The sequence below is a fragment of the Algoriphagus aurantiacus genome (genome assembly GCF_035156405.1).
GTDB lineage: Bacteria > Bacteroidota > Bacteroidia > Cytophagales > Cyclobacteriaceae > Algoriphagus > Algoriphagus aurantiacus.
Window position 1 is genome coordinate 173,015 of sequence record NZ_JAXRUT010000003.1, and the last position, 57,307, is coordinate 230,321.

At 37.7% G+C, this 57,307-nt stretch carries 59 protein-coding genes, 1 tRNA gene and 1 pseudogene (1 of these 61 only partly in view); 37 read left to right on the forward strand and 24 right to left on the reverse strand.

All coding sequences use genetic code 11. The annotated features are described in order from the left end of the window. Positions 1-92: 92 nt before the first annotated feature. From SYJ56_RS04345 to SYJ56_RS04355, 3 genes are all read left to right on the forward strand, one after another. Positions 93-839 carry a hypothetical protein gene (locus tag SYJ56_RS04345; protein WP_323832412.1) on the forward strand — a complete coding sequence of 249 codons (747 nt, stop codon included), beginning with the start codon at positions 93-95 and terminating at the stop codon, positions 837-839. A 73-nt stretch (positions 840-912) separates the two neighbouring features. Beyond that, positions 913-1,629, forward strand: a complete 717-nt coding sequence (locus tag SYJ56_RS04350) for an EcsC family protein (protein ID WP_323832413.1) — start codon at positions 913-915, stop codon at positions 1,627-1,629. Positions 1,630-1,683: 54 nt separating this feature from the next. After that, on the forward strand, positions 1,684-2,835 hold the full coding sequence (locus SYJ56_RS04355) for an aminotransferase class V-fold PLP-dependent enzyme (RefSeq protein WP_323832414.1): 1,152 nt from the start codon (positions 1,684-1,686) through the stop codon (positions 2,833-2,835). Positions 2,836-2,895: 60 nt separating this feature from the next. Here the strand turns inward: SYJ56_RS04355 and SYJ56_RS04360 are convergent. Next, a tRNA-Gln gene (locus SYJ56_RS04360) sits at positions 2,896-2,968 on the reverse strand. 315 nt (positions 2,969-3,283) lie between these two features. Between SYJ56_RS04360 and SYJ56_RS04365 the strand changes: the two genes are divergently transcribed. Further along, the gene (locus SYJ56_RS04365) at positions 3,284-3,529 is read left to right on the forward strand and encodes a hypothetical protein (protein ID WP_323832415.1); all 246 of its coding nucleotides are present in this window, start codon (positions 3,284-3,286) and stop codon (positions 3,527-3,529) included. A 56-nt stretch (positions 3,530-3,585) separates the two neighbouring features. Here the strand turns inward: SYJ56_RS04365 and rplI are convergent, their stop codons facing one another. From rplI to SYJ56_RS04385, 4 genes are all read right to left on the reverse strand, one after another. After that, the gene (rplI, locus tag SYJ56_RS04370) at positions 3,586-4,029 is read right to left on the reverse strand and encodes a 50S ribosomal protein L9 (RefSeq protein ID WP_091695020.1); all 444 of its coding nucleotides are present in this window, start codon (positions 4,027-4,029) and stop codon (positions 3,586-3,588) included. A gap of 39 nt (positions 4,030-4,068) precedes the next feature. Beyond that, positions 4,069-4,320 carry a 30S ribosomal protein S18 gene (rpsR, locus tag SYJ56_RS04375; RefSeq protein WP_057937597.1) on the reverse strand — a complete coding sequence of 84 codons (252 nt, stop codon included), beginning with the start codon at positions 4,318-4,320 and terminating at the stop codon, positions 4,069-4,071. Beyond that, the gene (gene rpsF, locus SYJ56_RS04380; RefSeq protein ID WP_091695017.1) at positions 4,317-4,688 is read right to left on the reverse strand and encodes a 30S ribosomal protein S6; all 372 of its coding nucleotides are present in this window, start codon (positions 4,686-4,688) and stop codon (positions 4,317-4,319) included. The genes rpsR and rpsF overlap by 4 nt, the downstream gene beginning before the upstream one ends. Positions 4,689-4,816: 128 nt before the next feature. Next, positions 4,817-5,746, reverse strand: coding sequence for a hypothetical protein (locus tag SYJ56_RS04385; RefSeq protein ID WP_323832416.1), 930 nt, complete (start codon positions 5,744-5,746; stop codon positions 4,817-4,819). Positions 5,747-5,763: 17 nt separating this feature from the next. Between SYJ56_RS04385 and SYJ56_RS04390 the strand changes: the two genes are divergently transcribed. Then, positions 5,764-6,354: a methyltransferase domain-containing protein gene (locus SYJ56_RS04390; protein WP_323832417.1), complete on the forward strand. Its 591-nt coding sequence runs from the start codon at positions 5,764-5,766 to the stop codon at positions 6,352-6,354. Here the strand turns inward: SYJ56_RS04390 and SYJ56_RS04395 are convergent. Both SYJ56_RS04395 and apaG read right to left on the reverse strand, forming a co-directional pair. Then, complete coding sequence (locus SYJ56_RS04395; protein WP_323832418.1) at positions 6,343-7,089, reverse strand: O-methyltransferase; 747 nt, start codon at positions 7,087-7,089, stop codon at positions 6,343-6,345. The two genes, SYJ56_RS04390 and SYJ56_RS04395, sit on opposite strands and share 12 nt — an antisense overlap. Positions 7,090-7,123: 34 nt before the next feature. Continuing rightward, positions 7,124-7,510 carry a Co2+/Mg2+ efflux protein ApaG gene (gene apaG, locus SYJ56_RS04400; RefSeq protein ID WP_323832419.1) on the reverse strand — a complete coding sequence of 129 codons (387 nt, stop codon included), beginning with the start codon at positions 7,508-7,510 and terminating at the stop codon, positions 7,124-7,126. Positions 7,511-7,573: 63 nt separating this feature from the next. Between apaG and ung the strand changes: the two genes are divergently transcribed. Next, positions 7,574-8,236 (forward strand): uracil-DNA glycosylase, encoded by a 663-nt coding sequence (gene ung, locus SYJ56_RS04405; RefSeq protein WP_323832420.1) that lies wholly within the window; start codon positions 7,574-7,576, stop codon positions 8,234-8,236. Positions 8,237-8,385: 149 nt separating this feature from the next. On the opposite strand, the gene lepB is transcribed toward ung, so the two are convergent. From lepB to SYJ56_RS04440, 7 genes are all read right to left on the reverse strand, one after another. Then, complete coding sequence (gene lepB / locus SYJ56_RS04410) at positions 8,386-9,459, reverse strand: signal peptidase I (RefSeq protein WP_323832421.1); 1,074 nt, start codon at positions 9,457-9,459, stop codon at positions 8,386-8,388. A gap of 15 nt (positions 9,460-9,474) precedes the next feature. Next, complete coding sequence (dapB, locus tag SYJ56_RS04415) at positions 9,475-10,197, reverse strand: 4-hydroxy-tetrahydrodipicolinate reductase (protein WP_323832422.1); 723 nt, start codon at positions 10,195-10,197, stop codon at positions 9,475-9,477. A gap of 2 nt (positions 10,198-10,199) precedes the next feature. After that, positions 10,200-10,793 carry a DUF5683 domain-containing protein gene (locus SYJ56_RS04420; protein WP_323832423.1) on the reverse strand — a complete coding sequence of 198 codons (594 nt, stop codon included), beginning with the start codon at positions 10,791-10,793 and terminating at the stop codon, positions 10,200-10,202. Between the two features lie 2 nt (positions 10,794-10,795). Next, positions 10,796-11,707, reverse strand: coding sequence for a ParB/RepB/Spo0J family partition protein (locus SYJ56_RS04425; protein ID WP_323832424.1), 912 nt, complete (start codon positions 11,705-11,707; stop codon positions 10,796-10,798). 2 nt (positions 11,708-11,709) lie between these two features. Next, positions 11,710-12,492 (reverse strand): ParA family protein, encoded by a 783-nt coding sequence (locus SYJ56_RS04430; RefSeq protein WP_323832425.1) that lies wholly within the window; start codon positions 12,490-12,492, stop codon positions 11,710-11,712. A 330-nt stretch (positions 12,493-12,822) separates the two neighbouring features. Further along, positions 12,823-13,509, reverse strand: a complete 687-nt coding sequence (locus SYJ56_RS04435) for a DUF2490 domain-containing protein (RefSeq protein ID WP_323832426.1) — start codon at positions 13,507-13,509, stop codon at positions 12,823-12,825. A gap of 1 nt (position 13,510) precedes the next feature. Further along, on the reverse strand, positions 13,511-14,104 hold the full coding sequence (locus SYJ56_RS04440) for a hypothetical protein (protein WP_323832427.1): 594 nt from the start codon (positions 14,102-14,104) through the stop codon (positions 13,511-13,513). Between the two features lie 704 nt (positions 14,105-14,808). Here SYJ56_RS04440 and SYJ56_RS04445 point away from each other — a divergent pair. Further along, the gene (locus SYJ56_RS04445) at positions 14,809-18,432 is read left to right on the forward strand and encodes an Ig-like domain-containing protein (RefSeq protein ID WP_323832428.1); all 3,624 of its coding nucleotides are present in this window, start codon (positions 14,809-14,811) and stop codon (positions 18,430-18,432) included. Positions 18,433-18,530: 98 nt separating this feature from the next. Further along, positions 18,531-20,558 (forward strand): OmpA family protein, encoded by a 2,028-nt coding sequence (locus SYJ56_RS04450; protein WP_323832429.1) that lies wholly within the window; start codon positions 18,531-18,533, stop codon positions 20,556-20,558. A gap of 258 nt (positions 20,559-20,816) precedes the next feature. Here the strand turns inward: SYJ56_RS04450 and SYJ56_RS04455 are convergent, their stop codons facing one another. Then, positions 20,817-21,314, reverse strand: a complete 498-nt coding sequence (locus tag SYJ56_RS04455) for a helix-turn-helix domain-containing protein (RefSeq protein WP_323832430.1) — start codon at positions 21,312-21,314, stop codon at positions 20,817-20,819. Positions 21,315-22,310: 996 nt separating this feature from the next. Next, positions 22,311-22,568 (reverse strand): annotated as a pseudogene (locus SYJ56_RS04460) (type IX secretion system membrane protein PorP/SprF); the annotation flags it as partial. Between the two features lie 404 nt (positions 22,569-22,972). On the opposite strand from SYJ56_RS04460, the gene SYJ56_RS04465 reads away from it, so the two are divergent. Next, positions 22,973-24,286 carry a site-specific integrase gene (locus SYJ56_RS04465; protein ID WP_323832432.1) on the forward strand — a complete coding sequence of 438 codons (1,314 nt, stop codon included), beginning with the start codon at positions 22,973-22,975 and terminating at the stop codon, positions 24,284-24,286. Positions 24,287-24,436: 150 nt separating this feature from the next. Here SYJ56_RS04465 and SYJ56_RS04470 read toward each other — a convergent pair whose 3' ends face one another. From SYJ56_RS04470 to SYJ56_RS04480, 3 genes are all read right to left on the reverse strand, one after another. Continuing rightward, on the reverse strand, positions 24,437-26,971 hold the full coding sequence (locus SYJ56_RS04470; RefSeq protein ID WP_416377780.1) for a TonB-dependent receptor: 2,535 nt from the start codon (positions 26,969-26,971) through the stop codon (positions 24,437-24,439). Between the two features lie 121 nt (positions 26,972-27,092). Next, positions 27,093-27,920: a GLPGLI family protein gene (locus tag SYJ56_RS04475; RefSeq protein ID WP_323832434.1), complete on the reverse strand. Its 828-nt coding sequence runs from the start codon at positions 27,918-27,920 to the stop codon at positions 27,093-27,095. A gap of 48 nt (positions 27,921-27,968) precedes the next feature. Continuing rightward, positions 27,969-28,199, reverse strand: a complete 231-nt coding sequence (locus tag SYJ56_RS04480) for a hypothetical protein (protein ID WP_323832435.1) — start codon at positions 28,197-28,199, stop codon at positions 27,969-27,971. Between the two features lie 267 nt (positions 28,200-28,466). Between SYJ56_RS04480 and SYJ56_RS04485 the strand changes: the two genes are divergently transcribed. The 8 genes from SYJ56_RS04485 to SYJ56_RS04520 all read left to right on the forward strand — a co-directional run bounded on the left by SYJ56_RS04485 (position 28,467) and on the right by SYJ56_RS04520 (position 37,887). Continuing rightward, positions 28,467-28,991, forward strand: coding sequence for a site-specific integrase (locus tag SYJ56_RS04485; protein ID WP_416377781.1), 525 nt, complete (start codon positions 28,467-28,469; stop codon positions 28,989-28,991). Positions 28,992-29,004: 13 nt separating this feature from the next. Then, complete coding sequence (locus SYJ56_RS04490) at positions 29,005-29,841, forward strand: hypothetical protein (protein WP_323832436.1); 837 nt, start codon at positions 29,005-29,007, stop codon at positions 29,839-29,841. Between the two features lie 87 nt (positions 29,842-29,928). Further along, positions 29,929-30,210, forward strand: coding sequence for a helix-turn-helix transcriptional regulator (locus SYJ56_RS04495; RefSeq protein ID WP_323832437.1), 282 nt, complete (start codon positions 29,929-29,931; stop codon positions 30,208-30,210). A 107-nt stretch (positions 30,211-30,317) separates the two neighbouring features. Beyond that, positions 30,318-31,340, forward strand: a complete 1,023-nt coding sequence (locus tag SYJ56_RS04500) for an AAA family ATPase (RefSeq protein ID WP_323832438.1) — start codon at positions 30,318-30,320, stop codon at positions 31,338-31,340. 191 nt (positions 31,341-31,531) lie between these two features. Then, the gene (locus tag SYJ56_RS04505) at positions 31,532-32,578 is read left to right on the forward strand and encodes a toprim domain-containing protein (RefSeq protein WP_323832439.1); all 1,047 of its coding nucleotides are present in this window, start codon (positions 31,532-31,534) and stop codon (positions 32,576-32,578) included. 392 nt (positions 32,579-32,970) lie between these two features. After that, entirely contained in the window at positions 32,971-33,720 is a 750-nt protein-coding gene (locus tag SYJ56_RS04510; protein ID WP_323832440.1) for a hypothetical protein, read from the forward strand. A gap of 739 nt (positions 33,721-34,459) precedes the next feature. Then, a complete protein-coding gene (locus tag SYJ56_RS04515; protein WP_323832441.1) occupies positions 34,460-36,310 on the forward strand; it encodes an ATP-dependent nuclease in 1,851 nt (616 codons plus the stop codon). After that, positions 36,307-37,887 (forward strand): UvrD-helicase domain-containing protein, encoded by a 1,581-nt coding sequence (locus SYJ56_RS04520; RefSeq protein ID WP_323832442.1) that lies wholly within the window; start codon positions 36,307-36,309, stop codon positions 37,885-37,887. Before SYJ56_RS04515 ends, SYJ56_RS04520 begins: the two co-directional genes overlap by 4 nt. Positions 37,888-38,227: 340 nt before the next feature. Here SYJ56_RS04520 and SYJ56_RS04525 read toward each other — a convergent pair whose 3' ends face one another. Then, positions 38,228-38,389 (reverse strand): hypothetical protein, encoded by a 162-nt coding sequence (locus SYJ56_RS04525; RefSeq protein WP_323832443.1) that lies wholly within the window; start codon positions 38,387-38,389, stop codon positions 38,228-38,230. Positions 38,390-38,688: 299 nt separating this feature from the next. On the opposite strand from SYJ56_RS04525, the gene SYJ56_RS04530 reads away from it, so the two are divergent. The 4 genes from SYJ56_RS04530 (at position 38,689) to SYJ56_RS04545 (ending at position 42,696) form a co-directional block, all read left to right on the forward strand. After that, the gene (locus tag SYJ56_RS04530) at positions 38,689-39,546 is read left to right on the forward strand and encodes a hypothetical protein (protein ID WP_323832444.1); all 858 of its coding nucleotides are present in this window, start codon (positions 38,689-38,691) and stop codon (positions 39,544-39,546) included. Between the two features lie 209 nt (positions 39,547-39,755). Next, the gene (locus tag SYJ56_RS04535; protein WP_323832445.1) at positions 39,756-40,520 is read left to right on the forward strand and encodes a hypothetical protein; all 765 of its coding nucleotides are present in this window, start codon (positions 39,756-39,758) and stop codon (positions 40,518-40,520) included. 2 nt (positions 40,521-40,522) lie between these two features. Further along, a complete protein-coding gene (locus tag SYJ56_RS04540) occupies positions 40,523-41,809 on the forward strand; it encodes a hypothetical protein (protein ID WP_323832446.1) in 1,287 nt (428 codons plus the stop codon). A 539-nt stretch (positions 41,810-42,348) separates the two neighbouring features. Continuing rightward, positions 42,349-42,696: a hypothetical protein gene (locus SYJ56_RS04545; RefSeq protein WP_323832447.1), complete on the forward strand. Its 348-nt coding sequence runs from the start codon at positions 42,349-42,351 to the stop codon at positions 42,694-42,696. A gap of 154 nt (positions 42,697-42,850) precedes the next feature. Here the strand turns inward: SYJ56_RS04545 and SYJ56_RS04550 are convergent, their stop codons facing one another. Continuing rightward, positions 42,851-43,048: a hypothetical protein gene (locus SYJ56_RS04550; RefSeq protein WP_323832448.1), complete on the reverse strand. Its 198-nt coding sequence runs from the start codon at positions 43,046-43,048 to the stop codon at positions 42,851-42,853. Between the two features lie 329 nt (positions 43,049-43,377). Here SYJ56_RS04550 and SYJ56_RS04555 point away from each other — a divergent pair, with 329 nt between their 5' ends. Both SYJ56_RS04555 and SYJ56_RS04560 read left to right on the forward strand, forming a co-directional pair. Then, positions 43,378-44,010 (forward strand): hypothetical protein, encoded by a 633-nt coding sequence (locus SYJ56_RS04555; protein ID WP_323832449.1) that lies wholly within the window; start codon positions 43,378-43,380, stop codon positions 44,008-44,010. Next, positions 44,007-44,513, forward strand: a complete 507-nt coding sequence (locus tag SYJ56_RS04560) for a CpXC domain-containing protein (RefSeq protein ID WP_323832450.1) — start codon at positions 44,007-44,009, stop codon at positions 44,511-44,513. Before SYJ56_RS04555 ends, SYJ56_RS04560 begins: the two co-directional genes overlap by 4 nt. Before the next feature lie 87 nt (positions 44,514-44,600). Here the strand turns inward: SYJ56_RS04560 and SYJ56_RS04565 are convergent, their stop codons facing one another. The 3 genes from SYJ56_RS04565 to SYJ56_RS04575 all read right to left on the reverse strand — a co-directional run bounded on the left by SYJ56_RS04565 (position 44,601) and on the right by SYJ56_RS04575 (position 46,060). Beyond that, a complete protein-coding gene (locus SYJ56_RS04565; RefSeq protein ID WP_323832451.1) occupies positions 44,601-44,870 on the reverse strand; it encodes a hypothetical protein in 270 nt (89 codons plus the stop codon). Between the two features lie 7 nt (positions 44,871-44,877). Beyond that, positions 44,878-45,624, reverse strand: coding sequence for a ParA family protein (locus SYJ56_RS04570; protein WP_323832452.1), 747 nt, complete (start codon positions 45,622-45,624; stop codon positions 44,878-44,880). Between the two features lie 67 nt (positions 45,625-45,691). After that, complete coding sequence (locus SYJ56_RS04575; RefSeq protein ID WP_323832453.1) at positions 45,692-46,060, reverse strand: helix-turn-helix domain-containing protein; 369 nt, start codon at positions 46,058-46,060, stop codon at positions 45,692-45,694. A gap of 662 nt (positions 46,061-46,722) precedes the next feature. On the opposite strand from SYJ56_RS04575, the gene SYJ56_RS04580 reads away from it, so the two are divergent. From SYJ56_RS04580 to SYJ56_RS04645, 14 genes are all read left to right on the forward strand, one after another. Then, positions 46,723-47,292 carry a GNAT family N-acetyltransferase gene (locus tag SYJ56_RS04580; RefSeq protein WP_323832454.1) on the forward strand — a complete coding sequence of 190 codons (570 nt, stop codon included), beginning with the start codon at positions 46,723-46,725 and terminating at the stop codon, positions 47,290-47,292. After that, on the forward strand, positions 47,289-48,209 hold the full coding sequence (locus SYJ56_RS04585; protein ID WP_323832455.1) for a helix-turn-helix domain-containing protein: 921 nt from the start codon (positions 47,289-47,291) through the stop codon (positions 48,207-48,209). Before SYJ56_RS04580 ends, SYJ56_RS04585 begins: the two co-directional genes overlap by 4 nt. A gap of 152 nt (positions 48,210-48,361) precedes the next feature. Continuing rightward, positions 48,362-48,727, forward strand: a complete 366-nt coding sequence (locus tag SYJ56_RS04590) for a plasmid mobilization protein (protein ID WP_323832456.1) — start codon at positions 48,362-48,364, stop codon at positions 48,725-48,727. Next, positions 48,724-50,052, forward strand: a complete 1,329-nt coding sequence (locus tag SYJ56_RS04595) for a relaxase/mobilization nuclease domain-containing protein (RefSeq protein WP_323832457.1) — start codon at positions 48,724-48,726, stop codon at positions 50,050-50,052. Before SYJ56_RS04590 ends, SYJ56_RS04595 begins: the two co-directional genes overlap by 4 nt. 9 nt (positions 50,053-50,061) lie before the next feature. Next, positions 50,062-50,709 carry a ParA family protein gene (locus SYJ56_RS04600; protein WP_323832458.1) on the forward strand — a complete coding sequence of 216 codons (648 nt, stop codon included), beginning with the start codon at positions 50,062-50,064 and terminating at the stop codon, positions 50,707-50,709. Further along, positions 50,688-51,032 (forward strand): hypothetical protein, encoded by a 345-nt coding sequence (locus tag SYJ56_RS04605; protein ID WP_323832459.1) that lies wholly within the window; start codon positions 50,688-50,690, stop codon positions 51,030-51,032. Before SYJ56_RS04600 ends, SYJ56_RS04605 begins: the two co-directional genes overlap by 22 nt. A 2-nt stretch (positions 51,033-51,034) precedes the next feature. Continuing rightward, positions 51,035-51,427, forward strand: coding sequence for a hypothetical protein (locus SYJ56_RS04610; protein ID WP_323832460.1), 393 nt, complete (start codon positions 51,035-51,037; stop codon positions 51,425-51,427). Continuing rightward, on the forward strand, positions 51,424-51,747 hold the full coding sequence (locus SYJ56_RS04615; protein ID WP_323832461.1) for a DUF4134 family protein: 324 nt from the start codon (positions 51,424-51,426) through the stop codon (positions 51,745-51,747). Before SYJ56_RS04610 ends, SYJ56_RS04615 begins: the two co-directional genes overlap by 4 nt. A 60-nt stretch (positions 51,748-51,807) precedes the next feature. Further along, positions 51,808-52,113, forward strand: coding sequence for a DUF4134 domain-containing protein (locus SYJ56_RS04620; RefSeq protein ID WP_323832462.1), 306 nt, complete (start codon positions 51,808-51,810; stop codon positions 52,111-52,113). A gap of 283 nt (positions 52,114-52,396) precedes the next feature. Then, complete coding sequence (locus SYJ56_RS04625; protein ID WP_323832463.1) at positions 52,397-54,904, forward strand: TraG family conjugative transposon ATPase; 2,508 nt, start codon at positions 52,397-52,399, stop codon at positions 54,902-54,904. Further along, positions 54,901-55,563 carry a hypothetical protein gene (locus SYJ56_RS04630; RefSeq protein WP_323832464.1) on the forward strand — a complete coding sequence of 221 codons (663 nt, stop codon included), beginning with the start codon at positions 54,901-54,903 and terminating at the stop codon, positions 55,561-55,563. The genes SYJ56_RS04625 and SYJ56_RS04630 overlap by 4 nt, the downstream gene beginning before the upstream one ends. Continuing rightward, entirely contained in the window at positions 55,560-56,213 is a 654-nt protein-coding gene (locus tag SYJ56_RS04635; RefSeq protein WP_323832465.1) for a hypothetical protein, read from the forward strand. Before SYJ56_RS04630 ends, SYJ56_RS04635 begins: the two co-directional genes overlap by 4 nt. Then, positions 56,210-56,872 carry a hypothetical protein gene (locus SYJ56_RS04640; RefSeq protein WP_323832466.1) on the forward strand — a complete coding sequence of 221 codons (663 nt, stop codon included), beginning with the start codon at positions 56,210-56,212 and terminating at the stop codon, positions 56,870-56,872. Before SYJ56_RS04635 ends, SYJ56_RS04640 begins: the two co-directional genes overlap by 4 nt. Then, positions 56,869-57,307, forward strand: the 5' portion of a protein-coding gene (locus tag SYJ56_RS04645) for a hypothetical protein (protein WP_323832467.1). 344 nt of this gene lie beyond the right edge of the window; only the first 439 of its 783 coding nucleotides appear in the window; it begins with the start codon at positions 56,869-56,871; the stop codon falls past the right edge of the window. The genes SYJ56_RS04640 and SYJ56_RS04645 overlap by 4 nt, the downstream gene beginning before the upstream one ends.

Genomic DNA, 57,307 nt, shown 5'->3' on the forward strand with positions numbered 1-57,307 from the left:
ACTTGGTTTGTTTCCTGGTTTCGGGGGAATAAATCAGGAAACTTTTTTATCTTAAACGTATGCATTTTTCGAATCTTTTCATTTAATAAATCATGGAAAACATTAACTCAACTTTTATCTCAGGAATATATAATTGGTGCGATCGATGGTGTGAGCGCTGTGCTTTTACTGCGAGATGTAGAGTTTTTGAGAGGGAGAAAGAAAGAGATTTGAAAGAACCGGAAGACTTTTGGAATGCATTATCTGAGAATTTCAAGGAGACGTTGGATATGCTTCATTTGATTGCTGAGGAGCATGGTATTGACTTGGCACAAATCGCAAAGGATAGTGAGGCTGATACTTCGTTAGAAGAAAAGGATAAAAGGCTGGATGAGCATCCCTTGAGTATAATTACTAGTCAGTATTTGTTTGAGGGAAAAGATTGGATTGAGTCGTCCAAATTAAAAGAATATTGTGAAGAATTAACCCAGCAAGTAGATTTGGGAATGAGGCAAGTATCTGAGGTGAATAATCAAGTTGCTAAAATTGAAGAGGCTCTTGAAGTGATTCAATGGTATTTGTTTTTCATCCATGTGAAATCAAAAAGAGTGCTTAACGACCTTTCAGATGACTTTTGGGAAGAGTATCCTGAAGAGGAGAAAAGTTATAACGGGTCTGCGAAGATCGCGATGATATCAATTGAACGAAGTATGCAGGCTTGGAAAATACTGCTTGACGCAATGGGAGCCGAGCAGGATTCGATTTTGAATTTATTGGTTCTTTTGGATAAATCCAGAAAACTCCTGGCTGCTTTGGTTCCAAACTATGCTCAATTTATTCGACCAGGATTTGATGAATGATTCAGCAAATAAGTTGAGCTTCGTAACCATTGATCAGAAATCCGTTTGATAGTATCGTAAACTAAACTGATTTATGGAAGCCTATTTACATTATGCCCATGCTGAGCTTGCACTTTGGCAGTATAAAATGAAAAAAAAGCCCAGTCTTGGAGGACGGCTTACCCACGGTGTTCAGAATAAAATCAATAGCTGGATTCCAGATAAGGTTCATAAGGCGATCACCATGGCAATAGAAAACATGGTCAAAGCAGTTATCACTGGTTCGAGCTGGATTGTTCCAAAGCCGCATGAAAGTTTATCATTTAAGCAACGGGAGTTCAAAGTAAGAAGTAGGATTAATTGGTATCGTAATACAGCTTCTGTCGAAGGGGCAATAACTGGGGCTGGAGGTATTCTTATGGGATTTGCGGATTTCCCTGCTTTTCTGACGATCAAGATGAAAATGCTTTTTGATATCGCAGCGCTCTATGGTTTTGATACCAAGAATTTTCATGAGCGACTGTTTCTCTTGTATGTTTTTCAACTTAGTTTTTCCAGTCAGCAAAGAAGGAATGAATTGATTGGGCTTGTGGAAAACTGGGAGCAGCATAGGGAGACCTTACCTAATGATCTTAAGGAATTTGATTGGAAGACTTTTCAGCTCGATTATAGAGATTATATAGATCTTGCGAAACTTGCTCAGCTTATCCCAATTGTAGGTGCCGGTGTGGGGGCGATTGCAAATTATCGTCTTACAGAGCATCTAGGGAAATATGCAATGAACGCTTATAGATTACGTGTGTTAGTATGAAGTGATGTTCAATCAATAGTGGAGTACTTCATACATTGAACTAAACCATAGTCTATGGATTCTCAAAAACACCTATTTAGTCTTGACTCGGCTGTTCATTACCTCAATTGCGGCTCGAAATCCCCGCTGTTAAAGTCTGCGGAAGAAGCAGCCCTAGCAGCGCTCGTACGAGCGAGAAATCCTTTTCATATAGGACAGGAAGATTTTTTTTCATTACCCAAAGAAGTTAAAGCACGATTTGCTGAGTTGGTAAATTGTGATCCGCTGCAAGTAGCATTGATACCGTCAACGTCTTATGGCTTTGCTACTGCTTTAGGTAATATTTCATGTGATCCTGGACAGCATGCGATCGTGTTGGAAGATGAGTTTCCAAGTGGGTATTTTTCACTAAAATCTTGGTGTGATAAGAATCACGCCTTACTTAAAGTGATAGGATCGGATAAAGGCGCGCCAACACCCGGAGAAAGCTGGAATAATAACTTATTAGATAGTATTACTTCAGAAACTGCGGTGGTGCTGATGTCTTCCATACACTGGATGAATGGATTGAAATTCGACCTGGAGAGTATAGGGCAGAAATGTAAAACCGTGGGAGCGCTTTTTATTGTGGATGGGACTCAATCCACAGGTGCTGCTGAGATGGATGTAAAGCGATATAAAATTGATGCCTTGATCTGTGCAAGTTACAAATGTCTTTTTGGTCCATACGGAATGGGAATTTCCTATTTCGGTCATGCTTTTGACGGCGGGAAGCCATTGGAGGAATCTTGGATGAACCGTACCAATTCGCAGGATTTTGGAAATTTGACCAAATACGACCATGAGTACACAGAGGATTCCGGACGCTACAATGTAGGGGAGATGAGTAATTTTATTCTTTTGCCTATGCTGAATGAAGCGCTGAAACAGATTAATGAATGGACTGTTTTGGAAATAGCCAGCTATTGCGAAAAACTAACCATACCACTATATGAGTATTTAAAAAGTCGTGACGTAGTGATTGAAGAGGAGCAGTATACTTCACCTCATCTTTTTACGCTAAAACTTCCAGAGGATATTGATGATGAACTTTTGATGAACAATCTTCAGGCAAACAAGATTTTTGTTTCCACCCGTGGAGGGAATTTGCGGGTGTCAGTGAACGTGTTTAATACAGCCGAGGATATTGAGAAGCTGATTCAGGTATTAGAGGCAAGCAGGTCTTAAGAAGAAGTAAAATATGGTCATAAAAAAAACCGCTGATGTCAGCGGTTTTTTAATTTTCAGTTGGCTTACCAGGGCTCGAACCTGGACTCTTCTGAACCAAAATCAGACGTGTTGCCAGTTACACCATAAGCCAGTTTTACTTAAGATCCCCGTGGGTATCTCTTAAAGTGTCACAAATGTAGAGTCTTGCTTCTTTTTTTCCAAACTAGCTCTTAAACATTTTTGAGTTTTTCAGCTAATTGCCTTTGAATCAGCTGAAAATAATGCTTCTTTAAGTTGAGGATTCATGCTGCTATGTTAATTCAGAATCATTTTTCTATTTCAAGAAACGAAAGTATCACCCCTGTATATTGTGATATTGTTAACAGTGAGGCGTTTATATTGCTTAATTGGAAATGTTTATTCATTTTTGTCAAAATATTGAAAAACTTTTAAAACATTATTTACCATGCAAGTTGAGAAATTAGAGAAGATAGTTCCTGAAGTAATAGAGAAATTGGGAAAATTGAAATCAGCAGACACGCTATCTGCGGAGCTTTCTTGGTGTTGGGTGAGCTACCAAAATGATCAAAATCCTGAAGGTGTGATCGAAAAAAGTAAGGAGGCACTAGCCGTGTTCAAAGAGGCTAGAGAGAAAAATAGTAAGGCGGTTTCTAAGAAACTGGTAGAAAGCCTTGAAAAAGCATTGAGTTAAGCATAAAAAAACCCCGAAATGATCGGGGTTTTTTGATTTTTATCAGTGTGGAAGGATTATTCTCCTGACACGTTGAATTTTACGTTGGTTTTCACTTCTCTGTGAAGATCGACTTCAGCAGCAAATTCTCCAGCGCCATCTACTGGCGTATTGATAGAGATTTTCTTTCTGTCGATGTCGATACCTTGAGCTGCTAATGCGTCAGCAATCTGAAGAGTAGTTACTTTACCGAAGATTTTACCTGATTCACCGATTTTCGCTTTGATCTCCAAAGTAAGAGCTTCAAGTTTTTCAGCGATATTCTGAGCTTCAGTTTTAATCTTTTCTGCTTTGTGAGCAGCTTGCTTGATATTCTCAGCAAGAATTTTCTTGTTAGAGCCTGTAGCAAGTACAGCGAAACCCTGAGGGATCAGGTAGTTTCTTCCGTACCCTGGCTTTACAGCTACCAAGTCATTCTTATAGCCAAGACCTTTGATGTCTGTTTTTAGTATGATTTCCATTTGTAATGATCTTTTGTGATTGGACGATACAAGACCGAATTATTTCAACCCATCGGTTACGAATGGCAACAACGCCAAATGTCTTGCTTTTTTGATGGCCTGGGCCACTTTTCTCTGAAATTTCGCAGAGTTACCGGTAAGTCTTCTAGGAAGAATTTTACCTTGCTCATTGACAAACTTCAACAAGAAATTAGGATCCTTGTAGTCAATGTACTTGATGCCATGCTTCTTGAATCGGCAATACTTTTTTCTGATTTCGCCTCTATTGATTGGCTCGTTTACTAGTGTCATTTTGTGGCTTCCTCCTTAGCTTCAACTTTTTTGTTAAATTCTCCTTTTCTTCTTCTTTCGGCATAAACAATTGAATGCTTATCCAAAACAGTAGTCAAGAATCTCATCACTTTCTCATCTCTTCTAAATTCTACTTCGAATTTGCGGATGAGCGTAGGATCGGCCTTGAATTCAACCATAACGTAGAATCCTGTAGTCTTTTTCTCAATGGTATAAGCCATTTTCTTAAGACCCCAATTTTCCACATTAATAACGTCTGCCCCCAGTTCTTTTAACAAGTTCACAAACTTGTCGACAGTATCCTTCATCTGAACATCAGATAAAACGGGAGTTAAAATGAATACCGTCTCGTAATTTCTTTGGAACATTTTTTTAATGTGTTTAAGGAATTTAATAAACAGGATGCAAAAGTAGGGGAAATCTTGCTGTATTCCAAATGGATAGCAAAGTCGAAGTAGGAGAAATACCAAAAAAAACCTCCCGAAGGAGGCCTTGATTATTTTACTGTGAAAGTCTTCGAGCCGACTTCATAATTGTCTACGTAGATCTTGACTTGATGTATGCCTGAAGCGTAATCTGAGCCCTTCTCATAGAAGAAGGTTAACTCCTGCTCTGTGTTGTCAAAAATAACGTCTTGTTTTACTGTATAGAATTTCTCAGCTCCATTCATCATAAAGGTGCCAGATCCCTTTGCCACATCAAAGATCGGCTGTTCATTTGGTGCCAAAACCTGGACATAAATATTTCTTGGGCCTTTTTCGGCCACTTTGTTATCCGCTAGATTGAAGCTTACTTTGATTCGTTCGATCTGTCGGTTTTTAAAGTCTTTAGTGGTTTCCACACGTTCCTTACCTTTAGAATTGACCGCAGCTATTTCAATATTTTCAGCTTTCAGCATAGAAGCTACATTCACTTTGGCCTGAAGGTCTTCCTTTTGAATATTCAGCTGTGCAACTTCTTCCTCTATTTCAGCTTGTGTGGTTTTTAGATCTTGATTTTCCGTAAAAAGCTGTTGGTTCAAAGCCCGTAGTTCCAGAATCTCTTGATCTTTCTCTACAATCATCGAATTGTAGCTTTTAATTTTCTCATTCAGCGCCACTATTTCTGAAGTACTTCTTTGTCTTGAGGTATTTCTCTCCACTATCAACTGATCACGTACTTCTTCGAGTGCCTTCACATCTCCTCCAAGTTTTTCGATTTCTTGAATCCTCAGATCTAGCTGGTAGGTGACAGAATCTAGACGTTTGTTCAAATCGTTGTTCTCAGTAGAGAGCAATAGAATCTCCTCTGACTTTTTAGTTCGATCTACATAATCCGTGTAAAGTTTGATTCCACTTATTATTACTAAGAGTACCAAGACAATTATGATAATGTTTTTACCTTGATCTTTCTTTTCGGGCGAGTTTTTTTCAAATTCAGTGTTCATAAGAATATGGCGTTATAATGGCTTTTTTAGATGAAAATTATTGGACTGAAAAGTATTCTTTAGGTAAAACTGGTTGGGATATAGGTTATGCTTCTCCCCCTCTTATGCAATATTTGGACCAAATTGAAAATAAGCAGATACAACTCCTGATTCCAGGCGCTGGCTCAGGGTATGAAGCTGTATATGCTTGGCAATCGGGCTTTTATGGTGTCCATTTTCTAGATTTTTCCAAAGAACCATTGGAACGGTTTCACTCCTTGAATATGGACTTTCCCATTGAGCATATTCATCATCAGAATTTCTTTGAACATGAAGGTTCCTATGATTTGATTTTGGAACAAACGTTCTTTTGTGCCCTTGACCCGAAGCTCAGAGAGGATTATGCGAGGAAAATGAAAAGTCTGATAAAGCCGGGAGGTAAATTGGCTGGAGTTTGGTTTGACAGGGAATTCGACTTTGATGGACCTCCGTTTGGGGGAAAGGCGCAAGTGTATAGAATACTCTTTGAAAAATATTTTGAGATAAAAACGCTAGCTCCATGTTACAATTCAATTCCTGAGCGATTTGGGTCGGAGGTGTTTATGATCCTAAAGAATTCAAAAATCTAAGATATAGTCCGCCTTGTCTCCTGGATAAGTGAAAAATACGATTCCGCATTCGTAAAAATCTAAGCTAAGCCTGACTTCGGACTTGCTTTTTATTTTCTGCCAAGCCATTTCCATTTCTTGTGACCAATGAATGTCTCCTATTGCAATTATGGACCTGGAATGGGTTTTTGATACGATTTGCTCAAAATACCGCAAAGTACCTTCATAGGTATGAGTAGCATCTATCAAAGCAAAATCCACCTTTTCTAGCGTAGCGAGAATAATTGGGAGGGTTTCACTCAGCTCTCCAACTATACTGGTTAGATTATCAAAACCTTGACTAGGCTGAGCAACTCTTGCTATTTCTTTGGAGCCTTCAAAGGTGTAAAATTTTCCTTGGGTGACTTTAGATAGATATCTGCTGCTTATCCCCATACACGTGCCCAATTCAATAACTGTTTCTGCTGGAGTGAGAGTGGTGAAAAACTGATAGAGTTGGGCGAATTTCCGATTACTGGTGCTGAATTTGGTGATGTCAGATACTCTTCTTTTAGCGCTGTTTACGCTTTTTGATCCTGCCCCAAAATCTTCCACTTCAATTACTTGATCAGAAGAAAGAAGGTTTTTTCTATAGCTTTCAATTTCCAAATCTGCATCTTTTCTGGTTTTAATAAAGCTGAGAAGATTTTGATAGGTGTTGAATAGTAATGGAGACTGTAGCGAGTATTTGTCTTCTTTTTTTAGCCAGTAAGACAAGTAGGATAAAATTGGGTGAATTTTATTCAGCAAATTAGTTATGGAGGTAACTAGCGATCATATTAAATTCTGGAATAACCACTTCAAAATTACTTCCATCAAAAAGTTTTTCCATGAAGTAAACACCAGTCATCTTACCGAGGCCGGATTTTAAATTGCATCCAGAAACGTAGCTATGAGAATCTCCAGGTTCCAAAATTGGTTGTTGTCCAACGACACCATCCCCTTCAACTATTTTTTTGACTTCTGCAGCATCAGATATTTCCCATCTTCTGCGCAAAAGCTGCACAGTTTGGTTGCTTTTGTTTTCAATAGTTACCTTGTACGTAAATACGAAATGGTGCTGATGAGGACTTGAAAATTCGGATTGATAGGTGACTTCAACACTTACCTGAATCCCAGATGTAACTGCATTTACCATGTATAAAACGATTTAAAAACTCCGTAAAGGTACAATTTATAGTTTTAATATCAATAAACACTGATGGAAGTCAAAATAGAACCAAGCTGGAGAAATACGCTAAAGCAATTGTTCGACCAAAAGTTTTTTAGAGACCTAGTTGCATTTGTGAGAGACGAGTATGCTTCAGTAAAGGTTTTCCCTCCAGGCAAAGAAATTTTCAATGCGTTCAATCATTGTCCTATAGATTCTGTAAAAGTGGTCATACTTGGTCAGGATCCTTATCATGGACCAGGTCAAGCTCATGGTTTGGCATTTTCCGTGAAGCCAGAAGTGCCTTTTCCTCCAAGCCTTATTAATATTTTTAAAGAAATAGAATCTGACTTAGGTAAGCCTCTGCCACCTAATGGTGACCTTACCCGCTTGGCAGATCAAGGTGTATTTCTTCTGAATGCCACCCTAACTGTAAGAGCTCATCAAGCTGGTTCTCATCAAAAAAAAGGATGGGAAGAATTTACCGATGGTGTGATCCGGACGATCAGTGATCAGCGTGAAAATGTGGTTTTTTTGCTTTGGGGAGCTTATGCGCAAAAGAAATCAATTCTGATTGATACTACTAAACACTTGATTTTGAAAGCCCCTCATCCAAGTCCACTTTCTTCTTATCGTGGGTTTTTTGGATGCAAACACTTTTCAAAAGCTAATGAATACTTAGTCAACAACGGCATTAAGCCTATTGACTGGTAAAAGTAACATTCAGGATTTGGTGGAGTGAAAATAAAGAGCTGGGTAGAAAATTTGAGGTGGAAAGTATGCAGTTATCCATCTCTATGGATAGTTGCAGAGAATGCTAAATAAGGGTAAAAAAAAGCCCTGAAATTTCCAGGGCTTAAGGCTTAATTTATTCCTCTAAATATTCTGCTCCAGCGGATCTTGCTGAACATAGATTCATGCTTGTCCAGTGAAAGCCATAGGAACCAAGCTTTGCCTACGATATGATCTTCTGGTACAAAACCCCAGTATCGGGAATCCAGTGAATCGTGACGATTATCACCCATCATGAAGTAATAATTCTGTTTGAAAGTATAACTGTCTACCTTTTCACCATCGATGAAGAGTTGCCCTTCTTTTACTTCTACATTTTCAAGGCCTTCATATTTTTCAATGGTGAAACTGTATTTCATGACATTTTCATTTGTCATTTCGATCGTCCACCCTTCCGCAGGGATTTTAAGTGGACCGTAGTTGTCACGGTTCCAGCCCAAGGTCATTCCATCAGGAAAAACACCTGACTCTCCACCGCTTTTCTGGATACGCTTAGTCACAGAAGTTACCACAGGGGATGATTCTAATCTATTGATCACTTCTTCAGTAGCGAAAACTAAGTAGCCTGAGCCATCACTAAATGTCAAATGACTGTCCCGATTAATCTCATATTGATTGAAGAAATCCTCTGTAAGTGGTCGATTAGTAATCACATCATATGAATACTGCATCTCTTCAGGTTTTGGAGCGAGTTCGTTATTCACATAAACATCTCCATTCCTTACTTCTATTACATCTCCCGAAATTCCAATTGCGCGCTTGATATAATTGGTTTTTAGATCAGTTGGGTATTGGAATTCAACTGGGTAGTTGAATACGACAACGTCATTTCTCTCTACGTTTGAGAAACCAGGAAGTCTGTAATAAGGGATTTGAATGGCGTCTGAATAGGAGGGGATTTCTGTGCCCCATACTTTCTGATGAGTAAGGGGTACTTGCAATGGTGTCATTGGAAATCTGGTTCCGTAATGCATCTTGCTCACGAAAAGAAAATCGCCTACCAAAAGTGACTTTTCCATTGACGCTGTGGGGATTGTGAAAGGCTCCAATAGTAACCATCGGATTAAACTGGCTGCTACTACTGCAAAAATCAAGGCATCACCCCATTCTCTGGCGGCAGATTTTTTTTTAGTTGACTTACTCATGATTGGTTTTTAAGTTCAGAAAGATAGAAAATCATCCATGGAAAGCACACCTTTCTTTCCTTGAATCCACTCGGCCACCAAAATTGCACCAAGAGCAAACCCTTGCCTGCTATGGGCTGTGTGAGTGATTTCAATATCGTCGATTTCAGACGAGTAGCGAATAATATGCGTGCCTGGAGCTGGATCTATTCGCTTGGAAGTGATTGGGAGAGAATGTTCATTTTCGCTCGCACCTTCGGACAGGTTCCAGTTATTCAGTTCATTTATATTTTTGATAATACCTTCGGCCAATGTGATGGCTGTTCCTGATGGTGCGTCTTTTTTAGCGGTATGGTGAATCTCTTTCACGGAGCTTTTATAGCCAGTAGTTTCATTCATAAGCTTAGCTAAGAACTCATTGACTTTAAAAAAGATGTTGACACCAATACTGTAATTCGAAGCATAGAAAAATGCCCCATTTTTAGTAAGGGTCAGTTGTTCTATTTCTGGCTTTTGAGCCAACCATCCTGTGGTGCCAGAGACAATAGGAATGCCTCTCTCAATCGCCCATTTTATATTATCAACAGCTGCTTCAGGTTGACTGAATTCTATCGCCACATCAATAGTAGTGGAGTCTAGTGAATATAATTCATCAAGGTTGTCTATGTTGATTTTTGCTGCAATGCTATGACCTTGGGATTCTGCTAACTGACCGATCAGCTGGCCCATTTTTCCGTAGCCTAGAAGTAAAATATTCATGTTTAAAAGTTGAGTTTTATAGAAAGCCCCATAGAAGTATTGTTGGAAGAAAATCTTTCGTAGTGAGGTTCAAGTTTCAATGCGATTTCATCGGATACATCAAAGCCCGAAAGATGTGCGTCCACATTCGCATCTATTAAATTCAGTGCATAAATCCCTAATAGGACTAGGTAGCAAAGATCACGGTTTTTTCTCCAATAGTTCACATTTCGCACTAAGCCATCACGATTTAAGCTGGGGAAATCATTTGGCAATTCGTCATCAAAATCAGCAAGTGCTTGTTTGAATACTTGATAGCGGCGATTGTTAAAATCAATGAAATAAATATCCGTAATAAGTCCTCCATAAATTAGAGGGACTTTCCACGATTTACCATTATATACTTGGCCTGCGCCGGGCAAAATAGCAGAAAGTATGGTGGCTTTTTTGGGGTTTTTGGGAAGTAATGAATAATCAGGCTCCGATTGTGAAGTCTCCGGTTCTTCTGCTTCCTGAGCAAATAATGTGTTGCTCAGACTAAAACAGAAAAGCAAAAGACCCACTAGTATAAGTGGGGCCTTGTTAAGTAATATGTTATGAGAAACTAAGAGCTTCAAGGTTAGATGATTTCCAGAATTTCTAGAATCCGATTCAAATCAGATGCAGAGTTGAAAGGTATTTTAATTTCACCTTTATTTTTCGGATTTGACTTCAATGCCACTTTAGTTCCAAAATGAGAGGCAAGTCGCTGCTGGAGCTTGTTGATTTCATATTTTCTAACAGGATCAAGTTCTTGAGCAGATGGCTTCTCAGGCTTTCCTTCATTCAGAGCCTTTACCAAAGCTTCCACTTTTCGCACACTCAATTCTTCCTCTACGGCTTTTTTGAATATTGAGAGTTGCATATCCACATCTTCTACATTGATCAATGCGCGGGCATGACCCATGGACAGCTGCTGATCCCGTATGGCACCTTGTATGGTAGGAGGGAGCTTGAGAAGTCGCAAGTAATTATTTACTGTAGTTCTGTTTTTTCCAACCCGATCTCCTAATTCTTCCTGCTTTAAGTCACATTCTGCAAGTAATCGCTGATAGGATTGAGCGATTTCTAGTGCATTTAGATTTTCACGCTGAATGTTTTCGATGAGTGCCATTTCCAGCATTTGCTGATCGTTGGCAGTGCGGACGTAGGATGGGATTTGAGTTAAACCTGCGATTTTCGAAGCTTGATACCTACGTTCTCCAGAGATTAGCTGATATTCATTTGTATCAAGTCGTCTAACTGTGATAGGCTGAATGATGCCTTGAACCTTGATGGATTCTGCAAGTTCTGCTAAAGCATCCTTGTCAAAATGTACACGAGGCTGGAATGGATTGACCTGGATTTGTTCAAGAGGGATTTCGAAAATCCCGGTTTTAACTACCTCGGGTAAAATATCATCAGATTTGTGCTTAGAGGGGCTATCCTCGAGCAAAGCTCCAAGACCTCTTCCCAAGGCACTTTTTTTTCGATTCGGTTTTTGGTCTGACATAGTTATTTGGTCACTTTTTGCAGGTCATTCTTCTGTGCGATTTCGCCTGCAAGATTAAGATATGCAACAGCACCTTTGCCATCAGCATCAAAGGAAATAGCAGGTAAACCAAAACTAGGTGCCTCACTGAGTCTTACGTTGCGAGGAATGATGGTTTCGAAAACCATATTCTTGAAATGTAGCCTAACTTCTTCGACCACCTGATTAGAAAGGCGAAGTCTGACATCATACATGGTAAGTAAAATGCCTTCGATCTCCAAATCAGGGTTGAGCCTGGTTTGAATTATTTTTATGGTATTCAATAATTTGCCCAATCCTTCTAATGCAAAATATTCACATTGAACAGGGATGATCACAGAATTAGCAGCCGTAAGAGCATTGATTGTAATTAGTCCTAAGGAAGGAGAACAATCGATAATGATGAAATCGTACAAATCTTTAAGATCACGAATTACCTCTTTCATCTTCTCTTCCCGATTATCCAGATTGATCATTTCCACCTCAGCACCGACCAGGTCGATATGTGATGGTACCAAATCCAGATATTCCAATTCTGTATGGTGGATGATCTCTTTTACATCAATACCATCCACCATGCACTCGTAGATACTGGTGTTGATGGATTTGGGATCATGACCCAGCCCAGAGGTCGTATTAGCCTGAGGATCAGCGTCAATTACCAGGGTCTTAAATTCCAAGACAGCCAAACTAGCAGCCAGGTTCATCGCTGTGGTAGTTTTGCCTACTCCGCCTTTTTGATTGGCTATGGCAATGATTTTTCCCATGGTGTTATTTGAAAAGTAATTTAATCTCAATATTAAGCAAAATGAATTCTTTTCTGGCTGATCTCCCTGCTTTTTTTAGCGAGCGGAAAACGATCTGAGTCAACTGTTTTCAGCTTAAACTGAAGTGATAATATAAGATAATATACTGAAATATAGGATATTGGTTTAATGTTCAGTTGACCGGAATTCCTTTTGTAAGTCGTTTTAATTTCTTGCCGGGGAATTGTTAATGCTAGTTAAGGCAAACGATTGGTTTTGAGATAAATTATCGTTCATCGCTTAATAAGTGATTAGTAGTACGGCTAACCCCATGACATTTAAGCGTGTAACTTAAAAACTATAAAAGTACCCGATCTTTGCCCATAGCCGAGTCCGGAAACCTTCCTGAATAAACTTATCCATGCGGTAATCGATACCCCATTCCAGTTTTTGACTAGAAGTGATCAATTTACCTAAGGAGAAAACCAAGCGATTTTCGATTTCAAACTCTCCTTCCTGAAGGCTGAAAATTGGCTCATTGGATAAGACCAAATAATGCTCGCTCGGGTCCAAGGTGCTACCCGCAAGCGGAATCTCAGTTGCTATGCGGTACCGAAGCCTGATTTCTGCCGACTCACCCTTGGTGAACGTCTGGTCTGTCCTAATTCGATGTGCCAGTTTCATTCCTCTCAGTCTATTTACTGAAGCAAATTGCTGAATGATCCGATTGGCATTGGCTCCCTCCTGGATCCTGTGAAATACTCCAAAGGCAATACTTTTTGTAGGGTTTAGCTTGACATCATAAAAGCTCATCAAGTCCGTTCTGTAATGGGTAAACTGCAAATCTTCCCGTTGCTCTATAGCATTGTTATAGACAACATTCTGATGCTCAATTTTGAAAATTATCTTTTGATCATTCTTTAATTTCTTGGTAAGTGTAGCTTCAGGAAAGAGGCCCGAAAAGAACTGATGATCTTGACTAAGGGCATTAGCAAAACTCATAAGCAATAAGAAAATGCTTAGGTAAAATCTTATCATCTTAAAAAATAAGGTTTTCGCTAGGTGACACGATTATTTTACGCTTCTGGATGAGTTGCCCATCTGAGGCAAATAAGCCCTCCCAAAGTTGAGAACCTCCGGTCTCATCAGGACCTATAAATTCTATTTCATAGCGGGTTATGATTCCCTCTTGACTATTTTCATCAAAAAAATCTTCCAAATCATCAGGTTCTCCAGAATATTGGATTTGAACACGTTTGATATCCGAACTTTTATAATTTGTAGAAAGATAGACCTTCAAACCATTTTGAAGATCTGCAGGAAGCTTTTCAAAATCCATTTCAATTTCTACATCCTCTATTCTTCCTAAGGAATCAAATTCAACGCTGTAAAATTCACCTTTTAGCTTAAACTTAGCCTCATAGGAAAAACCCGATTCGAATACTTCCTTATACCACTTGATCTTCCTGGTAGATTCGAAAGCATCATATAGCCAGTCTCTTGCCTCTTTGGGTACTTCATTTTCCTTTATTCCAAATTCCCGCTCGATTTTATCTTGGGCAAACGAAGGTTCGGTGATTATCCCATAAAAGAGTAGAATAGGAATAAGATAGAGAAGAATAAGTTTCATCATGTATCTACTTTTTTTGAACAAAAACCGGAGTAATTAAATACGATCATCTTAAGAAAAAGCTTAGATTTTAACGAATTCTTTTTGACTTGTGCCTTCAATTTGATTCGAAGGAAATCAAATAATTCATGATACAGAAGAATAATTTCATTTATGATCTATTCATAGTAAAAGTTTAAAACATCTTGGAAAGAGATTTAAAAAATATCCTGATTAAGAACTAGATCAGATAGTAATGTTGAGTACCTCTGACTTATGTATACTAGCCATTTTTCTTCCAAGAAAAACCAAGACTACTGACAAATAGAGGATATGCATTTTTTCATCTCATCAGAAATAAACTTGCATCCAAGTTGATTTCAAATGGCTGTGAATTGAGTGTAAGCAATGAATATTTTTTCATTAAATCGTCCTAAAAACAAGCTTTTTTTGAGCTTTCAAAATCAGTGAATTATATAAGCCTTTTCTTTTTTAATATAATTTTTTCGAGAATTAGCACCATCATCTTTGTTACAGTAAACCTCAAAAAATGTTTGCTAGGATACGTAAAACCCAACTCTTTACCAGTTACATATTTTGTATTACCAATATCAAAATTTGTTATTTAATAGGTTTGAGCCTGTATTTATCGCCTTCCTACCGGATTTGTCTTGAGGAATAGAAAATGATCACCCAGCATAATAATTAAAAAATAAAATTTAAGTTATATGAAAACAGAAAGTACAAAAAAAAGATTTTGGCAAACCATTTTGGTTGCCTTATCTATTACAATAATCTTCGGAAGTTGTCAAGATACATTTGACGAAATGCTGGGGATTTGTCCGGAGGTAGAATCTACAAATCCTGATGATGAAGCAATAGGAGTACAGCTGAACAAGGTCATTGCGGTGACCTTCAATGATGAAATGAATCCATCTTCTATTACAGATGGATCCTTTAGTTTGAGAGTCGTTAATACAGCTGGCGAAACTCAAAGTGATGTTCCCGGGGCTTTGACTTATGATGCATCAAACAATACCATGAGTTTTCTCCCGGATGCTCCTCTTGACCCTAACACAACATATACAGGTCGAGTAGAACCGATTGTGAAGGATTTAATGGGGAATGCATTGCAAACACCTTATATATGGACTTTCACCACCGGTGCAGCACCTACAGTGACGGCTACAAATCCTGTGAATCTATCAACAGGAATTGCACTTAATAAATCCATTACTGCAAAATTCAGTGCTGAAATGGACCCTTTAACAATCAATGTGTCTTCTTTTACCATACAAACCGACACAACTTCAATAGAAGGGGAGGTAAGCTACCTTGACAGCATAGCCACATTTATTCCTTCAATCGATCTATTGCCTGAAACTACCTACACAGGTACAATTAGTGTTGAAGCGGTAAATGCAGATGGAATTCCTCTTGCAACTGAATATACCTGGACATTTAATACAGGCGCTGCACCGACGGTTGTCTCAACAGATCCTGCTGACAAGGCAACGAATGTTTCAGTCAATACAGGAATCAAGGTGGTTTTCAGTGAAACGATGGGGCTAACTACAATATCTGGATCAACATTCACGGTGAAGCAAGGAAATACGGCAATAGCAGGAAAAGTAACCTATTCCGGAACGTCTGCTTCGTTCACTCCGAACACTGCTTTTTCTCCCAACCTTGTTTATACTGGTATGATCAGTACAGGTGCTAAGAATACTTTAGGCATTGCCTTGGCAAGCAACTATGTTTGGACATTTACTACAGCCGCCGCAGTAGTTGCTCCGACGGTAACTTCAACAGATCCAACAAACAACGCGACAAACGTAGCTATTGACAAGACCATCAAAGCCGTTTTCAGTGAATCGATGAACCCTACTACCCTAACAGGAGCAACATTCACCCTGAAACAAGGTAATACAGCCGTTGTAGGTACGGTAACTTATGCAGGCACAACGGCCTCTTTTGTGCCAACCAATCCCCTGTCGGCTGGCCTGGTTTATACTGGTACTATAACTACCGGTGCAAAAAATGCATCAGGTACAGCCTTGGCAAGCAATCATGTTTGGAAATTTACTACAGCGGCTGCTTCAGTAGTTGCTCCGACTGTAACTTCTACAGATCCTGTAAACAACGCGACAAATGTGGCATTGAACAAGACTGTTAAAGCCGTTTTCAGTGCAGCCATGAATCCTGCTACACTTACGGGAGCAACATTCACCCTGAAACAAGGGAATGCAGCAGTGGCGGGTACGGTAACTTATACAGGCACAACGGCCTCTTTTGTACCAAACAATCCCCTTTCGCCTAGCCTTGTCTATACCGCTACCATTACTACCGGTGCAAAAAATGCATCAGGTACAGCTTTGGCAAGCAACTATGTTTGGACATTCACTACAGCAGCTGCTAATGCACCAGTTGCTCCAACTGTAACTTCTACAGATCCTGTAAACAATGCGACAAATGTGGCATTGAACAAGACTGTCAAAGCCGTATTCAGTGAAGCGATGAACCCTGCTACATTAACAGCAGCAACATTTACATTAAAACAAGGTAACACAGCAGTTGCGGGTACAGTAACATATACAGGCACAACGGCCTCTTTTGTACCAACCAATCCTCTGTCGGTTGGCCTGGTCTATACCGGTACTATCACTAATGGTGCGAAGAATGCATCAGGTACACCATTGGCAAGCAACTATGTTTGGACATTTACTACAGCTGCTGCAGTAATGGCGCCGACTGTAACTTCTACAGATCCTGTAAGCAATGCGACAAACGTAGCATTGAACAAGACTATCAAAGCTGTTTTCAGTGAAGCAATGAATCCTGCTACAATAACAGGAGCAACATTCACTGTGAAACAAGGTAATACAGCAGTTGCAGGTACGGTAACATATACAGGCACAACGGCCTCTTTTGTGCCAAACAATCCCTTGTTGGCTGGATTGGTCTATACTGGTACTATCACTACAGGTGCGAAGAATTCATCAGGTACAGCATTGGCAAGCAACCATGTTTGGACATTTACTACAGCAGCTGCAGTAGTTGCTCCGACTGTAACTTCTACAGATCCTGTAAACACAGCGACAAACGTGGCCTTGAACAAGACTGTCAAAGCCGTTTTCAGTAAAGCGATGGATCCTGCCACAATCACGGGAACAACTTTCACCCTGAAACAAGGTAATGCAGCTATCGCGGGTACGGTCACTTATGCTGGTACCACTGCGTCCTTTGTGCCAAATATTCCGTTGATGCCTGGCCTTGTCTATACCGCCACCATCACCACAGGTGCTAAGGATTCTTCAGGTACCGCATTGGCAAGTAATTATGTTTGGACATTTACCACACCTGCTGCTGTCGCTCCAAAAGTGTTATCTACCGACCCGCAAAACAACGCGTCAAACATAGCACTTGACAAAGTGGTCAAAGCGACTTTCAGTGAGCCAATGAATCCTGCGACGATTTCAGGAACAACCTTTACGCTTAAGCAAGGAGCAAATACCATCAATGGATCTGTAACTTATAGTGGAACTACAGCTTCATTTACTCCAAATGATCCTCTTTCTCCAAACCTTACTTACACCGGTACTATTACTACAGGTGCACAGAATCTGGCGGGAACCGGTTTGGCTGACGATTATGTGTGGACTTTCAAAACCCTGGCCCAGCAGTCTGCCTATTTTGTAGATCTTAAAACTGCCGGAAGATTTGGGATATTCGCTGCCACTGGCATCAGTAATAATGCAGGATTCAGCGTAATCCGGAATTTGGATGTAGGAATTACTCCCGGTGCACGTTCTTCTGTAACCGGATTTCCACCTGCAACTATTGTAAACGGAGCGATCTATGCAGCTGATGATGCCTCTCCTGCAGGTGTTGCGGCAATGCTAATAAAAGCAAAAAGTGATCTAACCGAAGCTTATTTGTTTGCCGAAGGAGCTACTTCTCCGGCCCCTGCTACAGTAGCAGGTGATCAAGGTGGTAAAACACTCGCACCGGGAATTTACAAAAGCAATTCTACCCTATTAATCCAAGCAGGTGATCTGACATTGGATGCTCAGGGTGATCCCAACGCGGTTTGGATTTTCCAGATTGCTTCAGGCTTCACCACTGTTGGTGGAGCAGGTGGGGATATTATCCTAAGTGGAGGGGCTCAAGCCAAAAATATTTTCTGGCAAGTAGGTAGTTCAGCTACCATTGGAGACAACACCAAATTCAAAGGGAATGTATTAGCCTTAACTTCTATCACTATGAATTCCAATGCAGAGATCGTAGGTAGAATGCTTGTCATCAATGGAGCAGTGGTTATGACAAATACAAACACCATTGTAAAACCTTAATTCAAAAACAATGAAATGAGCATGGAAAGCTGTCGCACCCGAATGTGGATGAATCACGGCGAAGTCCATGGAACCATTGAAAAACAAAAAATAAACACATGAAATCAACAACATATAATAATAAAGGATCACGCACTGCGTGGTCCCCTAATATCCTCCAGGTCAAAGCCCTGATTGTCGGCGCTATGATATTAGGAGCAGGAACTCAATTCACGCTTCAAGCACAAGAAGTTCAGTACTCCAGACCGGCTTGGAAATTTGGTGCTGCGGCAGGTGCGAATCTTAATTTCAATCAAGGACTTACCCAACAATTAAATTCAAGTTTAACTGTTCCCGCAGGTTTCAATCATGGAAATGGAGTCGGGTTGTTTCTTGGTCCAGTAATTGAATATCATCGTCCCGGATCGAGATTTGGAATGATGCTTCAGGGGGGATTTGACAGTAGAAAAAGCACCTTCGACCAGATCACCACTCCTTGCAATTGTCCGGCAGATTTGTCTACCGATTTAAGTTATCTTACTGTTGAGCCAAGCCTTCGTTTTGCTCCATTTAAAAACAACTTCTATCTGTATGCAGGTCCAAGGTTTGCTTTCAACAGAACGAATGCCTTCACATACCAGTTGGGGATCAACCCGGATTTCCAGGATCAGGCTCCGACTCCTGCGGTAAATGGGGAATTCAGCAATACCAATCAAACACTGGTTTCTATGCAGATAGGAGCAGGACATGATATCCAGCTTTCATCCCAAAACAGAAAAATACAAACAGTGCTTTCTCCATTCGTAGCTATCCAGCCCTATTTTGGACAGAATCCACGTTCTTCTGAAACATGGACTTTGACTACACTTCGGGTTGGGGCAGCCTTGAAATTTGGTAAAGGCCGTAAAATTCCAGTGGTAGTTCAAGCTCCGGCACCGGCTCCACTTGTGGAACCTGTATTTGAATTTGCTGTTAACTCTCCGAAAAACGATCCTGAAGCAACAAACATCATAGAGACTTTTCCAATTCGTAACTATGTTTACTTTAATGCAGATTCACCTGTCATCCCAAATCGTTATGTGACCCTTGAAAAAAATCAGGTGGTAGATTTCAAAGCAGATCAATTGGATGTCTTTGCACCGAAAGAGCTTTCAGGCCGGGCTAATAGACAGCTGATGGTTTATTACAATGTGCTAAACATCCTGGGCGACCGTATGGTGAAACATCCTGCAACTCGTATCAAATTGGTTGGGTCCTCTGAGAAGGGATCTCAGGAAGGGAGAAACATGTCTGAATCAGTCAAAAATTATTTGACTAACACATGGGGAATAGACGCTTCCAGGATTGCTACAGAAGGGTTGTCTAAACCGAGAATACCTTCCAAAAAGGCAGGTGGAACGCGCGAGCTTGATGTTCTCCTTGATGGTGACCGTCGGGTGTCGATTGAAAGCAGTTCTCCTGAATTGTTAATGGAATTTAAAGGTGGTTTGGATGCCGCTTTAAAACCGGTTTCATTGGTAGCACCGGAAGAAAGTTATGTTACTTTCAATGTGGACGGAGCGGCGGATGCCTTCAGCTCTTGGGCATTGGAAGTCAAAGATTCACAAGGAAATGTACAGAATTTCGGGCCTTATACTGAAGATAAAGTAAGTATAGCCGGTGAATCGATTTTAGGAACAAAACCAGAAGGAGATTATACAGTAACCATGGTGGGTCAGAGTAAGGATGGCCAAGCAATAAGAAAAGAGACTCCTGTAAAAATGGTGCTTTGGACTCCTCCAACCAGTTCGGAAGGAAATAGATTCAGTGTTATCTATGAATTCAATGATGCCAAGGCAATTGCGTCGTATGAGAAATTCCTCACTGATGTTGTTGCACCAAAAATACCTAAAGGAGGTACAGTTACTATTCAAGGTCATACAGATACAATTGGAGAGGAAGCACACAACCTGGGATTATCTCTGGCGCGGGCAAACGATGTCAAAGGTATTCTTGAAAAAAGCTTGTCGAAGGCTGGAAGAACTGACGTGAAATTTGTGGTAAATGGATTTGGTGAAGATGAAAAAGTCTCTCCATTCAAAAACAAATTTCCTGAGGAGCGTGCTTATAACCGTACGGTTATTATAGATATCACTCCAGGTAACTAAGAGTTGCTGATCAATTCGATCTTTTAAAAAAAATACAGTTCTGAATATTCAGAACTGTATTTTTTTAAATAATTGTGGTGAAAAAGTATTGAAGATATGATTGGCTGATTAAAAAAGTCCCCTATCTAGAATAAACAGCTTTAACTATTTGTTAGGTAGTTTTATAATATTGGTAGGGTGTTGTTGTTTTTGTATTTACTGAATGGTTGGGTGGTTGAAAATATAGCAAATGAATAGATTAAAGACCTTTTCAAGTATTCATGTTCCTTTTTTTAATCGATAAAATAATGTTGGGGTAAGACCAGTTATTTTTTTAAACTGCGTTGAAAGGTGGGAAGCACTGCTGTAGTTCATTCTATGAGAAATTTCTTTTAGAGATAGGTCATTATAAAGTAGCAGTTCCTTAACCAATTCAATTTTGTGTATTATTATAAACTGCTGAATAGTAATCCCTTCCACCTCGGAAAAAATATTGGACAAATAAGTGTAGTCGTAACCTATCTTTTTACAGATGAAATCAGACTGATTTACCTTAGGTAATTCTTCATTGTAGTGAATCATTTCTATGACCACATTTTTGATTTTATCGATCAAAATACTTTTTCTATTATCAAGTATTTCTAAACCAACAAGTTGAAGGCTTTTCCTTAGTTCATCAATCTGACAACTCGAAATACAGTTTTCGGTTTCCACCAATCCAAGATCTATGGATAAATATTGAATGCCAATCCTTTCCAACTGCTGCTGAACAATCAATTTGCATCGAAGGCTGACCATAAATTTAATATGTATCTTCAAATCCAGTTAAATGTTAAGTGTATAAATACAACCCAAAAAAGGTATACTATAAAAAAAATGTTGGGTAGTATTATAAAAAAAATGGGGTGATTATTTCTTATTATGAGTAAATTATTTCTTTTTCAAAGCTAGAATAAAAACATACTGATACTTTTAAGTATTTTTTTTTATTCGTAGACTAGGCTAATTTCTTAATAACAATATTAAGTATAAATCAGGCAGTTTCCTATTTTCCATAATTTATGTATCACTAACTTGTAATGTGTCAATTATTAAGATGTGGATAAATTAACCGTATATTTGTTTATACCTGTTTTAATATTCAAAAGTAGTTACTGAGGAGTTAAGCATTTTTTAATTCTAGTGACATTGAAGAATGAAAGTTGGTTATTAAGCAATAAACAATTCAAAAAAGGGAGGTGGCTTTTTACGAATTTAGAAGTGTCACAGCACAGTTTCTTTGGATGTGCTATCATTATTTTCCATAAAAGATGGATTCGTTTGGCAACGATTCCATCTTTTATGGAAGCCAGAGGCTGGGAATTACTAATTGAGTTGCGCATCTCGTGTCAAGAGAGGAGTTCTAACTGATATCACTTAGCAGTCGGGGGTATTTTCCCTGTAGAGGAGAAAAGTGTATAATACCTCTCATTATTAGTTAGGGCTTGCTGAAAAAGTCTCAGGTATGCCAGGTTCAAGGCGGCCGAGTGAAGATGTATGCTTATACCTCGAATGAGGCCAACGTAGAAGATGGTATGGCTGAGGCTAGCTTGAAAATATCGATTTTGACATTTTCTGATGCATGGATAAAGACCTATTGTCATCAATAAGCTTGCACTTGCTGAAAAACCGTTCGTATGAAAAATGGGTTAATCATTCAAAATGATAGCTTTTGAGCTATTACTGGCGTTTTTCAGCATGCCCTAGTTAGACAGTACTTTTAAAAAAAAACACCTACATCATAAAATCAAAACACTTTAGAATCCGGTTACGTTGTCCTTTATACTTTGGTTCACCAATTAGGAATTGATAGCGAATAGATAATTCATGTGCCCCTTTGGTCAGAGAATCAATATTTGAAACCCAGAAGTCATAACTATACCCTATAACCATTCCTGAATCAAGTTTTAGCCCCAGCATAAATATGATAGAGTCCTGATTTGGCATATCCCGCAGTTCTGGGATGCCTCTATAGCTTATTCCTGAAATAACAGATCTGTAAAATAGTTAGGGCCCAATGTCAATTTGCTGGAAGGCTCCCTGCATCTTTTAGTTAAGCATACGGATGCCATGTTGTCAAATCTGGAACCGAAGTATTTGAAACTGCACAACCCTTGGTTCACCAAAGGAGTTGATAGATACACCCCGAACAAAAGCAAAAACCCTAACTATCATTATTTCAGATAGTTAGGATTTTGTCTTGCAGAGGAAGAGGGATTCGAACCTTTTGTTCAAAACTTATCATTTCCTGTCTGATATGGCTTAATTTAAGATTTTACAACGATTTTTTGTCTGTTTTGACTACTTATGACCGACTTTGATCAACTTTCGAGACCCTGAATTAGACCCTGAGTTTTTTGTCCTTACATTTGTTTGATAATCATTCGGTCTAAGTTATGGAAGCTTCATTAAGGTTTGTACTAAGAAAAGATCTTGCAAATAAGAAGGGAGAACAACCAATTGTTCTTATGGTAAGTATGGGAGGGCAAAAGCGCAAAATTTCTACGGGAATTGCTCTTTTGCCAGAGCTTTGGTCAGAAGAGAGGAAGGAAATAGATATTATGACTTCCAAAAAAAGAGCTCAGTTAGAAATGAAGTTCGGGGACGTCGTCCCTCCAAAAGGTATTCTAGTGAAGTATCAGGCTGAGCTAAATGAATTGAAATTTGATATACAACGCATCGAGGAAAGCCTCAGATTTTCAGGATCCTCCTATGATTCCAATGAAATTGTCTCCATTTATAAGGAGTCTAAAAAAACCAAGATTAAAAAGAGTGATCCAACATATTCTCTTTATGATTTCATTGATCAATACATCCAAGAAAACTCAGTTACCAGAGCAAAGGGAAGTATGGTTGTGTATAAATCATTAAAGAAACACCTTAAAAATTATCAGGAAAAGTTGAAGGCAACTATTCGATTTGAAGACATGGATTATTCCTTCATGGTGGGTTTCCAGAATTTTCTGGTTGATTGGAAGGAAGTTCATCCCACTACAGGCAATGTTAAGACTCTAAATAATATTACCATAGCAAAGCAATTGAGTACGCTTAAAACTTTTCTAGGATATGCTAGGAGAAGAGGAATCAAGGTTAGGGACGGGTATAAAGAATATTCCATCAAAAAAGATAGACTTGAAGTAATCGCACTTAATCAAAAGGAATTTGATGCGCTGTATGCACTTGGTGTGGATTCTAATTCAAGATTAAGTCACGTGAAAGATATTTTTCTTTTTAGCTGTGTGACTGGTTATAGATTTTCAGATTTACTGCAGCTTAAAAGGGAGCATATCAAAAACACTGACATTAGGCTTACTATCACAAAAACCAAGGAACCATCCATTGTTCCGCTGACACGGATTTCCAGAGAAATATTGAAGAAATATGAGGAAAGGATTTTGCCGCTACCGATGATATCAAATCAAAAGTTTAATAAATATGTCAAGGAGCTTTGCAAACTAGCGGAAATCAATGACCCTGTAGAGATTATTAGGTATAAAGGTGCCGTTAGAGATTCCAAAATTTATCCTAAATATGAACTGATTAGTGCACACACTGGAAGAAAAACTTTCGTTACTCTATCATTAGCCAAAGGAATTCCGGCGGAGGTAGTAATGAAAATAACCGGCCACTCAGATTACAAAAGCTTTAAGCGATACGTTGATGTAGATGAAGATCGTAAACGAAATGCAATGAGTCTCGCCTGGGACTAAACCAACTTTACAAATGAAAAATTTTGACTCGAATCTTTCACTTAGTCAATACAAAGCAAAAGAATCATTCTGGTATTTTGATGAACTCTCAGAAGAGGAGAGAGTTTTAGCTTACCGATTAGGTTGGGAGATTTTTGATCGAACTATTTTTCAGAAGGAAAAATTTAGTTTAACCAAATATTGTCTAGGCCGCAAGGGCACTTCTTGAACTCCCAGAACAAACCCGTTTGAAAAATAACTACTAAATAAATCAGTATCTAAGATATTATTGCAGGTAACACTAAAATCCATCCTTGTTTTTGGTATTGTAAATCGATAGGTTATATCCAAAAAACTGCTTGATTGAGGTGAATTACCGTTCTTAACTTGGCTTGAAACATACTGAAATTCTGACCTCAATAAATGATTTTTTAAAGGAAATAAATCTAGCCCCAATTCTGAGTTTAATTGTCTGATTTGTGAAATTCCACTATGGTCGCTTAACGAATTAATTATATTTAAACCTGTTTTGAAATCAATCCCCAGAAATGCCTTAGGTTTAACAGCAATATCAAAACCTGTTGAATATATTCTGTTGGAATAATCGACAAGTTCTTCATTGGTCAATTGAGGAAAGTCTTGAAACTGAATTGAACCGTGCATGGTAACAGTAGTATAAATATCAGCCAAATATTTACTTCCTCTCAAACTTAGGCCACGTTGGACTGTATGATTTTCAAAATCCAAAATCGATTTAGTTGATCTACCTGAATCAAAAAGTATATATTTAGTTATTACATTTTTTTTAGTTTTGGAAAAGGAAGCACTCAACTCAAAAAACACTCCATACACAGGGTTTTTATAATCAATTCCGTAATTGAGCATCAATCTGACAGCTTCAGGAGTCTCACTATCACTGATGTCAATATTCCTATAACTTGTCACAATACCAGATGGATAGTAATCTTCTCCTGTACCAAACTCATTTTTTTTCTTAAATGAGATTGTATTTGAAACTTTTCCAGTAATCTGATACTTCAAATACAAATGGGGCTCTAAATATATTTTTGTAAAGTTAGAAGACTGCAGAGTAGAAAGGTTATTCCTATTGATATAGGTTACGTAAAGTGGTACATCGGCTTTTGCCTGAAAGCCATTTTTCTCAAACTCAAAGGAATTAGTTACGTTCGTAGAAATATTTGCAAAAGCCGTTTTATTTCTTTCCAAAGCCACTAATTGATCACCTGCTATAGAATCAAATGATAAGTTGCTGCCCAGATTATCCAATAAAACACTCAATCCTAGACTGGATTGGATATTGATTTCATTTCTTGTCTTAAATGCCAACCCCAGTGAATTATCCAAGAATAATCTCCGGAAATCTACAGATTGCGTTAATACTTTTGAGGAATCAACCGAATGGCTAATATTGTCAAATATTGGAGGATCAAGATTTAATAACTGTTGAGATTTCTGAAATGAAAAAGTAGATCTGAGATCAAAAAGTTTATTCTTTATAGGAGTTAAAAGCTTGAGTTTATTTTCAATTTGAAATACAGGAAGAGATGCGGATCCATTTATTGGACTTTGGTTATAAAAAACATTGCCACCAAACTCATTCTTAAGAAAATCAAAAGAGGTAGTATTGTCAAAATAGCTGCTAGAAACATTTCTATTCCAGTTCAATTCTCCTATTACTTTTTTCCGTCTTATCGCCCACTTTGTATTTTCCACAAAGGTAATTGTATCTGCATCAGGTAAAAAGTAGGTCGTAGACCTATCCTTTTTTTGAGATATATCTTCCTGATTAAAACCAACATTTAACCTAAACTCAATTCCTTTGCTATTTTTCGTCAATACATTAGCGGACCCAAGATAACTTTCATTAAATCTTGCTCTCTCTTTGGGAAATCCCGCCATTTCTAGAGTCGGGAAATTGAACCATTCTTTTACTGTCCTTTTATTTACTAAATCAAAAAGATCGTCTATCGTTAAGGTTTTTTGTTCGTCCTCCAAACTCGCCCCAACATTATTGCCTTGAATACTAAATAGCGCTTGAAAGCCTTCTTTAAAAACCATTGGTGAAACCTTGGAATCCGTTAAAAATGGACTTCCACCAATACCCGCATATCCTGAGCCAATCCAAGTATTCTTGCGTTTTAATTTGACGTTCAACGCTGCCCTGTCCGAAAAGACTAAAGAATCCAGAATTTTTATTGGTTGATGATTTTCCAACACCTCTACTGACTCAACAGCATCTACCGGGAGGTTTTTATTGGCCAGATTGTAGCGTCCTTGTAATAAGTCCAACCCTTCGATATAAAATTTAACTAAAGGTCTGCCTTGGTATTGAATCATCCCATTACTCAATACTTCTATTCCTGGAAGTCGCTTCAATACATCACTAAGTACTCGGTCGTTTACAGTAGAAAACCCGCTGATATCATACGAAATCGTATCGTTCCTTTTTGTAACGGGGTTTTTAATACCCCCAACAGTTACCTCTTCAAGATCCAGAGAAGAACTTTCCACTTCAATCACAAATGGTTCACCACTAAGCGATAACAGCACCTCCTTCTTTTGGATAGTCATTGCGTTTATTATTAATAAAACACTATCCACTTCAGAATTGAATTCTATTTCAAATTGACCTGATTCGTTTGTAAATCCAAATGCAACAGTTGCGGAATCCGATGTATTTTTCACTAGTACATTCGCTCCAAATACAGGTATTTTTTTTGAGCTTTCAATGATTTTTCCCCGAACTACGGCCTGAGAAAAACAGGCCAATATTGAAAAAAAAAAAAGAAAAACAATAATCCTATCTTCATTTGCCTACCACCAATTCTAGTGGATTATTCTTTTTATCATACCGTACTTGTACATCCCTTATGGCCTCATCAGAAACTGAAGAAGGCTTTCCGAGAAGCGCTTTCCGAACATCCTTGTACATTGACTTTTTCGTCAAAAAGAACTGTTCCTTTGGAAGGGAAATAGTTTTTGAAAGAACCCTTTCTCCCATTTCTATTGAGGTATTCCTTATCCCAACTAATTCAAAACGATAATAATTCTGAACATCTTCCAATTGAAGAATGAGTCCCGGAAGACCATTAAAAACATATGGGCCATCACTCAATGGGATCTCTTCAGTATACCAAGCAATAAAATTACGTCCTGCATAATGAATAGAAGCTTTTTGGCATTTATACCCTAAAATTTCCTTGTATTGATCTTCAATTTTCCAACCATCCATTTTTAGAGGCTGGGTATACTCGAAATTGTCAAAAAATAAATTATTGTAAGCTGTAATCTCTTTTTCCTTCCACGATTTATGAATAATAAAATCAAATGAGGGTTTCTTCATTGAGACCATTTGTCCTAAAATAGCAGACATGTTCAAGTCTCTCGGGTTTGTGCTCTGGTTTGAAACAGCAGTTTTAAAAGAGTCTGATTGATACCTATAATAACTTTCAAAGACACTATAGTTATTTCCGCTCCAAAGCACCATAAAGTCAGTGTTCAGATTATTTCTATCTGTAGAATCGCTAGAATAGGTAGCGGAATAAAAAAAGGCCTTATCACTTATTTGCCCAAAAACGTTCATTGATGAACACCATAAGAACATAAAAATAAATATGGATTTTTTTTTCTTCATGGTATTTTTTTGTCTTTTTTGAAAATGGGAGCAAGTGCTCCCTTAGATTTAACCACAATGGAAACTCTCCCACTCAGCAGCATCTTCAAGCAATTCCGTTATATTACAGCCCGAGGCAACCGCAGTTTTCCCACAAGTAGTTGTGAATGATTCGTACTGCATCTCTTCGGGAGGACACATACTGAATTTATCCATTTTTCCTTTATCTGGGACTCTTGGCCCAGCGAAGGTAAATGCAAATCCTGAAATCAGGAAGCAAAATAAAATAAGCTTTTTCATAGTGAATTTGTTTAAAATAATTAATAAAAGAATAAAAATTATGCGACCGTCAACATAACTGAATTTCAAGTTATTAAAAAACAATTAAAAACCAAATAGTTGTTTTATTTTTTAACTACTGTGTCAATTACAGGTTTTGAAAATTAAGTTACGCATCAGAGGTGGCAAATTTAATGACCGATATTAAGGAGTATTCCGTAAAATAAAGACAGGCTGGAAGTAATTGCACTTAATCAAAAGGAATTTGATGCGCTGTATGCACTTGATGTGGATTCCAAATCAAGGTTAAGCCAAGTGAAAGATATTTTTCTTTTTAGCTCTGTGACGGGTTATAGATTTTCAGATTTGTGTCAACTTAAGCGGGAACATATAAAGGTTGATGAAATTCGAATGACTATCACAAAAACCAAGGAACCTTCAGTGGTGCCTCTCACACGTATTTCCTGGGAGATTTTGAAAAAGTACAGTGATAGAATTTCTCCACTACCAATGATATCAAATCAGAAGTTCAATAAATACGTCAAGGAGCTTTGTAAGCTAGCTGAAATCAACGACACTATAGAGATTATTCGGTACAGAGGATCTGAAAGAATAGCCAACATGTGCCCCAAATATGACCTAGTTAGTGCGCATACTGGAAGAAAGACATTTGTGACAATTTCTCTTGCTAAAGGAATTCCGGCTGAAGTGGTAATGAAAATAACTGGCCACTCAGATTATAAAAGCTTTAAGCGATACGTTGATGTAGATGAAGATCGTAAACGAAATGCAATGAGTCTCGCCTGGGACTAAACCAACTTTACAAATGAAAAAATTTGACCCGAATCTTTCACTTGGTCAATACAAAACAAAAGAATCATTCTGGTATTTTGATGAACTCTCTGAAGAGGAGAGAATTTTAGCCTACCGACTAGGTTGGGAGATTTTTGATCAAAGCAAAATGTTCTTTGCCGATTTCTCCTCCTTTCATAAAAGGAAAGGATTCATTCTTCAGAGTCTGGGGTATTCCATAGCTGCAGTACTTTTCCTCTCTGTGTTTTTTATTATCCTAGTACATCCATCAGATTTAAAGTATGCTTTTGGAGGATTCGTTTTGGCTGGGTCACTGATGACATTCATAGTGATAATGGGTAAGGCCAGAAAAAATCTGCGAGAGACACAGCGATTTTTCAATTACATAGATCCAATTGACAAACCGGAAAACTTTAAAGCATTTCAAAGTCTTCAGCTTAATGACGACGAAGGAGCTGAGACATTCTATTCCAATTTACGGAAAGGCAATGATTACCAGGAAGAGCAAATTGAAATAGTGGAATATGATAAAACGGTTTCACTTCTCGCCATCGAATTTTTGATAGGGAATCTAGGAGAATTAAATGATTTGAAACAAAAGGCACTTCAACAAGATCCAGAATTAACTAGCGGAGGATTTGATAAGGTAGTATCTAGTGTGATGGGGGGAACCGATAGAGGTGTCCGTGACTACTTCTCCAAAATCTCAAATGAAATTCTGACTACAAAAAAGCTAAGCAGCAAAAGAAAAGAACAACTTTTTAAAGTCAGAGAAATTTTTGTGAAAGCAGGATTAAGGGAAAAAGCTGTCTCCATCGACGATTTTATTCAAGAAAGAACAAATTTGTAACCCAATTATTCTTTTTGGATAGTATCCCATTACCTATCCAAACCCTTTTTTGGGCAGATTCGGCCAGAAACAAAATTTCAACCGATTATGAACAATCTAATTTTAAGTCCCATCGAAAAAGGGCAGCTCATCAATGAAATAGCAGAGGCTATTGTCCACAAGCTATCCAACATTCCTACTGCTTCTACACCGGAAGATGAATTCATCAAAATCCCCGAAGTGATGAAGCTCCTTGGGCGATCCCGTACTACAATAAATAATTGGAGGAAGGAAGGCTTTCTAAAGGAGCATATGATAAACAGTAGTGTTTATTTCAAAAAATCCGAAGTTCTCAATGCTGGTCGTCAGCGAAATCCTAGAAAAAAATAAAGCGAACCCTTTCGGATTCGCTCAAATTATTTTGTGGATTCAGTATCCTGTTTGACGACTTAAAGATACTGTTTCTGCATTCATATTCAAACTCTTACATGCAGAAAATGGAAAATTACGTTCAAAATACTAATTCCAATACCCCTCATTCAGAGGGTTTTTTGATCATCAAATCAGCCAATGAATGGATAGATGAAGCTAAAACCAAACCCATCCCCAAAAAGATATTTGGGCCATTCTGGTATGAGGAAGAGCTGTGCATTCTCTTCGCAGATACCAATCAGGGAAAGTCACTGCTCGCTGTTCAAATTATAAATAGTATTACTAAGGGTGTTCCAACACTTGGTGTAGAAATGGATCTCAATGCTTCTAAGGTAATTTATTTCGACCTTGAACTGACAGCTAAGCAATTTGAAATGCGGTATGCCCAATACGACGAGGATAAGGATATTCTATTTGATCATTTTAAATTCAGTGAACATTTTTTAAGAGCAGAGATCAATCCTTATGGGCACGATGAGACCATAGAAGAATACGAAGCCTTTCTCTTTAAAGAGATTGAAAGTCAAACATCAAAGTCCGGCGCTAAAATACTGGTGATCGACAATCTGTCCTGTGTAATATCGGATAATGAAAAAGCCAGAAACACCACTCCGTTTCTGATAAGGCTGAATAATCTGAAGAAAATGCATGGCTGGTCAATTTTGCTGATTGCCCATACTCCGAAGAGAAATCTGTTTGCTCCAATAAGTAGAAATGATATCCAAGGGAGCAAAAGCTTTATCAATCTCATTGATTCCTGTTTCGCTGTTGGAGAGAGCCAGAAAGATCCATCCCTAAAATATTTAAAGCAGATCAAAGTGAGGTACGGAGCTTTTCAATTCCCATCTGAAAATGTCATGGTCTGCAAAATCGGTAAGGAATCGAATTTTAGCTCCTTCAGATTTTTGGAATTGGGAAAGGAATCCGATCATCTGAAGCAGATCAATCTTACAAACAAGGCTCAGATTAAAAGTAAGGCATATGAGCTTAAGGAAGAGGGCCACTCCAATGTGAAGATTGCCCAGGAACTTGGAGTCTCAGAGGGAGCCGTGAGGAAGTGGTTAAAGCAGCTTGAAGTAGAAGATTAGTGTAATTCGCACTATTCGAACGGTACGAGGGGTACGAGGTGTGCGAATTGTACGATTTCTTATTACCTGTAAGCCTCTTTTCTTTTTGATGTAATCGAAATCAAAGCAGCAAAAGAAAAAGCATAGTGACCTATCGCAGGTATTTATATTGATATATTTGTGTAAAGATATTTTTATATAAAAGTGTAAATATGTTTAATTATTCTGAAGTAAAACGTGAAGCAGAACGAATCAAGCAAGAGTTTCCTATTGTAGATTATTTCCAAAGCTTGGTTAATTCTGGTTTCCTCAAATATGAGGGAATACAAGGAAAAGAACATTTCTTCGGGTTTCTGAATCAGCGAACCGGATCAATTGCGGTAGATGATCGTGCGAATGTGTGGTACGATCATTCTGCTGGAAGAGGAGGAGATATCATTGAAGCTGTCCAGGTTTTTGAGAATCAGACGTTTCCCCAGTCAGTTGAAAGACTATCCGGGTTATCCCCTGAAAGCGTTATTGTTTCAAAGAAGAAGCCAAAGCCAATTCCAAAAATTGAGATTGAGAGCGTTGAGGAAATCTCCCATTTGGCCTTGGTGAATTATGTTCGGACAAGGGGACTAGACCCAAGTGAGATAGCGCCTTTTGCAAAAGAGGTTCATTGGCGAAACAAGGGTAAGAGTTATTTCGCAGTGGGGTTCCCCAATGAGTCTGGAGGTTGGGTCCTTCGATCTTCCATTTTCAAGGGAAATATTCTGGGAGGAGGCGTTTCTATCCAGATATTGGGTAAGCTGAAGAGGATAAAAATCTTTGAAGGCTGGTTTGATTTTTTTAGCTACCTGAAGCTATCTGGAGCCACGGATTTTAAGGCAATAATTTTGAATAGCACTGCTAATCTCACTTTACGGTTAATGCTGGATATTTTGAAAGAATGCGAGGCAGTAGATCTCTATCTGGATAATGATGGTACTGGTGACCATTGCACTAGTAATTTTATTAGGGTTGCTCAGCTGTACAACTACTGTCTTGAAAATGGATTGGATAGCGATTGGGATTTGAAAGCTTTGCGAGGGAGTAGGGATAAAGTTGGGAAGTTACTGTCCGACCTGGAAATCAAGTCATCCAAGAAGAAGGAAATTTTGAAGATACAAACAAGGGTTTCTGATCAAAGAGGCCATTTCACCGGTTTTGAGGATGTAAATGCGTTTTTGATGGGAACATCCAAGAGTAAATATATTCAGCTTAGCTGTGATCGATAATATCCCGCCATCAGCTTCTGTAATTAAAAATGTGTTCAGAAGTCATGTAAGGGGTAAATACTTTCTATTAATGAAGTTTACGTTCATAAGGAATGTACTTCGAAACATATTTCGATAATATTGACGGAGTTATTGGTAATCATGGTATGAATTTGTCAAAATACTGGACTGCTGTCTATTACGAACTGAAAAGGGTGTATAAAGTTTTGGTTTTCTTACTTAAATACTCAAGGAATTATTTTAATGTTAGTGCATCAAATCGTTTCGAAAATGATTATATTTAATTGGGCGTGAGGGATCATATAGAGAGCTATCCTATCTCTCTAAAATCGCCAACTTTTTTAACTGCAAATATAATTTACATCAACTACTCAAATTAAAACGAATTAAAAATGAAAAAGCTATTAACTATTCTTGCCATAGTTTCATTATGTTCCAATGGTTATTCAAAAGTTTCAATTAATCTTTATTATACTTCGGTCTTTTCGTCAACTATTAAAAACGCAAATGTTTTAAGTGCCATAGATACTGTCACTTATGGGAAAGATACTCTGCAGGTTTTGACACTAGATGTTGTTCTTACTTGCGAAGAGGCAAAACAAAAAGTTGCTTCTAATGACTATGATATTTCGGAGATGAATATAATACTTATGAAAGTTGCACAATGTAAGAATGAAGAATACAACAGAGCTCACCCTGACTCCACATATGTAACAGTTGTGACAGAAGTAATAGAAGAAGATGGAAATTCAAAGATTATGTTTAACACTATTAGCCTCAAAACAGGAGAAGACATGGCTGAGGCCACAAAGGCGTTGATAGGTTTAGCAGTTTTTGCAAAGACTAAAGATCCTTTAACTACAGTTATAGCTTCAGCTGCTGGCAATTATACAGTTGATAGCTATTTGGAAGCAGCAAAATCCAACGATCCATTAATAATTCTATTTCCTACACTTATTCCAGGTAAAAAATTAACAACCGATATTTATAAAAGCATTACAAAAACTCAACCAGGTAGGAAAGCAGAAGTAGTGGTGAGTACGTTAATTACAAAAGCTAAAAATAACCCTGAAGATATAATTGCCCCAACTGTAACAATTCCTGCAAAAGTTCTTATAAAAACATGGAAAAAATTTTTTTAGAACAGATGCTACTTTTTTTTAACACCTCTCTAAGTGTTGGGACAATCGTACATGTTTCAAGTGTTGTTTAGTATTCTGCTATTGAAATGTGGGTTCATATAACCAGATTGTGATTTTAAAGCACTCTCTCTATTAGGTTTTGAAGCAAGTATTATGGGAGACTTAATTATAGATTACACATCATCTGGGATTAGGTGGTCAGAGATATTTTAAGCGTATTTTACTGACCACATGAAGCATTAGCGGTTTATACTTAGGTAGATTCTCAAATGTATTAAAATGGGGCAGAATAAATCCTGGATTCCTCGGTGTCAAATTCTTTGCTAGATACTTTTTCTTTTTACTGAGTTTCGGGTTCTGGATTGATCAGCATTCCAAGTCCTCTTTATTTGGTGCCCAAATTTTTATTGCCCTTGCTTGGGTCGTTTGGTTTCTTAGCAATTTTGTGCTCAGTTTAGTTTGGTGATAATTTCCTCGACTAGCATTTTATAATCCTTCGCCCCGTTGGATTTCGGTGTATAGTCAAAAATGCTTTGTCCCTGCAGGTGGTCTTTTTTTTTCAATAAAAATATCCAAAGCCCACTTGATGGTTTCGACGAAATCCTTAATTTAGTCACGGGAGAACCCCGAAGACCTGTGGACAAGGGCGATATAGACGCAATAAGGTAGCGGAACTTCGATAAGTGTTGGACGATATTTTATTCCAGAATCAAACTTTAAAAATTAATAATAAAATCTAATGTATATTAACAAGATAATCATCCAAAATTACAGGAATTTTCTAAGTTCAGAAATTGAGATGAAGCCTTTTACTCTTGTTATTGGTGAAAATAATATCGGTAAGACCAATATACTGAATGCGATTGGTTTAATTTTCAGCCAAGAAATTACATTTTTCAAGAAACGCTTTTTAGAAATTGATGACTTCAACTATGATATTATTAAATCATTTAAAGAGAAAGTAGCAGATAAATCTATCTTAAATTTGAACGAAATAGAACTTCCTTCAGTCAAGATTGAGGCGTTTTTAAAGGATTTCACAGATGAGCAAGCTGCTATAGTAGCGGATTGGTGCATAAATCGTGAATTAACAAAAGCAAAAATTGTATATGAATTTTCTCCTCAAGTAAGCTTCAAAAAAGAAGAATGGATACAAAAACAAAGAGAAAGAGCGAGCTTAGATTGGACAATGATTGATTTTCCGATAGATGCATACGAATATACAATTTATGGAGGTGATGATACATCAAACCGCTGTGATATGTATTTTTTACGAATGTTAAAAATGGAATTTTTAGATGCCTTGCGAGATGCTAAAAAAGAATTAGTTGCAAATAGTGATAGTCGGTTACTTTACAAAATTTTGAATAGAAAAGAACTTTCAAACTATAATAAAATCAAAGAAATTTTGGGTAGTTTGACAAAGGAGTTGAAAGAGGATAACCAAAATTTGAAGGATATAAAAGAAGATGTAAATAAATTACTTGATAAAGTTTCATTAGCAGATGCAAATACAGTAAATGAAATAGATTTTAATTTTACTTCGCCTGAAACTTCTGAAATTCTAAAAAAACTAAGTATTACTTATGGATCAAATCCAATCAGTGTAGAAAGAAATGGTTTGGGTAGAAATAACTTGCTTTATATTTCATTATTGCTTTCTCAAATAATTGAGGAAGAAAAAATGAAAGCAGAACAAAAAATTAGAGATTTTACGGCATTTCGTTTAATTGCCATAGAAGAACCCGAAGCCCACCTGCACCCAAATCTGCAAAATCATTTGGCTGAAAATATTGAGGGAATTGGAAAAGATAAAAAACACCTTCAACTCATATTAACATCTCATTCATCACATATCACATCAAAGTTAAGTTTAGCAAATACTTTGGTCTTGTTCAAAGAAGGGAAATTAATAAAATCACATTATATTTTAAATGGCTTGGACAAAAAGCAAGACGAAAAAAGTACTAACTATTTGGCAAAGTATTTAGATGCTACCAAATCCACATTGTTTTTTTCAAGAAAAATCATCTTAGTAGAAGGCATCTCAGAACAACTATTAATGCCCATATTTTTTGAGAAGGTTTCAGGCAAAACACTTGAGAAGGAAAATTGCACTGTAGTAAATGTAAATGGAGTTGCTTTTGAGCATTTTTTGAAAGTAGTAAAAAATGGCCTTTTTGTAAAATGTGTCGTTTTTACGGATAGTGATACTAGTAAAAAAACAAAAAATCGTGCACCAGCACTCAAACGGGCATATTCAAGTTTAAGTGGTTTGATTGACATTCAAATTTCTTACGATGAAACTTTTGAAAAAGACTTGATAAGAAGTAATAAGTCGGGTATCGGTAAAAGCACTTTACTTGATATTCTTGAACGAACCAAGAAAAAGTTAAGTAATAAGCAAAATGTTACAAAATTTAGGACTACGTTAGAGACTGGTGACATAGATGTAGATGCTTATTTTAAAGAAATTGAAAATTATAAATCTGAGTTTGCTTTTAATCTTTTAGATAAGATGAGAGAAGATTTGAAAATAATTTCAGTTCCTACATACATTCAAAACGGCTTAGATTTCCTTGCGCAATGAAAGCAGAAAAGCCAATGTTAGTAATTGCGGGTGCGGGTAGTGGCAAAACTACCAATATGGTAAAAAGAATTGTAGAGTGCTTGCCCAAATTAGAACCGCATCGATTTTTGGCAGCAATTACCTATACCAATGCGGCTACCAATTCTATAAAAGAAAGATTAAGTCATCACACTAAAATTCCTGCAAATGTTTTTGTAGGTACGACCTATGCGTTTTTTAATAAGTTCTTAGTTTTACCTTATGGGAGTTTATTGCCAAGAGTAATCGAAGACAAAAAGAAAGGAACAAGCAGAGAGGATTTTATCGCTTTGGATAAAATATTCTTTGAGTTAGAGGATAGAAGACTTGAACATATAATGAGAGGCAAGTATTCTAATTGGGATCAAAAAGATGCTAAACAAAAACAAATAGCGGAATATGCTTTTATTAACCAATTAGTTAGACAAGGGAAAATACCATTTGATAAAATTGCGAGTATTGCATCTTATTTAATATGTGATTATAAAATAGTAAGAGAGCAGGTTGGTAATAGATTGCAGTTTTTGTTTGTTGATGAGTTTCAAGATGCTAATAATAAACAATTTGCTGTGTTTGAAGAAATTAGAAAATCAAAAAAAACTAAAATCTACAAAGTAGGTGATGCTGAACAGTTCATATCTAACTTTTCAGCTGGTTTTAAAGATTTTTCTAAAATTCCTATTGTACAACATAAGGCAAAGTATGAAGTAATAGAAAAAAAAGATAATAACCGTTGCAGTTATCAAATTACAACCTTTATAAATAAATTCAATACTCAGTTACAACAAGAAGCGCGTTTTTCAACTGTTGAAAAAAATGGCGTATTTTTTATTTCTCAAACTGATTTGTTACAAATTTCAAACACTTTTAAAGACAAAACAGAAATATGGAAAGATGAACATGATTTCAAGAGGTTTTATTTAGCGTTTAAAAATAAAGAATTTGATAGCGTTACAAGTGAATTAGGTCTAATAAAAATCTCTAATGAAAGTAAAAAATCATATCATTTGCTTTCAGAGGTTATACTCATTATCACCAAATTAATTGGACTTAATTCAAAACAAATTTGTGAAAAATACAACATCAATACAATTCAACTAAGAACAATTGCCATAAATTTATGGAAAAAAGACTTTACAAATTTTGCGGAGTTTAAGACCTATTTTGAACAAGATTTCAACTTAAATATTTCCACAGAAGAAAATTTTGATTGCGAGAAGTTTTTTAATGAACTACAAAACTTAAAAGTAATTACAAATAATCAACAACTAACAGAATATACAACTACCATTCATAAGTCTAAAGGATTGGAGGCGACTTGTGTATTAGTTGTAGCAACAAGCAATAGTGAAATTGAAAAATGGTTAGAAAACAATCCCAGTAGTAGAGTAGCAATTCAATTTAGCAAGAAAAATAAAGTAAAGGCTTTTGAAGATGATTATAGATTAGGTTTTGTAGCATTTAGTAGAGCAAAAGTTGCTTTATATATTGCTTGCTTAGAGGAATTAACTCCAATTAATAAAAATAAACTACAACAATTGGGAGTAACGTCAATTTAAAAAAAAAACATCGCAACAACGAATATAGCTTAAAGGGAGGGGAATGGTTATGATAAAGGTTTTTGCGCCGTAGTCCGTTTTGGTTTCGGGAGACAGGGATGTGCTTTGAAACTGCCAAAATCTATATGCAAACCGTTAAGCGGTATTTAACTAGAAAATAATGAGTTTTAGACATGTGGATATTCCAGTGACATGCTCCGGATTTTTTCACTCAAGTAGTGAATAAGAGGGGGTCAACATCTGCCGGAATGACAGTCGATTAAAGCCTTTAAAGACACTTTAACCTTCCGGATTCCTGCACCGCGAGGGGGTCAATTTACTCCGATATATCCAACATGCCTTAAAGAGAAGTGAACGAATAATAATGTTCCTTCACGAGTATTATTTCGAACAATCCAGTATTGTTACTTTCGGGTTCAGTGTTGATCAGCATCCCTAAGCCTCTTTGTTTGATGCCCAGATTTTTATTACCCTTGCTCGAGTCGTTGAGCTTCTTAGCCATATTTTGCTCAGTTAAGTTTGGTGATAATTTCCTCGACTAGCCATTTCATAATCCTTTGCTCCGTTTGAAGCCGGCGCATAGTCAAGTATGATTTGCCTCTGCAGGTGGTCTTATGATTTCCAATAATAATTTTCAAAGTCTGCTTGATGGGATCGACGAAATCCTTAATTTGGTCACAACAGAAACCCGAAGACCTGTGGGCAATGGCGATATAGACAGCAATAGGGTAGCGGTACTTCTATAAATAAAAGTGTTGCCAGCAAGTTTAAAAAAGAACTTTACAATTAATATACTAATTTATGAAATTTAATATATTTTATTCTTGGCAATCAGATTTACCTAACAAGACAAATCACACAGCGATTGAAAATGCGCTTAAAAAAGCAATCAAAAATATAAAGAAGGATGAGTTTGATTTAGAAATAGCAATTGATAGAGATACAAAAGGATTATCAGGTACACCAGATATAAATAAAGCTATTTTTGATAAAATTAAAAACTCACAGATTTTTGTTGGTGATATTTCGATTATTAATTCAAAATCTGACATTGATAGAAAATGTCCAAATCCCAATGTTTTAATAGAACTTGGATTTGCTACTGGTGTTTTAAAATGGGATAAGGTAATTAGTGTGTTCAATAAAAATTATGGTTCACCTGAAGATTTACCATTTGATTTAAAATTTAGAAGACCTTTGACTTATAATGCTTCTGAAGAATTTTCAGACATTGATTCTCTCGTAACAGATTTAGAAAAAGCTATTAAATCAATAATTTCGGATTATAAGCATGTCAACACTATCTATGCTGGAAGAAGTCATGGACGACTTGAAAATATTGATAAGGATGATTGTATAAAAATAATTAAAGGATTAAAAGAAACAGTAATCCTACTAGAAGGAAAAAATGAAGTGCGAACAAAATCTGGAATTAAAGATTTTTTATCACTTGATTCATATGTATATTTTGCAACTCCTTCTAGATTGGGGAAAGCCACAGCTGGCGTGAGTGGTATAGATGGTGGATTTAAAAAAGTAGGTGAAAAAATAATGATTAATGAAGAACCTTATAGTGAGATTGAATTTGATTTATATTGTTTTGAGAATGCTTTGAATGCGAATATTGACTTTCAGATTAGATATTATGATTTAGAATAAAACCAGCTGGCAACATACAATATAGCCAATAAGGGTTTCAGTGGTATGTGATAATTTGTAGCCCGCTTCGACTTTTCGTGTACCTTGATAGAAAATCGCCCGTAATCCTTTTCTGGCCATATTTGTCAACCGTATGCCATTAAAAAAAGAACTACATGCTCAATTTAAAATATAAACTACTCTTTCAGGGAACTTAATGATGTAACAATATGAATAGTAAAGTAACTCAAGAAGAACTAGATGAGTATGTTTCTAAAGTTCCAGATTTTATTGATGCAGCAGAAGAGTCAATTAGAAACTCAATTTTCAAGGTTGAACAAATTGTTATTGAGCTATCAAATGCTGCCCTTAGTGATGATTTTCGAGAAGCTAAAAGACTACTCATTGCTATACTCAATTTCATTCAGAAATGTAAATCTGGTATAGTTGGTAAGTCAACAGAGACTATAAGTGAAAAACTAACACTTATAGTTAATTACTATCAAAGTGTTCATCATACTGAAGATTTATTGTTGCGGGGGCAATATATTGCCGTTGCTGCACTAATGAAGAAAGACTTTGAAACGATGGTAAAACTCAGAGAAATTAGTGCAGGGAAAGCGAAATATGGAAAAACCCCAAATGCAAATCATGCCCCGAAAGAACTGAAATTCATATACGGTCAGCTCAATGATGTAGCACATATTTCAAAGAATCATGCGATTAGCTTTTATGTTGAAAAAAGTGACGGTTACGAAGTTGGGGTTAGCGCTTCTCCGCAGTTTAAGGAAGAACAGTTCAAGTCTTTTTATGCTTATCACCTTTCTATAATGCAAACCATTTTGGCAGAGGCAATATCCCTATATAAGGAGATGTACGGCATTGATAAAAATTATAAGGACATGATGAGCTATTTCGTGATTGCAAATGACGTAATTAATCAAATTGGTGAAAAATATTTAGAAGAGGAAAAAGGTGAAACAAAAATGGAATAATTATGAGTAGAAGGCTAAATACTGTTCTTGGTTTTTACTTGCCAAGTTTTTTAAGAATGCATGTTGGCACAGAAAAAAATCTTGAGAACTTAAGTGAGCTTGATGATGAATATGCTGAGTCAGTATATATTCATGAATACACTCACTTTATTCAAGACCTCAGCACTGTTTATGGACTGTTTAATATGCATGTAATTGTTGAATACATGAAAATGGCCAATAATGCAGTTATTGCAATCCTACCTGGCCCTTTTAACGTTCCTGTTATGCCGATTCCAGGAGGAAATGACAATGTTGATGTTCACATGAAGTTATCTAATTTTTTCACTGGGACAGGTGAAGATAATGAAATCACATTAGTTGGACATAAAACTAGACCCGAAACTATAGTTACGAGTACGAGGGATATAAATATATGTGTTGTCGAGATTGAATATTTAGACTGTGACGGAAACTTACATAGTTTTGATTTTGGAGAATTGTGTATTTCTGAAAATATGGCATTTATAATTGAAAGTGAATGCTATGAAAATTGTGCGCCATCACCACAAATCCCTTATCACTCGGTTGAATTATTGGTTGATTTTATTTATGCTGATTTTGCCAATGATCGATTAAATATTCTTGCCCTTTGCGATATTTCTTTACTTACTCAAAATCCTGGTTTATATTTCTATGAGACATTAATAGCTTTTAGAGATGAAGAATTAATTTTCGAAACACCAGAAGAAGTTTACACTTATTGTTACAACAACCCTCCTCCTTTCAATACTCATGGAGGCGTTACAACATTTGGGCAAAACATAGATTTCTGGAAGAATATAGGGCAACAAGATATTGTAGCATATCTCAATGATCCAATATTTAGTTCTATTAACCAATGGTTATCAAATATGGTGGAGATAGCTGTTCAATTCAGAAAGGAAAACCGTCACTTTATAATAGATATTGCCAGGGGGGGGAGAATGAGAGAGAACGAAACATTAATATCATATATGAATATGGTGGGCACACCTTTAGTAACCAATGACCTCAATGAGGTTACATTATTTAACCCCTATTCGACTGCAAATTTGAACTTTAGCTTGATTTGGGCAATCGAACAAGTTAATTCTGTGTTTTTTTGGAACCAAAGACATTGCAAGCTTAAAAATTTATGTTCCGATAGTGGTATAGCCATTGATTCAAGATGCGATAGTGATCCTTGGTTAAGGTCTACAGATAGTAAAGGTTGCCCATTCGCAACGGTCTGGCATCATTGGAAATTAACCGGCTATTACCCAGTATAAAAACAGCATACAACATGGTAAATGATATTATAACGACCATTTATACTAACCGTTCTTTTTCTAAGGGAGTGTTAGCTTAACTGTCCTTTCCTTCCGTTGGGGTCCCCCAACGGAAGGAAACTAAATTATTAATATTTATTCTACATCCAAGCTCAGGCTCAAGCTTATTGCTCCGTTAAATATATTTTCAGTTGCATTAACTCACAAATTGTCATAAATGATATACGAATCAAATGAAAGACTTCCGAAGTTAGGCTTTGTAGTCCTGCTTTTAGTGTCATTCTTGTCAGTGCTTTATACAATCATCAATAGAAGATGGGAGGTAATTATAGAAAATTCCCTTTATATATTTTTATTGATTTTCGTGGTTGCCCTGACGGCGTTGCTAATACTTTATTTGAGTGATCAAACCATTAAATTTCGTAAAGAAAATTTCTTGCCTGGCTTAGGGTTAATTGCAATAATGAGCATTTTCTTCTATTCATTCGGAGTAATTTTAGAAGATTCCAAAAATTATAAAAGTTTGCAGTTCTTCCATTTTGAGCGAAATTGGTCAACCTTTAGCTGCTTCAATAATACTGGCAATTGGTTTGGCGATCTTCTATTTCAGATTTCATTTAAGAGCTCTTTACGGCTTAATAGAAGTAGTTTTAGGAATAATTATTGGTACCGCAAAGGTTTCTGAAAATTTGGAAAAACTAGAATCTTCTAGCTTCTATATAGCAATGCTAACAGCTTCTATTTATTTAGTAGTTAGAGGTTTTGACAATATGCATCAAGGTTCAAAAAACCCTAATGATTTATTAATGAAGAAATTGAAAAAACACAACAATCAATATACTAATACTGAAACTACCAAACAACATTTTTCTGCATTTGGGTTTTAGTTGAATTACCTAAAACCAAGAAATATATGTATAATTGTACATATTCTGACCCCAATTCACAAACACAGCAAAGGGTGATCGTCGCATCCCATAATACTCCGCAACCGCCTTCAAAATCATGTCTCGCATTGATAGCTTGGTTTCTCTGCCGATCTCATATTTGAGTTTGTCGAACATAGGAGTTGGAATACGAAAAGAGTAGATTTTCACATCCTCGGTTTCGAATTCCTTGCTGGATGTTTTTTTCTTTTTGCGGTGTTTCTGGATTGGCATTGATCAGCATGCCAAGGCCTATTTGTTTGGTTCCTAGGTTTTTATTGCCCTTGCTTGGGTCGTTTAATTTTTTGGACATTTTGATTTCAGTTTAGTTTGGTAAGAATTTCTTCGACTAGCAATTCGTACTCTTTTGCTCCATTTGATGCAGGTGAATAATCTTAGATACTTTGACCCTGCAGTTGGGCTTTCGATTTTCGATGAAATATTCAAAACACGCTTGATGGGATCGACGAATTCCTTAATTTGGTCATAGCAGTACCCAATAACCTTGTTGAAAATTGCGATATAGACTCATTAGAGAAGCGTGATATGAGTAAATACAATTTTTGCCTGCAATTGGGTTGGGTCCGTGGACAACAGACCCTAGAATAAATAAGAATTAGTAAAAAGCTAAAACGGGACTATATGAGCTTACTAAATTTCATGGAGAAAAAAGCAAACGAGAAAGGAATGGCAATCTGCTCAAATTGTGGTACACCCGACATCTTTTTTTCCTTGATAGAAAAGTGTACAGAATGTGGTAACTCGTTAAAGGAAAAGCCAAAAAATAAAAAACTTCAATACTCACTTGAGGTTTTAATAGAATTTATAATTCAGTTTGATGAATTTATGCCAGCCGAACCAAAAAAGATTTTTAGTCAATTGGGGAAAGCCATTATTCATAAGATTAAAAATACTGATTCTATTGATAATACTAAGCTTATTCAGTTTCAATACTTATGCTTGAACATTCCTATACTAGGGAGTAATACATTCGGAGGTGCAGTGGATTGTTCAAAAATGTCAATTCAAATGGTGGAGTCTTGTCCTGACCCTTTGACAGTCGGGAAATCACTTTCAGCAGTCGTGCTTGCTCTTAATTATATAAAATCATTTAAAGTTGCTAACGAATATATTATTGAGAATGCTCCAAGCGTAAAAACTCCAAGCCATCCAATTGGTAATAAGAATGTATCACAAAGTATAAGCGGTTGTCTTAATTCAATTATTCTCTTTGGCATGACCCTATTAATCATAGTTGCAATATTGCTTTTATGAGTAAACTAGTAAACTATTCCATTCCTTGCCCACAATGCAAAGTGATTAGTGAGCAAAAAATATTTCATTCAGTCAATACAAATATTGACGACATTGCTGAAAAGCTACTGAGAGATGAAATCAATTTTGTTAGATGCAATAAATGTGGAAATTCCTTTCATGTGAAGGCAGGGTTTTTGTTTAACAACATAAAGAAAATGTATGCCGTCTATTATAATCCGACATCATTTGAGGAAAATGAACGCGAAAGTCAAAATATTAAGAAGATGTTAGGTGATAATTTTTATCTAGCTAATCCAACAAGGTTTAAGGACTGGGAACAATTCAAAGTTGAAGTAAGAAAAAGAGAAGGACTTAATTCAAACAAGCCAAGCCAGAGAATTCAATATTCAGTCCGAGTTTCGAGTAGTGCCTCATTTAACTATTGGACTTGTGACATTTGTGACGGTGACTCAGATTCAGGATGCATGTATTTTGACCCAACGGAGTGTCCACGACATTGATTAATAAACTCAACGGCCGGCACAAAACCTATACGTAATTCCCTTCGGGACACTTCGCAAAGCCCGAACCCGTTGGCTATCTATTATCTAAATCCCATAATGCTCCGCCACCGCCTTTAAAATCATATCTCTCATTGATAATTTGGTTTCTCTGCCTATTTCGTATTTCAGCTTATCAAACATTTCAGTAGGGATTCGAAGGGAATAGATCTTCACATCCTCAGTGTCAAACTCTTTGCTTGATATTTTTTCTTTTTGCGGTGATTCGGGTTCTGAGTTGATCAGCATTCCTAAGCCTCTTTGTTTTGTGCCCAGATTTTTATTGCCCTTTCTAGGGTCGTTTAGCTTCTTAGCCATGTCAGTTTCAGTTTAGTTTGGTGATAATTTCTTCGACTAGCATTTTATAGTCTTTGGCTCCGTTTGAATCTGGTGCATAGTCAAATATGCTTTGTCCCTGCAGCTGAGCTTCGGCCAGTGCTACGTTGATCCGGATTTTGGTGTCGAAGACTTTATCCTGCAAATCCTCGGTTAGTTTTTCTACGATAGTTTTGGTCAAGATCCGGTTTGTATTGATTTGGGTGATGAAGACTCCTCCGATTTCCAGATTTTCGTTTAGGTTTTCCCGTACTTCCTGGACAATTCCCAACAGCCGGTCCACTCCCTTGTATGCGAAGTACTCTCCTTGTAATGGTAACAAAATAGTGTCACTCGCTACCATGGCATTTACTGTCAGAAGCCCAACGGAAGGAGGGCAATCTATGATCACATAATCATAATTTGGGCGAACTGTTTTTAGCAATTTGTTCAGAATTTGCTCTCTGCCGATTTTGGAAACAATTTCCATTTCTGCACCCAAAAGATCTATAGAAGAGGGTACCAAATCTAGGTTTTCTTTAATGTTGAGAATTGGTAATTTTTTGTTTTCCCGGATGGAGTCATAAACTGAAACCTCGGGATCTACTATCCCAAATCCCTCGGTTAGATTTGCTTGAGAATCGATATCAAGTAAGAGAACTTTCAATCCTTTTTTCGCTAGACCAGCACCGATGTTTATAGAGGAAGTCGTTTTACCTGTCCCTCCTTTGTGGTTCATAATTGATATAGTTTTCATTGGCTTGGAGTTTAATCCAAGATACAAAAAATCATTTAGGTAAAAATATATTTATATAAAAATGTAATTAATTTCTCTTCAATTGAGTTTCTAGATTTTTAATTGTTTCGAGGTACTGCTTTTTTTCAGATGACAAGTGATTGATTTCCTTTTGAAGTTTATCAATCTCCAATTTTAAGTTGGCGATTAAGGTGTGATCGGACTGGGATTGTATTTCATTTATCGGCAGGAACATTTCTCCTTCACCGGATTCTAACCAACTCATGTTTACATGATGCTCCCTTTTAAGAAGGATTTTAATTTTTCCAGATACATTGTTTTTGCCTCTTTCAATGTCTGAATAACCAGCTTGAGTTAACCCAATAGATGAAGCGAATTCCACCTGGGTTTTATTTAAAAATTTTCTAACAAATTTTAACCGCTGATTTTCAGTCATGAGCGAGTATCTCTATTAATTAAACTAAAAAACATGTTTTTAAATATCGCAAAACCATATATTTGTATATGAGGGTATATTCAAACGGAATAGTCCACCAACCTTTTACAAATTGGGCACTCTGGGAGATTTATAAAGACTGCCCATATACCAGTTTACGCGAAGGAATAAGGCGCAGACCTATTTCCTTTAGCCGATTGATACGCTATCATGTTGTACAAATATATGCTTATAAGTGCATTTTAAAAGATGGTTATTGGCGTTTCTTAGTCACTACATTTCTATATGTGGCTATATACTGATATATAGAAAAAAGTTTTCGGGATATCGCAATATATAGGCCTGTATAGATCTGTATATCAAAAGGATGAGGTGTTTGATTATAGCTAGCACTTAAATTTTAATCATCTTTTTGAGACTAAAAAATACGTCTAGAGTTCGACGAGCGTTGAAGATATACCTTCGGGTTTTGCCGATTGTTGAATTGAAAGAAGGAGGTTGCGGAACCCTTTGCGTGTTCCATGCAAGTTGTGTATTTGTGACACAAATTCTGGCGAATTTTTTATCACAAACAATTTCTTGCCATTTTCTGATTCTTCTCAGAATCATTCAAATGGAGGTATTTCACCTCGCAACTCGGTAAAATTTTAATAGACTGAATCATGAGAAAATTCATAGAACAGGATAGAAAAAACATCATTAACATATTAGTCAAATCTTTTAAAGGGAATAAGTCAGTTGATTTCGTAGTTGGTAAATCAGCCAAAGGCAAAGAGATACTGATGGAATACAGCCTGGAAAATTGCTTGGAAAATGGGGAGGTATATATTTCTGACACCGGGAATTCCTGCGTTCTTATAAAGTATTCTGACCAAAAAAATAAACCATTCAGGCTATGGGTTTGGGATCTTAAACTTGCGCTCCGGGGCATTGGGATTCCTAGAATTCCGAAAGTTCTGAAAAGGGAATCGAGCATAGAAGAAACCCAACCGAAGGATCCATTTTTGTATGTGTGGTTTATTGGAGTTCAGCCGGAAAGTCAAGGAAAGGGAGAGGGGTCCAAGCTTTTAAAGTCCGTGCTTGATATGGCAAGTGAGAAAAACCTTCCGGTATGTTTAGAGACTTCCACAGAACGTAATTTCAAATGGTATGAGAATTTTGGTTTCTCAGTCTATGCTTCATCCCATCAATTTGGGTTTCCATTTTACTTCTATAGAAAGGAAGCGCTATGACGGTATTTGGAACGGAAATGCATCTGGTGACATTTATTTTTGTCCTGGTAGAATGCATCTTTTTTGTGCAGCAATTGATAATTCATCTTCAAAGACCATCAGAGAAAAAGAGGTTATACTACCTCATTTTACTCGGGCTTCTGATTATTTATAATGTAGCTGGTGGTCTTTTTCCCGATCCTGAACTCTCCCTGCCGATCAAGATTCAGATGAATCTGGCTTATGGTTCGGGCTTCTTTATGGGAGCTTTCTTCCCCTATTATTTTTACAAGGCTTATGATATGGAGGAGCTCAGATGGCAAGCCAAATACGGTGTTTGGTTGTTCTTGATACTTCCGTTTTTCTTGTTCTTCTGTATTCTTTATCCCTTGTCCAATGATCTACCTAAGACATTGTGGTACGGGCTGGCCATTCCTTTAGGCTATGCTTTTTTTCTCGTCTATAAAATACTGGCTTCAATCCGAGAGAAATTCAAAGACAATAAAAATTCTGTGGAAGCAATACTTACTTATTTAGCCATGTGCCCCTGGGCCTTGCTTCCATTATTTAGCTACATAGAAGCTTCTCAATTCATTGAAGTGATTTTTACAAACTGTGGCTTTATCATCATCACTTTCTTATTTGTAAAGCAGGTGATATATGAAAACAGGGAAGCCTTCGAAAAGTTGGAGCAGTTTGACCTGCAAAAGGAGCTTGACACAGAAGGATTATTCAGCCAGTGGTGTACTGAAATGGGATTGACCAGAAGAGAATCCGAAGTGGCAGAACAGGTTTGCCTGGGATTGACCAGCAAGCAGGTTGCTGATGTACTTTTTATTTCTGAAAGAACCGTAAATAAACACCTCCAATCGATTTATCGAAAATCAGAGACCAAAAACAGGGTTGAGTTGATAAACTCACTAAATTCCTATTCATAATACATTTTAGAAAGGGAGAACCCTTCAGATAGGTATATGTGCGTATATGGAAATCCATTTACGCATATATGCCTATATCTCATTTTTGCGTAGTTCTAGGTATTTTTTTTCTCCTAGGCAATCAGATTCTTTACTCCCAATAACATTCAGCCATGAAAGACAAAAGAGAAAATCTCTCTTGGGTATCTGTCAGGTTAAAGCCGGATGATTTTGCCCGATTAAAGGAGGAAAGCAGGTCACTTGGAGTGTCTTTGAGCCAATTGATCCGAATTAAACTAAGCGATGATGAAATCAAGATCATTGATACGAAAGGAATCCTAAATGCAATCGAAAAGGTAGTCTCCGAACAGGCCAGGGTAAACAATAATATCAATCAACTGGCTAAGCATGCAAACACCTATAGAGACAAGATTTCTCTAAAGCTCTTTCAGGATCATACCATACAGATGGCAAAGCATCTTGAATACCGGGACAATATGAATAAGGTTTTGAAACAGATTTATCAGGCAATCAAATGAGAGCTAAAATTCTATCAAGTACAAGTTCATTCAACGGGGTAACCTACAACACCAATAAAACCCAGAATGAAAAAGGAGAGCTGACCAGGCTTCGGAATTTTGGCTATCTCCTGGACACCAAGGAAGTAGGGCCGAATGAAGTTAAGAACTTTCTGATAGCCCATTCTAACAGAAATTCCATTGTCAAGAACAAGCAATTTCATGCCATGATCAGTTGTAAGGGCAGGGAGTATTCCAAAGACCAACTAACCGACATCGCCCATGAATGGTTAGACAAAATGGGCTATGGAAGTAATCCTTTTCTGATTGTTTTTCATAAGGATACTGCGAACAATCATGTGCACATCGTTTCCTCGAGAATTGATAAGGAAGGAAAAAAGATCAGTGATTCTTTTGAAAAACTGAGAGCCCAAGAAGCCATCAACGAGATCATGAGGCTGAATCCCAAGCATGAGGCTAGCAAGGCTGTAGATACGCTAAAGGAATTTAGTTTCAGCACAAAAGCCCAAGGAATGATGATCCTGGAGAATTTGGGATTTAAGCTTAGAGAAAAGGGAGAGCAGCTGGATTTGATCAAGTACGGTTCAGTACAGGGGCAGATCCTTATATCAGAAATTGAGAAGAAGATCCAATCCTATCACTTAGATAAGTCTCGGTCAAATCAGCTTAAGGCTATTCTAGACAGATATTCCAAAGTCTACCAAACTAATCCAGTTCCGTTGTTTGAGCCATCGCCAGGCGACCATCAGAAAAAGCAAATTGGGTACAGATCGGATCTGGGAGATTTCATCAAAGACAAATTTGGGGTTCAGCTGGTATTTCACGGCAAGGAAGGCAAACAACCTTATGGCTATTCCTTGATAGATAACACAAACGAGATGGTGTTTAAAGGCAGTGAGGTATTTCCCATGAAGCGGTTTTTTGAGCAGGATGGTGAAGGGAAAAGATATCAGCCAGAGAAATCCAAGGAATCAAAACCAATTGATTTAATCAGTGCAAAAGTAAAGCTCCAGTCAGCTTTCAATGACTTTTCGACTATCCGAAAAGGTTTGGAACATCATTCCTTAAACCCAGAAATCAGGGATGGGAATCCTTACCTGAAAACATCCCAAGGAGACTTTCCAACTAAAGATATTTTGCTTCCAGAGCAGCAGTTGGCTTTACGAGAATATCTCGAGGTTACAGCTTACCAGACGGAAAGACCAAACCAGGCGCTTTTCGACCTATTTCCTACGCTTACTATCGCAAATGATGTAGATGATGAGGCAATTTACGGTAGGAGAAGAAACAAAAAACGCAAAGGAGATAATGAAATCACTAGATAAAAACTACCCATGATAATTCTATTCGCAAATCAAAAAGGAGGAGTTGGAAAAAGTACCCTGGCAACGCTGTTTTCCAACTTCGCAGTACAAAAAAGGGAAAGAAAGGTGAAAGTCTTTGACATGGATTTTCAGCAGTCATTGTACAATAAATACCTCAATTCTGCCCAGCTGGAAAACGAAAGGCTGTACGAAGTAGAGCTATCAAGCATTCCCGGATTCAAGTCCATTCAGAAAAGGGCAAGCAATGATCCCACAATTCTCACGGTCATTGACCTAGCGGGGAAAATGGACGATGACAATCTGGTACAGGTGTTTAAAGAATCCGAATTGATCATTTGCCCATTCTGCTATGATGAATATAGCGTGACCAGCACCTTTGAATTTTGCTATGTGGTCAAAAAGGTGAATCCATCAAGTCGGATCATCCTGATACCTAACCGGGTCAAATCATCGGTGAAGTATGAGACTTTGGAAAGCGTCAACCAGGCACTAGGCCAATTTGGCGAACTGACTTCCCCCGTGTCAGATAGGATTGACTTCCAGAGGCTGACCACCTCTTATACGCCGGAATCACTTTCACCAATCCTAGATCCGATTTTCAACAAATTATTCGACGACCATATAGAAGAATCCACATGGGAAACGGAGACTACATAAACAAGCTAGTAAAGGGTGTTCGGGGGGAAATTGGGCCAGCAGAAAATGAATTAAAAGTAGCCCTCAAGCCCCGAAAAAAGAGAGCAAACAAATCGGTAAGCTCAGATATCAATGAGCTTTTGGAAACCATGAGGAATTTTGAAATAAAGGGAGATAATAAACGATTGATCAGAATTGACTCAAGGACTGAAGAAGTCTTGAAGCTTTTGAGTCCCACATTTAGAGTTGATGTGACCTCCTTCGTCAATTTTCTGTGCTGGGATTTTCTGGAAAACAATCCTGAACTAATCAACGAAATCAAACAAACCCTAAAAAAACTATAGCCATGAACTGGACAGATTTCTTCTTATACCTAAGCCTTTTCTATGTAGTTTATTATGCTATAAATGTGGTAATCGATGTCTTACGAAGACCACGATTAGCAGAAGCAAAGGAAGGGGAGGGATATACCTTTCAAACAGACCTTAGTGAGTTTGGTGAAAATCCGATTGTCATTGAGGTCAATGATCCGATAGTTAGTACTTCAGAGGCACCGAATGTAAAGAGCTCCCCAACCGAAGAAGGGGTAAACAGCGAGGGTGATTCTGAGGAAATCAAATTTGAAATCACTGATCCCAACCCTGTCAAATCAACAGGGGGAGTGACAAATCTCGACTCCTTGTTTGCCCTTGCCAAAGAGGGCACAATTGAATTGAAAAAAAGTATCGTGTACTCATGAAATCGATCCAATATCTTCTATTCAGCGGCTTTTTCTTTCTCTTTTTGTCGAATTCGGAAAGCTTTGGCCAGTCCCCTCCAGGAGTGACAGAATTTCAGGAAGCTGAGTCTGATATGAGAAAAATCTATGTGGCGCTTTCCCAACTATCCTTTGCAGTGGGTGCGGTTTCAGGATCATTAGGAGGTCTGAGGGTCTATAATAACTGGCAGATGGGAAGGCATCATATAGATGTTCAAGTGATCAGCTGGTTCAGCGCCTGTATTTTCTTAGCTACCATCGGCTTTTTTCTCAGCGGGCTTTTCGGGGTTCCGCTCACTTAAGAACAATTAATTCAACCATAAATACTTAGTCAACTATTTTCTTACCAAAACAACAAAGTCATGTTCAAAAGAACTACAAAAAAAATCGCAAGTGCATTTATCATGACGCTTGCTACAATTTCTGCAAGAGCCCAAGGTGTTCAGGGAATAACAGCAGCCGAATCATCCCTTTTAACCTATGTAGATCCAGTGGCAAGTCTTTGTCTCGTGATCGGAGCCGTGGTCGGGCTGATTGGAGGAATTCGGGTTTACATCAAATGGAATTCGGGAGATCAGGATATCAACAAAGAGTTGATGGGATGGGGCGGTTCCTGTCTGTTTATGGTCTTAGTGAGTGTGATCATCAAGGCATTTTTCGGAGTCTAATGGCCAAGCAATTTCCGATATATAAGGGGCTTCAAAAGCCACTTATATATCGTGGATTTCAAGGGAAATTTATCGGATGGGGAGTCGCCTCCTTAGTTATCGGAGTTGTGTTGGGTGGCCTAATCGGAAGTCTGACAAGTATGGTTTTAGGCGGAGTTATTACCATTTCGGTAATCGTATTAGGCCTATTTATCACTTCCCAGCAACAAAAGAAAGGACTGCATAGCAAAACAAAGTATGTAGGGGTATTTCAGATCGCTACATCCTTAAAATCAAAAGAATCATGTTCAAGAAAAAAAGGAATCAATTTAAACTGCCCTATATAGGAATTGAAAATGAGATCAAGGGTTTTCATTGTCTATTCAATCTAACGGGTGATTTTGGAGTTATTCTGAAACTGGACAATCCTGTTTTGCAATTTTCAGCGGATTTATCCAAGTACGATTCCTTTCACCAGCTATACACCAATCTAATCAAAATCCTAGGTGAAGGGCACATGATTCAAAAGCAGGATATTTTTTCCAGAAACAGGTACAGCGAAAAAAACTCAACGGAGTACCTGCAGCAGAAGTATGATGAGCATTTTCAAGGCAGGGAATACACTTCGCTGAAGACATTTTTGGTCATTACCAAAAGAGCAAAAGGCAGATACAATGAAAAGTCAGTGAATGATTTCATCCAGACACTAGGCAAGGTGACAGACCTATTCGAGCGCTCTGGAATAAAAGCAGAAGCACTTAACAGAATCGAAACTGATCGATATGTGAAAAGGATTCTAAGCATGAATTTTCATGAGGAAAAGATTGTGCTGAACAATCTTCTATCAGAAGAAATCCAGGTGGAAAGCGGAGACCGGGCTTTTAGATCGATTACTTTGGTGGACACTGACAAAGTAGAACTTCCTGAAAAGGTGACTACCCATTTGGAGCGAAACGATAAGGATAGTCTTAAGGGTTTTCCTATGGATAATATGGGCTTTCTATTCGATGTCCCCAATTTCCAAACCATAGTTTACAACCAGGTCATTGAAATTATCGAGCAGAGACCAATTCACACAAAGCTTGAATTGAAGCGGAAAAGGCATTCGGGAATTCCTGATCCCGCAAATGATATGTGTGTCGAGGATATTGACAGGCTATTGGAGGATGTAGCAAGGCATAATCAACTTTTGGTCAATTGTCATTTTAACGTGGTCGTGTCGGCTCAGAAAGAATATATCCAAGGAGCTTGTAATTATGTGGAATCCTCACTTTTTCAGCAAGGGATAGTGGCCAATAAAAATTCCTATAATCAACTCGAACTGTTCAGAACGCTACTTCCCTGCAATACAGCTGAACTGAAAGTTTACGATTACTTTTTGACCACCTCAGATGCGGCCTTGTGTTTTTTCTTAAAAGAGTCATTGAATAAAGACGAGGATAGTGGTTTTCAGATCCGCTTTACTGATAGGCAAGGAATTCCTCTGAAAATAGATCCAGCTGATTTGCCGATGCAAAACAACCGGATCAACAACAGAAATAAATTCGTGCTTGGCCCTTCAGGGTCGGGGAAATCATTCTTTATGAATGCGCTGATTGAGCAATACTGCATGTGGAATAAAAGGCCTGATCCTAAGTGGCTGATGGATGTCGTGATCGTAGATACAGGGCATTCCTACTCGGGATTGTGCCAATATTACCAGGGTAAATACCTCACCTATACAGAGGAAAAACCCATAACTACCAATCCCTTTGCCATCACCGAAGAGGAGTACAACATCGAGAAAAAAGACTATCTCCTAACGCTTGTGTCCTTGCTTTGGAAAACTGCTGAAGGGCAGGTTACTCAGGTGGAAGCAGACGTGATTTCAAGTACTATATCTTCCTACTATTCTTCTTTTTTCTCCAGTGAGGGCAAAATTGAAAGACTCTGTTTCAATAGCTTTTATGAATTCGCTCTAGAAAAAATCCCTGAAATTAAAGAGCGTGAGAGCATAGGGTTTGAATTGGATGAATTCCGCTTTGTGCTCAAAAAATTCTATAAAGGAGGTGAGTTTGAAAGCCTTCTCAATGAAGAAGTGGACGAGTCATTGTTTACCGAATCCTTTGTGGTTTTTGAGATTGACAGCATCAAGGAGCATAAAGTACTTTTCCCAATCGTGACGCTCATAATCATGGATGTTTTCATTCAGAAAATGAGATTTCGAACCAAATACCGGAAAGCCCTGATCATTGAAGAAGCTTGGAAAGCCATCGCTTCACCATTGATGGCGGGTTATATTCTTTACCTCTATAAAACAGTCCGGAAATTCTGGGGCGAAGCTATTGTGGTTACTCAGGAGCTTGGTGATATCATCGGTAATGCTGTGGTCAAGGACAGTATCCTAAACAATTCCGATACGATTTGCCTGTTAGATCAGACCAAATTCAAGGATAACTATTCCCAGATAGCCTCTCTACTCTCCATCAATGAGAATGAACGGAAAAAAATCTTTACAATCAACCAACTGGATAACCAGGACGGAAGAGGGAGATTCAAAGAGGTTTATATCAGACGTGGATCTACAGGAGAAGTGTACGGAGTGGAAGTTTCCCTGCACCAATACCTCACCTATACAACTGAAAAGCCGGAAAAGTCAGCAGTAGAAATTTATACCCAAGCTTTTGGAGGGTATCAGGATGGGCTGGATGCATTTATTGAGGACTTCCAATCTTCCCAGCTTTCCCTTCACAATTTTTTCAAAGAAATCAATAAAGAAGGAATGCCACTAAGAGAAACTTTAATGCCCACGAATTACCGCATTGCTCTATGAAGCCTTTTCAATTAATCGTATTTCTGATTTTATCGGTATCATCCTTCGGGCAAACTGTTTATGTGGATCCCGCAGTTTCAGCTGCTACGGCTGCCCATTCGGTAATTATCGACACGCAGCTAAAGGCAACCAATGAGAGGTTGACTCTGATCGAAAGAGGACAGCTGGCGATCACTGGTAATTTGACCATTGTCAATACCATGCAGGACAAAATCTACAAGGGACTTTCTGAGGTCAGTTCCATTTTGACAAATCTTTCCAACGTGCAGGAAATAGCTAGAATGGCTACAGCCATTTCCGGAGATCTAAACGATGTGATGGACTTGGCAGGGGAGAATCCTGCCTTGCTTCTGTTTGTGGAAAGAAATGCGACCATGTTTCAGCAGCGGGCAACTTCCTTGGCAGTGGAAGTCAGTTCCTTTGTTTTGAAAGGCGGGGAAAACAATCTCATGAATGCCGGAGAAAGGTCAAAACTGGTCAACCAGATTTTGACTGAAATGGTAATTCTCAGATCCTACACCTATGGCATGTACCGTTCCATGTACTTTGCCCAGATGAAGGGGTTTGTAAAAGCCTTGAATCCCTTTCAGGGCTACATCAATGTGGATATCCAGCTTGCTCAGGATATCGCCAGAAAAGCCAAAACCCTTCAGCCATGAAACTTTTTAGCCTCTTACTCTTTGCTCTTTTCACAACCATATGTTTGGCATCTGCCCAAGTGAACGTTGCACTTCTGCACCAATTGGTAGAAGAATCTAAGTCAGAATATAATCTTCAAAAGAAGGCAAAAACCAATCAGGGCAAGAACGCAATTAATGAAGAGGTCAACAAGAACTTGGTCAATACAGTCAAAGAAAAATATAGAACTATCCAGGAACGCTTTGCCAAACTTTCCATCTTGATCGATGCCATAGGAATAGGTAGTACAGCAGAACCTCTGGTAAACTCCATTATTGACAACCAACAACAAATCGTTTACTACTGCCGCCAAGATCCTGAATTGATCCTTTTTGCAATTGAGACAGAAAAGCTTTTCGTGGATAAGTCCTACTCTCTTTTGAATTATCTCCTTGGGCTTTCAGCAAGTATAGGAGTTATCAATCAAATGAAAGATTCAGAAAGACGGATACTTGTCCAACACATCCTTGATGAGCTGAGAGACATCAACGGACTTTCTTATACTACTTCCAAAACCTTGCAGCATCATATAGAAAGAAAGCTAGGAGTAAATCCTTATCTCGGATATGTGGCCACGGAAAAAGCCTTGGTAGAAGAAATAATACAAAATGCCAAAACTCTCATGCGATGAAGAAGCTATTTTTCTTTTTGCTGTTAATCGGGTCGGGAAAGGCCTTTTCCCAAACAATGGTGTTTGACAAAAACCATTTTATCATTGTCAATGCCAATGCTGCTATGAGGAATGTCAGCGAAATAGGCTATCACCAAACTTTGGATATCATCAGGCAAAACACTGATGATATCATTCTCAATTCATCCAGCTTGGCTATGGTTCAGACTATGATAGTCAACTCGCTGACCCAAGTCAATGAAGGGTTTAAAGATGCTCTTCAGGTAAAAATAATCGCCGAAACTGTTCTGGATATCAGTTCTATTTCTTCAGAAGCTTTCGAATTAGCCTCGGGCAATCCTGTCCTTTTCCTTTTTGTCGAAGAATATACTTTGCAAGCCAAAACCCGAAGTGTCAAACTTGCCACAGAAATTTCAAGCCTGATCCTCAATGAAGGGGATAACCTGTTGATGAATTACAATGTCAGGGACGAACTTCTTAATTCCGTCCAGAAAGAATTGCAGGTAATTCTAGTCTTGGTGCTCTCAGCGAGGAACAGCATTTATTGGGCAAAAACCAATGGGATAATCAGATCCCTTAATCCCTATCAATCTTATGTTAACAAGGATTTAGCCTTGATCAATGAAATCATCATTAAACAGAAAATTCTTACTCCATGAAAGCCTTACTGACATTTTTGATCTTGATTTCTATAAGTTCCTACTGCTTTGGACAAACTCCAATCCACGATAAAGCGATTGTGGCTCAGCAGGAAAGAATGGTGTTTAAGCAATGGGATGAAGATAAATTCTATCCAAAACCAAAACGATTTCTAGGGATTCCGACTAACCCTTTGTGGTATTCAACTTGGGCATTGCATCCCAATTATCCTGATTTGGACAGAAGACCATTGTCAACTGCTGGAGAACAAACCCAAAGGCTAGGATTGGCAGCTGCCATGCAGATTTCTTCAGATTATTATAAAGCACATTCAGATACAATCAAGAATTTGGCGAATGCTGAAATTGCTCGCATTTCAGGCGCGCTTTCGGCCACAGATCCACTTTACCAACTCTACTATAAGAAGGAGCTCAAACCTTTAGAAGATGCTGCTT

What these genes read in the sequence shown, in the direction of transcription:
- SYJ56_RS04610 (WP_323832460.1), top strand. Translation starts at nt 51,035, where the DNA reads ATGAACTGGACAGATTTCTTCTTATACCTAAGCCTTTTCTATGTAGTT.
- SYJ56_RS04600 (WP_323832458.1), top strand. Translation starts at nt 50,062, where the DNA reads ATGATAATTCTATTCGCAAATCAAAAAGGAGGAGTTGGAAAAAGTACC.
- dapB (WP_323832422.1), bottom strand. Translation starts at nt 10,197, where the DNA reads ATGAATATTTTACTTCTAGGCTACGGAAAAATGGGCCAGCTGATCGGT.
- SYJ56_RS04350 (WP_323832413.1), top strand. Translation starts at nt 913, where the DNA reads ATGGAAGCCTATTTACATTATGCCCATGCTGAGCTTGCACTTTGGCAG.
- SYJ56_RS04525 (WP_323832443.1), bottom strand. Translation starts at nt 38,389, where the DNA reads ATGGCTAAGAAGCTCAACGACTCGAGCAAGGGTAATAAAAATCTGGGC.
- SYJ56_RS04510 (WP_323832440.1), top strand. Translation starts at nt 32,971, where the DNA reads ATGAAAAAGCTATTAACTATTCTTGCCATAGTTTCATTATGTTCCAAT.
- SYJ56_RS04565 (WP_323832451.1), bottom strand. Translation starts at nt 44,870, where the DNA reads ATGGCTAAGAAGCTAAACGACCCTAGAAAGGGCAATAAAAATCTGGGC.
- SYJ56_RS04520 (WP_323832442.1), top strand. Translation starts at nt 36,307, where the DNA reads ATGAAAGCAGAAAAGCCAATGTTAGTAATTGCGGGTGCGGGTAGTGGC.
- SYJ56_RS04575 (WP_323832453.1), bottom strand. Translation starts at nt 46,060, where the DNA reads ATGACTGAAAATCAGCGGTTAAAATTTGTTAGAAAATTTTTAAATAAA.
- SYJ56_RS04640 (WP_323832466.1), top strand. Translation starts at nt 56,210, where the DNA reads ATGAAGAAGCTATTTTTCTTTTTGCTGTTAATCGGGTCGGGAAAGGCC.
- SYJ56_RS04345 (WP_323832412.1), top strand. Translation starts at nt 93, where the DNA reads ATGGAAAACATTAACTCAACTTTTATCTCAGGAATATATAATTGGTGC.
- SYJ56_RS04365 (WP_323832415.1), top strand. Translation starts at nt 3,284, where the DNA reads ATGCAAGTTGAGAAATTAGAGAAGATAGTTCCTGAAGTAATAGAGAAA.
- SYJ56_RS04615 (WP_323832461.1), top strand. Translation starts at nt 51,424, where the DNA reads ATGAAATCGATCCAATATCTTCTATTCAGCGGCTTTTTCTTTCTCTTT.
- SYJ56_RS04495 (WP_323832437.1), top strand. Translation starts at nt 29,929, where the DNA reads ATGAACAATCTAATTTTAAGTCCCATCGAAAAAGGGCAGCTCATCAAT.
- apaG (WP_323832419.1), bottom strand. Translation starts at nt 7,510, where the DNA reads ATGGTAAATGCAGTTACATCTGGGATTCAGGTAAGTGTTGAAGTCACC.
- SYJ56_RS04630 (WP_323832464.1), top strand. Translation starts at nt 54,901, where the DNA reads ATGAAGCCTTTTCAATTAATCGTATTTCTGATTTTATCGGTATCATCC.
- SYJ56_RS04425 (WP_323832424.1), bottom strand. Translation starts at nt 11,707, where the DNA reads ATGTCAGACCAAAAACCGAATCGAAAAAAAAGTGCCTTGGGAAGAGGT.
- SYJ56_RS04475 (WP_323832434.1), bottom strand. Translation starts at nt 27,920, where the DNA reads ATGAAGAAAAAAAAATCCATATTTATTTTTATGTTCTTATGGTGTTCA.
- SYJ56_RS04450 (WP_323832429.1), top strand. Translation starts at nt 18,531, where the DNA reads ATGAAATCAACAACATATAATAATAAAGGATCACGCACTGCGTGGTCC.
- SYJ56_RS04635 (WP_323832465.1), top strand. Translation starts at nt 55,560, where the DNA reads ATGAAACTTTTTAGCCTCTTACTCTTTGCTCTTTTCACAACCATATGT.
- rpsF (WP_091695017.1), bottom strand. Translation starts at nt 4,688, where the DNA reads ATGTTCCAAAGAAATTACGAGACGGTATTCATTTTAACTCCCGTTTTA.
- SYJ56_RS04465 (WP_323832432.1), top strand. Translation starts at nt 22,973, where the DNA reads ATGGAAGCTTCATTAAGGTTTGTACTAAGAAAAGATCTTGCAAATAAG.
- SYJ56_RS04560 (WP_323832450.1), top strand. Translation starts at nt 44,007, where the DNA reads ATGAGTAAACTAGTAAACTATTCCATTCCTTGCCCACAATGCAAAGTG.
- SYJ56_RS04585 (WP_323832455.1), top strand. Translation starts at nt 47,289, where the DNA reads ATGACGGTATTTGGAACGGAAATGCATCTGGTGACATTTATTTTTGTC.
- SYJ56_RS04435 (WP_323832426.1), bottom strand. Translation starts at nt 13,509, where the DNA reads ATGATAAGATTTTACCTAAGCATTTTCTTATTGCTTATGAGTTTTGCT.
- SYJ56_RS04555 (WP_323832449.1), top strand. Translation starts at nt 43,378, where the DNA reads ATGAGCTTACTAAATTTCATGGAGAAAAAAGCAAACGAGAAAGGAATG.
- SYJ56_RS04530 (WP_323832444.1), top strand. Translation starts at nt 38,689, where the DNA reads ATGAAATTTAATATATTTTATTCTTGGCAATCAGATTTACCTAACAAG.
- SYJ56_RS04515 (WP_323832441.1), top strand. Translation starts at nt 34,460, where the DNA reads ATGTATATTAACAAGATAATCATCCAAAATTACAGGAATTTTCTAAGT.
- SYJ56_RS04570 (WP_323832452.1), bottom strand. Translation starts at nt 45,624, where the DNA reads ATGAAAACTATATCAATTATGAACCACAAAGGAGGGACAGGTAAAACG.
- SYJ56_RS04385 (WP_323832416.1), bottom strand. Translation starts at nt 5,746, where the DNA reads ATGAACACTGAATTTGAAAAAAACTCGCCCGAAAAGAAAGATCAAGGT.
- SYJ56_RS04535 (WP_323832445.1), top strand. Translation starts at nt 39,756, where the DNA reads ATGAATAGTAAAGTAACTCAAGAAGAACTAGATGAGTATGTTTCTAAA.
- SYJ56_RS04580 (WP_323832454.1), top strand. Translation starts at nt 46,723, where the DNA reads ATGAGAAAATTCATAGAACAGGATAGAAAAAACATCATTAACATATTA.
- SYJ56_RS04505 (WP_323832439.1), top strand. Translation starts at nt 31,532, where the DNA reads ATGTTTAATTATTCTGAAGTAAAACGTGAAGCAGAACGAATCAAGCAA.
- SYJ56_RS04480 (WP_323832435.1), bottom strand. Translation starts at nt 28,199, where the DNA reads ATGAAAAAGCTTATTTTATTTTGCTTCCTGATTTCAGGATTTGCATTT.
- SYJ56_RS04620 (WP_323832462.1), top strand. Translation starts at nt 51,808, where the DNA reads ATGTTCAAAAGAACTACAAAAAAAATCGCAAGTGCATTTATCATGACG.
- SYJ56_RS04355 (WP_323832414.1), top strand. Translation starts at nt 1,684, where the DNA reads ATGGATTCTCAAAAACACCTATTTAGTCTTGACTCGGCTGTTCATTAC.
- SYJ56_RS04490 (WP_323832436.1), top strand. Translation starts at nt 29,005, where the DNA reads ATGAAAAAATTTGACCCGAATCTTTCACTTGGTCAATACAAAACAAAA.
- rpsR (WP_057937597.1), bottom strand. Translation starts at nt 4,320, where the DNA reads ATGACACTAGTAAACGAGCCAATCAATAGAGGCGAAATCAGAAAAAAG.
- SYJ56_RS04625 (WP_323832463.1), top strand. Translation starts at nt 52,397, where the DNA reads ATGTTCAAGAAAAAAAGGAATCAATTTAAACTGCCCTATATAGGAATT.
- SYJ56_RS04445 (WP_323832428.1), top strand. Translation starts at nt 14,809, where the DNA reads ATGAAAACAGAAAGTACAAAAAAAAGATTTTGGCAAACCATTTTGGTT.
- SYJ56_RS04430 (WP_323832425.1), bottom strand. Translation starts at nt 12,492, where the DNA reads ATGGGAAAAATCATTGCCATAGCCAATCAAAAAGGCGGAGTAGGCAAA.
- SYJ56_RS04605 (WP_323832459.1), top strand. Translation starts at nt 50,688, where the DNA reads ATGGGAAACGGAGACTACATAAACAAGCTAGTAAAGGGTGTTCGGGGG.
- SYJ56_RS04540 (WP_323832446.1), top strand. Translation starts at nt 40,523, where the DNA reads ATGAGTAGAAGGCTAAATACTGTTCTTGGTTTTTACTTGCCAAGTTTT.
- SYJ56_RS04595 (WP_323832457.1), top strand. Translation starts at nt 48,724, where the DNA reads ATGAGAGCTAAAATTCTATCAAGTACAAGTTCATTCAACGGGGTAACC.
- rplI (WP_091695020.1), bottom strand. Translation starts at nt 4,029, where the DNA reads ATGGAAATCATACTAAAAACAGACATCAAAGGTCTTGGCTATAAGAAT.
- ung (WP_323832420.1), top strand. Translation starts at nt 7,574, where the DNA reads ATGGAAGTCAAAATAGAACCAAGCTGGAGAAATACGCTAAAGCAATTG.
- SYJ56_RS04500 (WP_323832438.1), top strand. Translation starts at nt 30,318, where the DNA reads ATGGAAAATTACGTTCAAAATACTAATTCCAATACCCCTCATTCAGAG.
- SYJ56_RS04550 (WP_323832448.1), bottom strand. Translation starts at nt 43,048, where the DNA reads ATGTCCAAAAAATTAAACGACCCAAGCAAGGGCAATAAAAACCTAGGA.
- lepB (WP_323832421.1), bottom strand. Translation starts at nt 9,459, where the DNA reads ATGAGTAAGTCAACTAAAAAAAAATCTGCCGCCAGAGAATGGGGTGAT.
- SYJ56_RS04440 (WP_323832427.1), bottom strand. Translation starts at nt 14,104, where the DNA reads ATGATGAAACTTATTCTTCTCTATCTTATTCCTATTCTACTCTTTTAT.
- SYJ56_RS04390 (WP_323832417.1), top strand. Translation starts at nt 5,764, where the DNA reads ATGGCTTTTTTAGATGAAAATTATTGGACTGAAAAGTATTCTTTAGGT.
- SYJ56_RS04590 (WP_323832456.1), top strand. Translation starts at nt 48,362, where the DNA reads ATGAAAGACAAAAGAGAAAATCTCTCTTGGGTATCTGTCAGGTTAAAG.